Raw genomic sequence first — 57,671 nt, 5'->3', positions numbered from 1 at the left:
GTATTAGTGAACGGACAAGCAGTTGTAAAAGAACTAAATGAACTATAAAAAGGAGTGAAGAAATATGATGAACATGGTGAAAATGATTTTACACGCTTTAGTCGATGCAAAAGCAGTTAGCCAAGAATTAAACCAACAATAAAAAGGGGTATATGAATATGAAGAAAGCCATTATTATAATTGCAAGCACAGCAATCACTTTATACACAATAAAAAATAGAAAAAAGAAAAATAATGAAAATGTTCTATATTATCCATACACACTATTAGAGAAAAAATAAAAGACAAGGTACCCTATCGTAATGAGGATATCTTGTCTTTTATTTTTTCCATATTGTCTTTAGAGGATTTCCTTCTCCTTTTCCCGAATGTATTAAGCGGGATTTTTACACATATTTTAAAGGGGCATATATACAAATGGATACACAACAACTATATTTTTTAAACGATATCGGTAAACAAAAACCAGAAAGTATTCGGAATAGAAGCGCTGCATGTCCATTTTGCGATAAAGAACATTTAACGGATATTTTAGCAACTGATGGTTCTATTATTTGGTTAAAAAATAAATTTCCTACATTACAAGATACATTTCAAACGGTGCTGATTGAAACGGATAATTGCGAAGATCATATCGCAACATATACAGAAGAACATATGCGAAAATTAATGCAATTTTCTATTCAACATTGGTTACACTTACAGAAGAACGAAGAATTTGCATCTGTAATTTTATACAAAAATCACGGTCCATTTTCAGGTGGAAGTTTGCATCATGCACACATGCAAATTATCGGAATGAAATATGTAAATTATCTTGAAAATATTGAAGAAGAAAATTTCCAAGGAGTAATTGTTCAAAAAAATGAACGCATTGAGCTTAATATTTCAGAGCATCCCATTATTGGCTTCACTGAATTCAATATAATCATTGATAATATTTCATATATAGATGAAATGGCAAATTACATTCAGCAAACTGTACGTTACATACTGATAGATTTCCATAAAGGATGCAGTAGTTATAACTTATTCTTCTATTACTTAAATGGAAAAATCATTTGTAAAGTTGTACCTAGATTTGTCGTTTCACCATTGTATGTAGGATATAAAATACCGCAAGTTTCTACAAAACTAGAAGAGGTGAAAATACAACTCACGCAGTATTTCACGAAAGAAAAGGATGAAATTATTCATAAAAAAACAGAGTAGGTATAGAAAACCTACTCTTTTACCCCGCATTAACGAGCAGTAAAACTTCCACCTCAAAATCCGGAAAACGCTAGAAGTTAGGCGGAAGATTAACTGCTCGTAAAAGCCCGATTGGTGAAGACTAATAATCAGCGGGGGATGAACAGACTCCCCCACTGATTAAAGTTTCACTTTATTACACCTTTATTTCGATAGTACACATCTTCTAATCCGATGTTATACTTCATGTTATTATCCGTCCACTCTGGCCCTAAATTCCCTGGCCATCCAGATGTATTCGCTATATATTTCAGTAATGCAAAATCAGTCAAACCTTTTTGCACCCCACGCTTATATCCTTTCATTAAATGCGGCATTGCAATTTGCGCATTTGTACGTGGATCTTTCAGCTCATCATCAGTTAAATGTTCTGGTGCAAGCCCGCCGCCGCGGTGTAGTTGAAACAATCCAAATGAAGTTCCATTATCTCCAACACTTCTTGGATTTAATCGACTTTCATGCTCGGCAATTGCAAGAGGTATCCATTCCGGAAGATTTACTTTCTTCGCTTCCTCTATAATGATTTGTTTCATCTGTTTTGCTTCTTCTGAATCAACATAGCTTGTTCCATTCACTAGCTTATCCATTCCTTCAGACTTTCCTTGGAAATATAAATATACTCCAAGAACAACTAAAAATCCTACAAAGAATTTCTTCACTACCTCTACCTCTTTCTCCGCTGAAATTTGTCCCCTTTCAGCCTTCCCTTTACAATTACCTACATTCTATTACTCTTTTATCATAGCAAATAACTATACGTATTATCATCATGCTTTAGACCGATTTTGTGAAAAAACAGCTGGTAAATACGTGCAAAAATGTAACTTTCATAGACTATAACGCATTTTTTGTATATAATTGTAAACTAAACTCTATATATAGAATAGGAGCGTACAAAATGAAAAAATGCCTAACACTCTTGTTCAGCATTTTACTACTCATCCCTACCTACACCTCTGCACAAACATCATCAAAACCAAAAGTACTTGTTTTGTATAGTACACAAGACGATAAAGTTTCAAATAATGTCCAAATCCTTAATACTCAATTAGGACATTTTACAAATGATATAACCGTAAAAAACTTAAAAGAAGCAACTTCAATTAATAACGTATCCTCCTATACACATATTGTTTATATCGGTGAAACAAAAGAAGCGTTTTCTGATGAAACGAAACAATTTCTAGAAAACTTCTCCGGCCCTGTATTAGTATTAGGACAAAATGTTGAACAATTATCTAAGCGTTTTTCTTTCATTACATTGAAGAGTGACGATATACGAGTTAATAAAATTGAATATCCAGAAAAGAAGCTAAAAAATACCTTAGAAGAGGAACGATTAATTCAATCATTTGATACGAATGGAACTGTGCTTGCTAACGCTTTAAGCTCAAATAACACTAACCCACTAATCGTTCAGCATGAAATATCTTATTATGTCGCAACACCTAACCTCTTTGACTGGATGTCTCATTACGTCGGTGAAATGTTATTTTCTTATTTCAGCCAAAAACCAACGAAAAATAAAGTTGAAGCTTATTTACGTCTTGAGGATGTTCACCCAGCAGCAGATATAAATCAATTGAAAGAAATTGCTAAATTACTAAAAGAGAAAAAGATGCCTTACATGATTACTGTTATTCCGGTATATAAAGATCCAGATACAGGAAAGATAATACATTTAAAAGATAAACCAGAACTAGTCGATCTTTTACGCTCTATGCAAGATGATGGTGCAGCAATTATTATGCATGGTTATACTCACCAATTTTATGACAGTGAAACAGGTGAGGGCTTTGAATTTTGGGATGTCAAAACAGATCAACCAATTCGCCAACCGAAGCATGAAAAACCGAAGACAAAAGATGACTTTCCAAATATAGAGGCATATAACCAATATGTAAAAAAAGGGGAAGAATTCGAGGAAAAATATACGAAAAATCATATTGAAAAAGGAATTCAAGAACTTGTAGATGCTAAACTATATCCTGTTGCCTTTGAAGCACCTCATTACACGATGTCTCAAAAAGGATATGAAATATTATCAAGGTACTTTTCAACTTATGTAGGACAACTACAGTTAAATGATACAACTTGGAAATCCATGCACTCACCATATTATACAAGTACTCCGTCATTTTTACATGGAATGAAACTATTGCCTGAAACAGTCGGATTTATTGAAGAAGATACGCCACAAACTATTGCTAAAATGAAAGAACGTGCTCTATCTGTTTCTAAATTATCCGATGGGATTATTGGGGCATTTTATCATCCTTACTTAGGTGTGAAACCATTAAAAGAAGTGTTAAAAGATCTAGAAAGTATTCCAAATATAGAATGGATTGATTTACAAAAGGAAAAGAATGAAGTAAAAATGAAAGATATTCATATTACGACGAATAAAGACGGCATTCACGTTGAAAAACCAACCAGTGCGAATGACATAATTGATTATATAAAGCAATATGGCTTCTTCCTTATACTGGGGTTCGTTATCATTGTCTTTCTTTTATTATTAAAACGTGCGAGAAAATTAGAATCCTAATACAAAACCACCGAGCGGAACGCTTGGTGGTTTTTTGTCATATATCAAACCGTGGCATTTTATTAAATACATTCAATTTTCACTTTTTTCCGTTACATGATTAAAACTATAATTCTCCTATCCTTTCAAATAAAATCGACTTGTATTTTCATATATTGTTTTTGCGACCTTATCAATGGATATGTTTTGTATAGAACTAATTTCCTTTAATACATCTCGAATCATTCTCGGGTGCGTCATAACATCGTCTTGAAATTCCCACGGTCCATCTGTTTCTACCATCATATATTCAAGCGGATAATACGAAACAATTTTTCTAATCTTCTCCTTATGTAAAACATCCGGTGTAATCGAAATATAATAACCATTCTTCATCATCCGTTTCATTGTTTCATCACTTCCTTTAAACCAATGGAAGTGTGCACGTGAAACTTTATATTTCTCTAGCAAATCACATACAGTGTCAGCATCTTCATAAACTGCGTGTAATATAATCGGCAAATTATACTTACTAGCTAGTTCTATAAATTTTTTCAATACAGCTATGTATGGATCTACAGCAATGCTTTCATCTTCTTTCCTCAAATAATAGGGCAAACCTACTTCACCAATCGCAACAATTTCCTCTGCGTTCTGTTCAATAAGTTTATAAATCTGTTCACACTCTTCTTTATGAATCTGTTGCTCTGGATGAAACCCTATCGCTGGATATATAAAGGGATACTTCTTCGCTAAAGATAACGTTTCCTTACAAGATTGATAATTCATAGATACAGCAATAAGCCCCTTTATTTCATTACTATTTTCCACCTCTTTCAGTAATCTGTTCTTCTCTTCATCCTTATATTGATCAACATGTATATGACTATCAATCCATTTCATCTTTATGCCCCCATAAAAAAAACAAGAAAGGACTTCCTTTCTTGTTTTAGCATCTATATTATTTAACAATTAAGTTTGTTATGATATCAAATAATCCAATACACACTACGGCAACAGTAAAGTAGCTACAGAAATCTTTAATTGGTAACTTCACTACTTCTTCTTTACGCATCCCATTTTTCTCCCTTCTTACTAGATCCCTAATTATTTTTCTATCTGTATCTATTATGCAAAAAATATGACAAATTTACTATCGAATTAACTTACGTAAACCTTACAATGTTGTAAGGTTTAAAAAAGGATCCTCATCTTTATTCAGATGAGGATTATTAAAAATTAGTTGGTTTTTCATTCTTCATTACAAACAGAAAGTAATACATTAAGACTTTCTAGTTACACTATATGAAAATTACTATCTTTTAACTATCGAATTACATTACAGAAGACTTACATGTTTGTAAGTTATGTGTAATGTAATTCGATAGTTTCCCTTACTTATATTTCGTACAATAAAGTTAGAAAGTAAGCCAAATAAGAAGAACAATCACATAACCAAATTGCATTGCTAGTAGCTACTCTTCTTATACCTTTCACCCATGCTACTACAATGTACCCCCTTCCCCTTTATATAATAAAAAAGCCTTAGTCTATATGGACTAAGGCTTTTTTGCTAACCCCTAAAATACCCTTACCTAGTATTTTTATTTTCGACAAAAAATAGCTGGGGGTATATTTCACTATCTCATCGTTAAAAGTTTACTCTTCGCATTTATAGGAATATTTGCAACCTCAATCTCTTCAATCGATTCACCGTAACGTCCTTTCGCAAAAACCTTTAATGCTTCATCTCTCTTTAACATATGCTTAACCGTTTTCTTTATTTTCTGCTCTCTACCACGTTCATCGAATGCAATAAATTCATATTCATACCACTCATCACCAATATGCTGACCAATTGTATTCACAACCGTATAGTATTCTTTCGTCTTATAAAATGGATTATATTTATCGATAACCGGTCCAAGTTTCGTAGGCAGTAACATTACTACTATCACTATCATCGCTATTATAGTAGTGATCATTTTTTTCTTCATAATAAACATTCCTCCTCTGCAGGATATATATACATCCATTTTAAAAAGGGGGAATAAAATCTACTATTGAATCTCATTACATTACACTTACATTTTTGTAAGAATTAAAAAAGGTGAACGAATTTACTCGTTCACCTTTTAGCTTGCTTTAAAGCCACCGCCAAGTACATCACGTACATCATGTATAACAACGAAAGCATCTTCATCTACCCGGCTAATAACTTGTTTTAACTTAACAAGCTCTTGTTTATTAATAACAACATATAAAACTTCTTTATTTTTACCAGTATATCCGCCGCGCCCTTCTAATACAGTAACACCGCGTGTCATATTTTTCGTAATAGCTTCACGAATTAAATCTGGTTGATTCGAAATAATCGTAACAGCCGTTTTTGTATCCATTCCTTCTACAATGAAATCAATCACCTTCGCTCCGATGAACACAGCTACAAGTGTATACATTGCCTTTTCTTGCCCTATTATAAATACAGAACCAGCAATTACAACAATATCAATAATTAGTACGCCTTTACCTACGCTCCAACCTAAATATTGATTTGCTAACCGAGCTAAGATTGCTGACCCTCCCGATGTACCTCCGGCTTTGAACATACAGCCTAATCCAATACCCACAAATAAACCAGCAAATAAAGCTGCTAATAATGTATCACTATTTACATGATACTCAATATGTTCTGTAACGTATAAAAACAAAGATGTTTCTACAATCCCTAAAATTGTATAAATCATTGTTTTCTTATCAAAAAATTTATAACCAATAGCTAGTAAAATTGCATTTATAGCAAAATTCACAATCCCTGGTGACCAATCAAATAAGTAGTACGTAACAACCGTTAAACCAATAATTCCACCTTCCGATAAACGGTTTGGAATTGCAAAGTAATTAATACCAATTGCGAATAATAATGAACCAATTGTAATTAGTGTTATTTCCTTTATACGTTGATTAACCATAGTTCATACCCTCCCCCCATTTGACATTGTATCACTATCTCCTAGAGGTTTAGAAGTGGTTTTTATTCCGCATTTTCCCTCTTAAAAATTGAAATATTATGTTTAAACAGAGGGTTGATTAATTATTCATATTTGCTCTAACTGCACGGACAAATTGCTCCACATTCCCTTTCTGAATATACTTAGCGCGAATGGTTTCATGATTACAAGTAAACTCAAAGTACGGATGAAAATCTATGCTATCTATATGCACATATGAGTACTCTTTAAATGTTGAAGGATAGTAAGGAAATTTCCCGTAAAACAGGAGGCGTCTAGTAGTGGCAACAAAAATTCCATGTTGATAACATAACATGAAATTATCCTTCTCAAAGATCCCTACCACAAAAACCAAAATCTTTTCATCATCATCTACATACTTTTTCATACTCGATAAAAGTTCATTCATGCATATTCCTCCAAATTCTATTCACTGCTTTAACACTTGAAAAGAATCCATGGATATTACAGACCGGTTTAACTCCTTTATAAAGTATGAAACGCGTTTCCTGTCAAAGATATTTCAAAAAAATAATCCGTTATGCGATTATACACATAACGGATTAAGATTAAACTGTAGAGCGTTCCACAAGTTCGTATGGAATTTCCAGCTTTTCTTGTTTAGAACTCTCGTCATTCACTTTTCTATGCAACATTTCAAAAGCAGTTTTCCCTATCTCCTTTAAATTTTGATCAATAGTTGTCAATTGTAACACTTGCGAGATAGGTTGATTATCAAAGCCAATAATCGCTAAATCCTCAGGAACTTGAATCCCTAATTTTTCAACCTCTGTCATAACCCCAATCGCAACTTCATCACCTGCTACTATTAATGCTCCAGGAAGATCCTGCATCTCTTTTAACTTATGAGCCACTTTTACACCATCTTCTAGTGTAAAACATTCTGTAAAAATCCATTCTTCGTTAACCTCTTCATCTATAGATTGCAATTGCTGTTTATAAACATCAAAACGCTTTTGACTACTCGGCCCTAATTTTCTTCCCGTACAATAGCCAATTTTTTTATAACCTTTCTCAATCAAATAATCCATTCCTAATTGAAAGGCCGCTGAATGATTCGTATATACACTTGAGATGTTTGAAATATCATTATCTTCACAAGCAATTATTGTGCCGTAAGAAGCATACGGTTCTATCGTTTCCCAATCATTTGCACGTGAACAAATAATAAGACCATCCAATTGTTTTGTTTTTAACATATGTAAACTTTTCATTTCTTCTTTTTTATTATAATTCGTTTGGCAAAGTAACACTCTGTAATTATGAGTTAACGCAATCTCCATCATTCCGCTCACCATCGCATCAAAACACGGATGATTAATATACGGTAAAATCACACCAACAATATTCGTCTTTCCTTTTGATAAATGAACAGCATTTGCGTTTTGCGAGTAATTCAATTTCTCAACTATCTCTATAACCGCTTTCCTTTTTTCTTCACTTACATATGGGTGATCATTCAACACTCTCGAAACAGTCGTAACTGAAACTCCCGCCATCTTTGCGATATCTTTAATATTAGCCATGCACTCACCTCTATCTTTAAGTTAATGAATCTCATGAACATATGTCAAATCTTCTTATCATTACACCTTCATTTGTTTCTCTTACAAAAGTGTAATTTTTCTGTAAGCTAATTCGATAGTGACTTTCCGCAACATTTCATACAATTAAGTCAGAAACAAGGTAACAACTATTCGAAAAGGAGCGGATTAATATGATGAACAAAATGAAAACGAACAATTTCTTACATACAATGGGCATGGTATTTTCCGCTCTTATCGACGCAAAAGCTGTTGCTTCTACATTAAACAAGTAAGGAGAATATATTATGAATAACATCACTTTTAACAAATTAGATTTTTTAGGACTAGCTAGTGGCTCGCTTCTTCTTACTGCTTTTATTTACGCCGCTACGCTTGTATAACTTTGTGTCCCCTTTCCCCTTTATTATAAATAGTAATAGAAAAGACGACCGTCTATGCCCGGTCGTCTTTTCTTATTTTTGATTTGATTGCAAAGCTTCTTTTAACTCCTCAAACTTCTCATTTAATTGATCTGTCATCATTTTCATAGCGGTTTTTCGATCTATTTGTTCTCCAGCCTCAATTTGAATCGGATCTCCAAAAATCAATTTTGCCTTTTTCCCCTTTATTAATTCTTTTACACTTGATGGACCAACATAAGCTGCCGGCACTAAAGGTACATTAGAACGCATCGCAATTGTCACAGCACCCGCTTTTAATGAAACATCTTCCGCTGATCTCGTTCCACTCGGAAAAATCCCTACTACCTTTCCTTCTTTTAATAAACGTGATGGAATTTTAAGTGTACTCGGTCCCGGATTCGCGCGATCTACAGGGAATGCATTTACATTTTTAAAGAACCAATTTTTGAATTTCCCTTCAAATAATTCTTTTTTTGCCATGTAATGAATTTGAGTTGGGTACATCCCTGTAGCTAACATTAATACATCCATAAAACTTGTATGTGTACACGCAACAACATACGGACCACCTTCTGGTAGCTTTTCTCTTCCTTGCACTTCTACTTTCCCAGCTGTTTTAAATATATATTTCAACAAAAATGTAATTGGTTTATACATTTATTTCGTTCCTTTCTAAACATCCGAAGTATAATCATATTCTTACAACAATTATAACACTAAGTTTTAGGAGTTGGTAATAAAAATAAGTATGAATTGTTAAATTTCAATTCTTACAAAAGTGTAATTTTCTTGTAAGCTAATTCGATAGTTACTTCTTACTATATTTCATACAATTAAGTCAGAAACAGGGCAACAATTATTCGAAAAGGAGTCGATTAATATGATGAACAAAATGAAAACGAACAATTTCTTACATACAATGGGCATGGTATTATCGGCTCTTTTCGATGCAAAAGCTGTTGCTTCTACATTAAACAAGTAAGGAGAATGTATTATGAATAACATCACTTTTAACAAATTAGACTTTTTAGGATTAGCTAGCGGCTCTCTTCTTCTTACTGCTTTTATTTACGCTGCTATGCTTGTATAACTTTGTGTCCCCTTTCCCCTTTATATAGAAAAAGACGACCGTCTATGCCCGGTCGTCTTTTTAATTTTTTCTTTCTTTCAACTCTTTTAAAAGCTGTATCAGCTCAGCTTGTTGTTTTATCTTTTTACGACCATTTCGATTAATTGCTGCAAGCTCACAGCCAACTCCGACGGCGAAGAAAAACAATAAACTTTCTAACATGTGAAATCCTCCATTTGCCTATTAAACAGCTTGACGTAATTGTTCTTCTTGTAAAACTCTCTTATTTATATTTTCTTCTTTTCTCTGGCAAACGTTATTGCGAATAAGTGCTGCAATAACAAGTACAGTCCCTATAATATCAAACATTGTGATTTGATACCCTTGCATCATCATAATAGCTAAAGTCGTAATTGGTACAAAATTAATAAATAAAATCCCATTAATGGATGATAAAATTTTCACACCGTAGTTCCAAGCAAGTAGCGCTACAATACCTGGCAATGTCATCATAAATAACAAATCATATTTCACAATAGAAATCGTTCCCATACTAGGAACTGAAACATATCCAAGCCACGTAATAATTACCGTTATAATTCCTGTAACAGTCGTACCGAATACACACGTCAACGTAGAATAACGTAATGTTGACCAATCACTACACGTTTGACCACCCATCGTATAAATAACCCAGCCTATAACACCAATAAATATAAATGCTAATGGGAACATATTATCTTTCAATGTTACAAAGAAACTCATGTCACCTTTTGTAATACCAAACACAGCTCCTACAAAAGCAATAACCATACTCGTTATCATATACTTCTTCGGTTTTATATGCTTATATCCCCATAAAATACAAATAGAAATCATCGGCATAAGTGCTTCCATAATGGAAGCTACCATTACACCCGACTTACCCATCAACATTTGCCCTAAAAATATGAGGACATTATATACTGTAAATGCCATCGTTCCAAAAAAGACGAGTAACTTTCCTCTTCCCTCTAAACGAAATGCCTGTTTTCCTTCTTTCACTAACAACAATACAATCAGCATTATCGCCACTGCTCCATAGCGAATAAGCGAAAAATAAAATGGATCTATGTATCCTAGCGCATGATCAGCAACTGGAAACATCGCTCCCCATGACATACTCGCAATTAAACACGCTACAGCCCCTATTATCATTTGACCTCTTCTCACCGCAATCCCCCGTTTCTTTCTATTTGCACAAAGAGAATTGTAAAAGAAAAAATATATCACGTAAAATGATTCAAAATGATGTTAACTATCATTTATAATGATAGTTAACATCAAGGGGGATTACAAAATGGAATTACGAGACTTACAAATCTTTAAAAGCGTTGCCGATCAGGGTAGTGTAAGTAGCGCAGCAAAGGAATTAAATTATGTACAATCAAATGTAACTACACGTATTAAACAACTAGAAAACGAATTAAAAACCCCACTCTTTTACCGCCATAAACGAGGAATGACTTTAACAGCTGAAGGAAGAAAAATGCTCGTTTATGTTAGTAAAATTTTGCAAGATGTCGACGAACTAAAACAAGTATTTTTAGATAGCGAAACACCCTCCGGTATATTAAAAATCGGTACAGTCGAAACAGTAAGTACACTGCCTACCATTTTATCTTCTTACTATAAAAGCTATCCAAATGTCGATTTATCATTACAAGCGGGTCTAACAGAAGAATTAATTAGAGAAGTACTTGATCATCAATTGGATGGCGCCTTTATATCAGGTCCTATTAAACATCCACTAATCGAACAATACGATGTTAGTACAGAGAAATTAATGCTTATAACACAAAATAAAGCCTTTCATATAGAAGAATTTACAACAACTCCTCTACTCGTTTTTAACCAAGGATGTGGATATCGCTCCAAACTAGAACGTTGGCTTAAAGATGAAGGTTTGCTACCAAAAAGAATTATGGAATTCAATATATTAGAGACAATATTAAACAGCGTTGCACTCGGCCTCGGAATTACACTCGTACCACAGTCTGCTGTCCATCATCTTTCTAAAGCAGGTAAGGTACATTGTCATGCAATCCCTGAAAAATACGGCAGTATTTCAACGGTTTTCATACGCCGTAAAGATAGCTATATGACGAATTCAATGCGTAGTTTTTTAAAAACAATTGAAGACCATCATCATATCAATATGCTGTGAAAGACATTCTTACATGAATGTCTTTTTTTCTTACAAAAGTGTAAGTCTTTCGTAAGCTAATTCGATAGTTGCAAGTAGCCATATTTCCTATAATTAAGACATAAGCAGGGCAACAACAATTCGAAAAGGAGCGGATACGCATGATGAACAATATGAAATCAAATAAATTTTTAAATACAATGGGCATGGTGCTATCCGCACTTGTCGATGCAAAAGCTGTTGCAACTACATTAAACAAATAAGGAGAGTTTATAATGAACAACATTACTTTCAACAAATCAGACTTTATCGGACTTGCAAGTGGAGCCACTCTTCTTACGGCTTTCATTTATACACTTGCTCAAGGTCTTGTTTAACACTTTGTTTCCCCAACCCCCTTTATATATAGAAAAAGCTGCTCGTCTTATAGACAAGCAGCTTTTTAGTTTGTTTCATATACAATTTGACCTGTTTTCGTAATATCATATCCGCCAATCGCATTTAATTCATTATGAAATTCTTCCGATTGCAGAATGTCTTTCACAACTTCAATCAACTCTTCATTTTCTTTATTCTTCAAAATTACTAAATCATACTGTTCTTTCATGATTGGAATAAAGTCCACATTTACAATTTGCGAAAACTTTTCTGAACCTACTCCTACATCAGCTTTTCCATTTGCAACTTGCGTGGCAACACCAAGATGATTCGATTCTTCCCATTCATATCCACTAATACGTTCTTTATTTAACTTTTGAATGCGCAATTGTTCATCGACTAACACCCTAATACCAGAACCTTTTTCTCGATTTACAAATCGTATAGATGATTGAGATAAATCGGCCCATGTTTTTATATTTTTAGGATTTCCCTTTTGCACATAAAACCCAACGTTCCTTGCTAATAAATTAATCATAGTACATGGTTGTCCAACTAAAATACGTTTTACGTAAGGAACATTATATGTACCCGTTTCTCCATCAAACAAATGAAGACTAACGATACTTCCTTCTCCTTGATACATTTTTATTAAACTCGTTAAACTACCTTGATATGCCCTTAATATATTTGAACTTGGCAGGCGATTTTCTATACGTTTTGCCAACATATCTAACGTTAGTTCTTGTCCGCTAATAATACATGTATCCAAGCCTCTACTATCTTCGCTCTTTACAGGAGTACCTTGTATTTTCCCTGTTTTCATTTGCTTTATATATTGTTCTAAATCTGCTGCATCAATGCGCATCTGTCTACCAACTCTATAAGAAGGAAGTTCTCCTTTTTTAATTAAGTCGTATACAGTTAATTTTGATACTTTTAATCGCTTTGCTACTTCTTCCGTTGTGTAGGAATGATGATCCATAGACGATTCCTCACTTTCTCCTTTCATTGTAACAAAGAAAAGAATATTTCTCCTATTTTTTAAAAATAGATATATGTTCAAATTACATTCAATTATAACTAGTTATATTTAGATATAATTAGTTATAATTAGATGTATCAAAACGAAAGGGGATTTTTTTATGAATAAATTTACATTACGTTCCATCGGGGCACTTATACTTTCTTTCCTTCTTATATTTAGTGCTGCTTGTACAAGTGGGGAAAAGCATACAAAGTCAGCTGCTAAAGAGGATAAAACAGTTGAACTGACTATCTCAGCTGCTGCAAGCTTACAAGATGCATTAAAAGAAATCGAAAAACAATATAAAGAAAAAGAGCCAAATATCAAACTTTCTTTTAACTTCGGTGCTTCTGGAGCACTTCAACAACAAATTGAACAAGGTGCACCTGCTGATTTATTCTTCTCTGCAGCAGAAGATAAATTCCAAACCCTTGTAAAAAAAGGATTCATTAGTGAAAAAGAAGGGAAAAATCTTCTTGGAAATGAACTAGTTCTAGTCATCCCTAAAGATAGTTCACTTACAAAATTTCAAGATTTAAAAGATGAGAAAATCAAAAAAATTGCACTTGGTACACCTGAATCTGTACCTGCTGGCAAATATGCAAAGGCTTCTCTAACACACGAAAACCTTTGGAATGATGTTCAAAATAAAGTCGTATTTACAAAAGATGTTCGCCAAGTGTTAACATATGTAGAAACAGGGAATGTCGATGCTGGCATCGTATACAAAACAGATGCTCTCATTTCGGATAAAGTAAAGATTGGTGAGACAGCAGCAGCTACTTCTCATGAGCCAATCCACTATCCTTTAGGTGTTATAAAGGAATCTAAACATAAGAAAGAGGCGACTTCATTTTATGAGTATTTGCAGTCAAAAGATGCACAATCTATCTTTAAGAAATATGGATTTACAGTTCTGTCGTAATCACTATGAGCATTGATGCTATTTTATCGCCTGTCTTTCTATCTTTAAGAGTAGCTGCGTGCGCCACTATTCTCGTTACAATTTTAGGGACAATTGTCGGGCGAGCACTAGCTCGCTCCTCATGGCGATATAAAGTACTATTAGAAACCATATTTTTATTACCAATGGTACTTCCACCAACTGTTATCGGCTTCTTTCTCATTATCATCTTTGGAAACAACAGCCCGATCGGAAAGTGGGTTGAATCATTATTTCAGCAGTCTATTATGTTCACATCTACTGCTGCGATTATCGCTTCTACAGTTGTTGCATTTCCGCTTATGTACCAATCAGCGAAAACGGGATTTTCTATCGCAAATGTACAAATTGAAGAAAGTGCTCGTGACCTTGGCGCAAGTGAATATCAAGTTTTTCTGCACGTTACACTTCCACTCGCATTTCCTGCCTTACTAAGCGGGATGATTTTGAGCTTTGTCCGCGCGCTCGGTGAGTTTGGTGCTACACTCATGTTTGCCGGGAACATTCCTGGTAAAACACAGACAATCCCAACTGCAATTTACATGGCTATTGATGCAAGTAATATGCAACTCGCCTGGACACTTGTAGTTATTACTATCGGTATGTCACTCGTATTTCTACTATGTATTCAACTTATTAATAAAAGAATCACTAACTCTTAAAGCAGCTTTTGTCGAAGCTGCTTCTTTATTTCTTAGGAAATAAAATATACCAATGGGAAATAACTGAATTTTACCTCTTATTTAAATATACATTTTATTTGAATTCACTTTCTAAAATAGGCAATTCCCTGTTATTATATGGAGGTGTTTCAAAAAATGAAGAAATGAAAACGCATTTATATTGTGAATTCTTCATCCTGTTTTAGCGATCGGTAATCTTCTACTCTATTAGTGGGGCATTACCGATCGTTAGAACGATATGTAACTATATTGGTATAGCAAACCGAAGGGAGTCTTGTAATGGACATTTTATTAGCGCTTCTTCCTGCAATTGCATGGGGAAACATCTTATTAGTAAGCGTAAAAATGGGCGGTGGTGCATATAGCCAAACGGTAGGTATGACAATCGGTGCTCTATTCTTCGCAACAATTATGTATGTATTTACTCAACCAGCTTTAACAATGACAATCTTAATTGTTGGTTTTATTTCAGGTTTATTCTGGGCTTTAGGACAAGTAAACCAATTAAAAACAGTTGAAAAACTAGGTGTTTCAACTACTGTAACGATTTCTACTGGTATGCAACTTGTTGCAACTTCTATCTTTGGGGTTATCGCTTTCCGTGAGTGGACTACTACTACAACGATCATTCTGGGAACGATTGCAATCCTATTAATTGTAGTTGGTGTTGTATTCACATCATTAGATGATAAAGAAAATGCTCAGCCACCTGGACAATTGAAAAAAGGACTTCTTACTTTAATTGTTTCTACTTTCGGCTATCTTGTATATGTAATTATTATTCGTTGGTATAATATTGATGGTTGGTCTGCTATTTTACCACAAGCAGTTGGTATGTTTGTTGGTGCGGTTGTACTGACGTCTAAACATAAACCATTTAACAAATATGCAATCCGTAATGCTTTGTCTGGTTTACTATGGGGAACTGGAAACTTATTCTTACTTCTTTCATTACCACGTGTTGGAGTAGCAACAAGCTTCCCATTATCTCAAACTGGAATCGTTATCTCAACATTTGGTGCGATTGTCTTCTTAGGTGAAAAGAAAACAAAACGTCAATTGATCTTTATTGCACTAGGTAGTGTTTTAATTATCGGCGGCGCTGTATTACTTGGTATGACAAAAGCATAATCTTATATTCTATTAGTAAACCCCTGAAGCATATATGCTTCAGGGGTTTTTCAATTCTAATTATTTTCTAGATATAATTATTTGTATGTTCTTGCCCCCTATAATTGCTCTTCCACTCTAGCAAACCAGCTACACATATAAAGAGATTAATAACAGTTAATATTAGCATGAATTTCCGCCTTCTCATTATCCATTCCATCTACGGTAAGTCTTTTCTTTTTACAACATTCTCTTAAAGATGATATCGTTTTTATAACATATCTCTACTAGAAAGGAATAAAGAATATGCTAACTAAACATCGAATTTTATTTATTGGTGCCGGTCGTATGGCAGAAGCTATATTTTCCGGATTACTTAAAACAAGCAAAGAGTACATCGAAGAAATTATCGTCTCTAATCGAAGCAACGTAGAAAAGCTAAAACAGTTACAACATCGATATAATGTGTCTACTGCAACAGATTGGAAACAGCATGTTACATCTGTTGATACGGTTGTTTTAGCAATGCCACCTTCTGCTCATGAAGAGTTATTAGCTGAGCTATCTCCGTTAATATCAAATCAACTAGTCGTAACAGTCGCAGCTGGCATTGGACCATCTTATTTAGAAGCTAGACTCCCAAAGGGCACGCCTGTTGCTTGGATTATGCCTAATACAGCTGCTGAAATTGGAAAATCTATCTCCTTATATACAATGGGACAATCAGTAAATGAGATGCATCAAGAAACCCTGCAACTGCTTTTAAAAGGTATTGGTACTTCGCAACTTTGTACTGAGGAAGAAGTTCATCAGCTTACTGCAGTTACTGGAAGTGCACCAGCCTTCCTTTATTACTTTGCTGAAAGCTTAATTGAAACAACAAAAAGTTATGGAGTCGATGAAGAAACCGCAAAACATCTTGTCATTCAAATGATTTCTGGCTCTGCTTCTATGCTCGAACAAACGCAAAATCCAGCTAACCTCCGCGAACAAGTAACAACGCCAGGTGGTTCCACAGCTGAGGGTCTCAAAACTTTATACGAATATAATTTTTCAGAGGCAATTCAAAAAGCAGTAGAAGCAACAAACAAAAAAGCTAGGGGGAAATAATATGATTTTAACAAGTTTAAAAGACTATACAACATTACATAACGGTGTAAAAATGCCTTGGTTTGGTTTAGGTGTTTTTAAAGTAGAAGATGGTTCAGAAGTAATTGATTCTGTAAAAGCAGCAATTAAAAATGGCTACCGCAGCATCGATACTGCAGCAATCTATCAAAATGAAGAAGGCGTTGGACAAGCGATTCGTGAATCCGGTGTTTCACGCGAAGAATTATTTATTACCTCAAAAGTATGGAATAGCGATCAAGGATATGAAACAACACTTCAAGCATTTGAAACTACATTAGAGAAATTAGGTCTAGAATATTTAGATTTATATTTAGTACATTGGCCTGTAAAAGGGAAATATACCGAATCATGGAAAGCATTAGAAAAACTTTATAAAGATGGCCGTGTTCGCGCTATCGGTGTGAGTAATTTCCACATTCACCACTTACAAGACGTATTTGAAATTGCTGAAATTAAGCCAATGGTCAACCAAGTGGAATACCACCCACGTTTAGCACAAGAAGAGTTACATGCATTCTGTAAAGAACATAATATTCAGCTTGAAGCTTGGTCACCATTAATGCAAGGACAACTACTAGATAATCCAACGTTACAAGAAATTGCGACAAAATATAATAAATCAACTGCGCAAATTATTTTACGCTGGGATTTACAAAACGAAGTTGTAACAATTCCCAAATCAATTAAAGAACATCGCATTATTGAAAATGCAAACATCTTCGACTTTGAATTAAGTGCTGATGATATGAAAGCAATTCAAGCTTTAAATGAAGATCGTCGCGTTGGTCCAGATCCAGATAACTTTAACTTCTAGTAGAAAAACCACTGCCCTATGCAGTGATTTTTCCATTTAATAAAACTGAAAATTTAAACTATATTTCATTTAGTTGACACTTCATTATTCAAGGTGTAAGATTTTGAATTATCAAAGAAACACAAAAATTAATAAAATTTATTCGTTTACTCATTGTATCAAGAGAGGTGGAGGGACTGGCCCTTTGAAACCTCGGCAACAGGTTCATTTTGAATACTGTGCCACTTCCTGCAAGCTTTATGCTTGAAAGATAGAATGAGGGACTTCGTTTATATACGGGTGCATAACTTGTACGTAAAAATCCCTCTTTCTCAATATGAAAAGAGGGATTTTTTATTTTTCATTTCCCTCATCATCATCCAAACTTAATTATTTAGGAGGAAAATCAAATGAAAAAGAAGTTTGTACCCGGTATTGCATCAGTTGTAGGAGTAAGTATTTTATTAACTGGTTGCGGTAGTTATAAAAACGAAGCAAGCGGAGCAAATGCAAAAGACGAGGCACCTAGTAAACAGGTTTTAAACTTATCTTCACCTACTGAAATACGAACAATGGATACGGCTCGTGCTACAGATACTGATTCTGGTCAAGTAATGAGAAACGTATTTGAAGGTTTGTATAATCTTGGTGAAGGTAACAAACCTGTTCCTGGTGTTGCAAAATCTCATGAAGTAAGTGGCGATAAAACGAAATACACATTCCATTTGCGAGATTCAAAATGGTCAAACGGCACTCCTGTTACAGCTAAAGATTTTGTGTTCGCTTGGCAAAGAGCCGTAGATCCAGCAACAGCCTCTGAATATGCATTTCTATTCTTTGATATTAAAAACGCAACAAAAATTAACAACAAAGAACTTCCAGCCGACCAACTTGGTGTAAAAGCAGTTGATGACCATACGTTTGAGGTAGAATTGGAGCGTCCTGTTCCGTATTTTATTAACTTAACAGCGTTCCCAACATTTCTACCAATTAACGAGGAATTCTTTAAAGCACAAGGTGATAAGTACGCTTTAGAAGATAATACAATCTTGTACAACGGAGCTTTTACACTAAGCGATTGGAAGCACGAACAAAGCTTTAAATTCAAGAAAAACCCTACCTATTGGGATAAAGATACTGTCAAACTAGAAGAAATCAATTTTAACATCGTAAAAGAAAAATCAACAGAAGTAAATTTATTCGAGTCAAAACAATTAGATCGTATAAAACTAACATCTGACTTCGTCGATAAATATAAAAAGGATGCTAACTTTAAAGAACGTCCAAACGTAGGCGTACAATTTTTACGTATGAATCAACAAAACAAAGTGCTTCAAAACGTTTCTGCACGCCAAGCAATTGATCAAACAATTGATAGAAAATCCTTTGTAAATACGTTATTAAATGATGGATCTACACCAACATTTGGTCTCGTTCCAAAAAACTTTGCAAAAGGACCTGAAGGAAAAAACTTCCGTACTGCAAATGGCGATTTAACAAAAGTTGATACAAAATCTGCACAAGAGTTATGGAAAAAAGCTAAACAAGAGCTTGGTTCTGAAAAGATAACATTAGAATTATTAACGAGTGATGCTGACCTTGATAAGAAAACTGGTGAATTCTTAAAAGGACAACTAGAAAAGAATCTAGATGGATTAACAGTAAATATAAAACCGCAACCGCGTAAGCAACAAGTTTCGCTTTTATTAAAAGGTGACTACGAAATCGGAATTGATGGCTGGAGCCCTGACTTTGCGGATCCAATTACATTCCTTGAGCTATTTACAACGAATAACCCTTATAACTTAGATCATTACTCTAATAAGGAATTCGATGAAACAATAGCAAAAGTGAAAACAACTTTAGCTGGTGATGAAAAAGCTCGCTGGGAAGCATTACTAGCATCCGAGAAAATATTATTTAAAGACTCTGTTATCGCTCCTCTTTACCAAAAAGGCGAATCTTATTTAGAACGTTCTTATGTGAAAGGAATTGTGCAAGTAGACTTTGCAGGGCAATTAAACTTCAAGTGGGCAAAAATTGAAAAATAAAGTGAAACTTTAATAAGTGGGGGTTTCTTCATCCCCACTTATTATTAGCCCACACCAATTGTTTTTTTAGCAAAATATATTAAAAATAGGTTCTCTCACACATGAAAATCCGCTTTTTCAATATATTATTCTAAGAAATTAACAATCTATTTTTATTATTGACATATAGTTCTTTCCAGTGTTAATATTCTAAATAATCAAAGAAACGAAATATTTCACCATCAAAATATAATGTCTACTACGTTGAAACATATAACGATAGATTATAGATCAACATGTATATACATATAGAACACCTGATTACCTATAAACAAATATTTATAATAGGTTTTATCTCCTTCTATAGCTACTTCAAGACATGGACATTATGACGTTACGAACAACACATTTAGGGAGGAACGAACAATGAAGAAAAAAGTTATACCTGTTGTTGCATCTGTTTTAGGGGCAAGTCTATTACTAACTGCTTGCGGGGGAAATAAGGATAATGCAAGCGGAGCGAAAGCAAACGATAAAGCACCTGATAAACAGGCAATTAACTTATCATTCGCTTCAGAAATTCCAACAATGGATGTTGCAAAAGCAACGGATGGGGAATCCATGAACGTAATGCGCAATGTTTTTGAAGGGTTATATGCAATGGGAGAAGATAATAAACCGGTTCCTGGTGTCGCTGAGTCGGTTGACATTAGTCCCGATAAAACAAAATATACATTCCATCTGCGTGATTCAAAATGGTCAAACGGTACTCCTGTTACAGCAAAGGACTTTGCCTTCGCTTGGCAACGTGCCGTAAATCCTGATACAGCAGCTGAATACGCATTCTTATTCTTCGATATAAAGAATGCGAAACAAATAAACCAAAAACAATTGCCAATTGATCAACTAGGGGTCAAAGCTGTTGATGACAAAACGTTAGAAGTGCAACTAGACCGTCCTGTTCCCTACTTCTTAAGCTTAACGACATTCTCAACATTCTTACCAATTAATGAAGAGTACTTAAAATCTCAAGGTGATAAATATGGTTTGGAAACAAATCATTTAATTTACAACGGTGCTTTCACATTAGAGAACTGGAAACATGAACAAAGCTTCCAATTGAAGAAAAACCCTAACTATTGGGATGCTAAAACGGTAAAATTAGAAGAAATCAACTTCAATGTCGTTAAAGATAAGTCTACAGAAGTGAACTTATATGATTCAGGACAAATTGATCGTGTTGCTTTAACTGCAGAGTTTGTTGATAAATATAAGAGCGATCCAAACTTCAAGGAACGCGCTGAAGTCGGCATTCAATTCTTACGATTAAATCAAAAAAATGAAACATTAAAAAATCAACATGCACGCCTTGCTATTAACGGCGCAATGAATAAAAAAGCTTACGTAGAAACAATTTTAAATAACGGCGCTGTTCCAGCTGAAGGAATGGTTCCTGCGAAATTCGCAAAGAGCCCAGAAGGCAACGACTTCCGTAAAGAAAATGGAAATCTAGTCAAGGATGATGTGAAAACAGCGAAAGAAAACTGGAAAAAAGCAAAACAAGAACTTGGTACTGACAAAGTAACAATCGAACTATTAACAAGTGACAATGCTTTAGCTAAAAAGACTGGTGAATATTTAAAAGGTGAATTAGAAAAGAACTTAGACGGATTAACAGTGAATTTAAAACCACAACCACGTAAACAACAGCTAAAACTACTATTAAGTGGTGACTATGAAATTGGTATTGACGGCTGGGGCCCTGACTTCGCTGATCCAATTACATTCTTAGATCTATTTACAACAGATAGTGCTTATAACTTCGATAAATACTCTAACAAAGAGTACGATGAGCTAATTCATAAAGTGAAAACAGATTTAGCTGGCGATGAAAAAGCACGCTTTGAAGCAATGAAGCAAGCTGAAAAAATTCTATTACAAGACGGCGCTGTCGCTCCTTTATACCAACAAGGTCGTTCTTACTTACAACGCTCTTTCATTAAAGGACTTGTAACAACTGACTTCGGTGGTGAGTTTAACTACAAGTGGACAGAAGTTGCAAAGTAACAAAAGTAAAAGGTATCCCATGAAGGATACCTTTTTACTTTTATACAACTTTAACTACAGAGCTTCCTCTTCCCTTTGCCATTCCTTTTATAGCTAAAATCATACCTGCTACTAATTGTATAACCAATACAATAACTAATAATGAAATAATATTTCTTTCTAAACTAACTCCTCCAAATATTATTGTATAATAGCCATTTCCTGCATATATTGCAGGAAATAATTCACTGATTGTTTGGTATGTTTTAGAAAGCATTTCATGTGGTACAATTACACCCAAACTTACAAGTTGTAACGATAGTGAGATGATATTGAAAATCATACCTGCATCTCCAAAAACAGTTACAACCATTTGTGTTAATGAAAGAAAGGCGAAGAAGACTATTGTCAATAATCCTCTTTTCCTTCTTTTTGCATTGAACCAAAACTCATCATACATATAAACACAAACATCAAATATGTTCTCCACGTCAAAGAAGGTATATGCCCTGACCAAAGATAGCTAACTAAATAATTAACTCCCATAATACAAGACGATATTACTAAACTAATACTTATTAGTTTTACATATTTGAGCATATCTTTTCTCCTTGTTTTTTATTTTTCTACTTCTTCAAATTGTAGATTCACCGGCTCTTCTAAAAGTGTTTCATAAAAGTTCTCTGCCAAATCTGTTGAAGGAATTTTTTCATCTACTTCATCAAATCGAATACTATCTAGCCACACACAACCTTCTCCTGATAATAAAACACCAAATGCAATACCAAGTGCTTCTTCTTTTATATCTAATACAACCGAGTACGATTGCCAGTTATTCGTATTTTTAATGGGGCGATTTTGCATATTATCCATAGCGAGCGGTTCTGTATCTTTTCCATCTACTCGCATCCACAATCCTGCCCAATCTCTTACATTTTCACTCTTAATAAATGCTGTAAAACGTAATCTCTTTCCTACATATTTATCCGCTCGGAACATTTGCATTAATGTTGAAAATCCTCCGTGCGTAACATTCTCTTTTGCTTTTATGTATGCAGATACTTTCCCCTGATGGACAACTTCATAATCTAAACCCATCTCATATTCAGCAGGATGACTTCCACTTAAGATCCATCCTTTCGGTATACCTTTTTGCATTGAAACACCCTCTCTTTCTATATAAAATGACTGAAAGTACTTTCGATATTTCTTTGGTGGCAATTGAAACATTCTTTTAAAAGCTCTCGTAAATGCCTCTTGTGAGGAAAAACCGTATTGCACTGCAATATCAATAACAGCTCTCTCCGTTGACACTAAAACTTGCGCAGCATGAGTTAACCTTCTCTTTCGAATATAATCTGTTACACTCATCCCAACATATCTTTGAAAGATGCGATGAAAATGGTACATCGATACTGCACTGTGAGATGCCACTCTTTCTGTTGTAAGCTCCTCATGTAAGTGATTCTCTATATATTCAATTGATTTTTTTATTATCTCTTTATATTCTTCATGCATTTTAGCCCCTCCTCACAACTTCAATTTACCATATACATACAAATCTTTTTTGATTTAAATTGCGGATTAGCCCTTGCAACTACAGAATAATAATTTATTTTCAACACATACATAATTACATGTTTTTGGGAAAAACTTGTATAGAACGAATTTACATAAGGAGGAATTTATAATGAGAATTCTACTATCAGTTTTATTAGCTCTTATGCTAGTACCTGCATTAACAGGATGTAAAGCTCCTGCAAAAGAAGACACAACTTCTAATAAAAAGACGACTGAAGAAGCAAAAAATGAGGCTCCTGCAGATTTAAAACTAAACTTCAATGAATTCGATTTAAAGGCAGACTACCAAGATACAAAGAAAGACTACGAAGCAGACTATAAAAATGTAGCAGCTGATAAGAAAATGGAAGCAAAAATTGAAGATCATAAAGCAGATGTAAAATTAACAGGAGACGAGGCTATCACAAAATTAAGCCCACTCTTACAAGAATTAAAATTTGATAAAAATACTGCTGACCAAGAAGTAATCGATCAAGTAGTGAACGTGTTCAAACTTGATAAAGACTATCAAAAATTTGATTTAGAAGTTGTCTTCTCTGATGGAACGAAAAAAGAATACAAAAGAGAAATAAAATAAAGAAGTAGGCGGTTGCCTACTTCTTTATTTTTTAATTTTTGCGTATCTTAATTCTGGACTAGAACCAATAATGAATTGGACACCAGATACTGATGATTTTTGTAAATATGAGGCACTTGGGAAAATAATTGGGATTAATGGTGAATCTGTAAACATAATATCTTCCGCTTTATGTAATAATTCAAAGCGCTTATCCTCGTTTTGTTCAACTTTTGCTTCTTTTATTAAAGCGTCAAATTCTTTATTATGCCACTTTGCATAGTTATTCGGACCATCACCTGCATATAAATCTAGTTTAGTAATTGGATCTAATAAAGAGCCGCCCCATCCCATATAAGCTAATTGGAAATCACTTTGCTTGTATGTGTCGATGTAACTCTTCCACTCTTTATTTTCTAATTTAATATCTACGCCAAGATTTTTCTTAAACATTTCTTGCATTGCTTCTGCTACTTTTTTATGTTGTGTATCTGTAGTGAATTTTAATGTTACTTCAGGTAATGTAGACCAGCCTTGTTCTTTCATGCCTTCTTCTAATAACTTTTTCGCTTCTGCTGGATCAAATTTAACGTAATCACCTTTTTCTTTACGGAAATCACGGCCACTTTGTGTTTTTGCTCCTTCTGGAACGAATGCATATGCTTCTTGCGCATTATTTTTATACAATTTTTCAACGATAAATTTACGATCAACCGCTAATGAAAATGCTTTACGTACCTTCGCATTTGTAAACGGCTCTTTTTCTACGTTAAACGAATAAATATACGAAGAGAAACCTGCAACACGCTTATATTCTTTATTTCCTTTTTCTTTTTCGATCATCTCTTGTGGTAAACCACTTAGTAAATCTAATTCTTTGGATTTAAATAATTGATACGCTGTTTTAGAGTCTGGAATAATACGAAACTCAATTTCTTTTAGAGTTACCTTTTTATCATAGAATTCTTTATTTTTTTGTACTGTAATAGCCTGGTTATGCTTCCACTCTTTTAACGTGAATGGCCCATTCGTAATTAACTCTTTTGGATCTGTTTTTAATTTATTATTATCATCAATCGACTTTTTAGCTAATGGAATAAATAGTGAGCTTGCTAGTTTTTGTTTAATAGAAGCAACTGGGTGTTCAAGGGTTACCTTTAATGTTTGAGGATCAACAACTTGAATACCAACTTGCCCCTCTTCACCTTTCCCAGTATTATACGCCTCTGCCCCTTTAATAAAATACATTTCTGTCGCATTCATAGAACCCGTTTTTGGATTTAATAATCGCTTCCATGCAAATTCAAAATCATTTGCTGTAATAGGCGAACCATCTGACCATTTAATATCTTTCTTCAAATGAATTGTATATTCAGTTCCATCAGCATTTACTTCTTCTTTCTCCGCTAATTCATTTTGATATTTCCCATCACTATCTTGCGTATATAAACTTGAAAACAACTGCCCAATTATATAACCTGACGTGCTATCTGTTGCAATAGCAGAATCAAGTGTATATGGATCACTACTAATATTCGTTACTAATCGATCGCCTTCTCCCTTACCAGCACTCGCCTTTGGCGTTTCTTTCTTACCGCAAGCAACAGAAGTAATTGCTAAAACAGTCATAATGACAAACAGTAAAAACTTCTTCATCCTACATTCTCCTTTAACCTGAAATTTTTGGTGTTGATGCTAATAATGTTTTTGTATAAGAATGTTGTGGATTACGGAATACTTCGTCCGTATTTCCAAATTCAACAAGTTCTCCTTTGTATAAGACAGCTACTTTTTCACATAAATAGTGAACCATCGGTAAATCGTGAGCGATGAATAAATATGTATAACCTTGTTCTTTTTGGATTTTTTGCAGCAGATGTACAATTTGAATTTGCAATGAAACGTCTAATGCTGAAATTGGTTCATCAAGAATCAATACTTCTGGCTCACACAATAACGCTCTTGCAATAGCGATACGTTGACGTTGTCCTCCGCTAAATTCATGCGGATATCGATCAATATATCTTCTATCTAATCCAACACGCTCCAGGGCATCACCCGCTACTTTATCCTTCAATCCTTTATCACCTAAACCGAATGAAATATAACCCTCCGTTACGCTATCGCGTATTTTCCAGCGCGGATTTAATGCAGCTGTAGAATCTTGAAAAATGAACTGTACTTTCTGTAAAAAATCTCGCTTATGAGCTGACTTCAGCATGTGAACAACTTGACCGTTATAATCAATTTCACCAAACGTTGGACTCTCAATCCCTGCTATGAGCTTTCCAAGTGTTGTTTTTCCTGAACCACTTTCACCAATAATGCCAAGTGTTGTTCCTTTCGGGATAGAAAGTGATATATCTTTTAACGCTGTGATTTCTTTACTTTTACTTCCATATGTTTTCGTTACTTGCTTTACAGTAATTAAATCTGTCGTCATGAGGCATTCACCTTCTCTTTTGATTTCGCTTTATTATGCTCCAGAACATGCTGCCAGCAATGTGAACTATGCTCCTTAGAATACGTTGTTCTCTCTGGGAAACGATGAATACATTCTTTTATGGCTACTGGACAACGATTTACAAAAGGACAACCAAAGCTATTTAATGTTTCAATGGAAGGTGTCGTTCCTTCTATAGCACGTAATACCTTTTCGGAAACATCCATATTCGGAATTGCTTGTAATAAGCTTTTCGTATATGGATGTTTAGGAGAACCTATTACCTCCTGTATCGTTCCTTTTTCAACAACACGTCCCCCGTACATAACAACTACTCGATCAGCTACCTCACGTACAAGTGCCAAATCATGTGTAATTAATAAAATACTCGTATTTTGTTTTTCTTTTCTTTCTTTTAATAGCCCCATAATTTGTTTCTGAATCGTTACATCTAACGCTGTTGTCGGCTCGTCTGCAATTACAAGCTTTGGATGACAAGCAAACGCAATTGCTAAACAAATACGCTGCCTCATCCCCCCGCTTAATTGATGTGGGTACTGTTCAAAGCGTTTCTCTGCTTCATGTATCCCTAAATCTGTTAACAAGTTAATCGCAATTCCCTTTGCCTCTCTTTTCGACTTTTTCCCATGTTGCAAAATTACTTCTGTAATTTGTTTGCCTACCTTCATCGTTGGGTTTAAAGATGAAAGCGGATCTTGAAATATAAAGGAAATATCTTTTCCGCGAATTTGATTCCATTCTGATTCTTGTAAATTCGTTAATTCCTTTGATTGGAAAGATACATTTCCATCATCGATATGAATTAATTCTTGATTCAAGCCGATAATGGATTGTGCTGTAACACTTTTTCCTGAACCACTTTCTCCTACAAGTGCAACTATTTCACCTTCGTTAATAGAAAAGGAAACATGTTTCACAATTGCTTGCTTACTATTCTCTTTTTCAACGACTAACGTTACGTTTTCTAAAGATAAGAGCTGTCCCATGTTTTTTCTCCTTTCGATTCCGTTTGACGATTTTTGGATCAATTGCATCTTGCAAACCATCACCAATTGCATTAAATGCGAACATAATGAGTGCAATCATGATTGCTGGGAAAAATAGCTGCCACCATTCGCCGCTCAATAATGTCCCGAGTGCATCATTCGTCATCGTCCCCCAACTTGCCGCTGGTGATTGTACCCCAAGTCCTATAAAGCTTAAAAATGATTCTGAAAAAATAGCTGCTGGAATTGTAAATGATAAATTGACGATAATAATCCCTGTTAAATTCGGAATTAAATGCCCATATATAATTTTCATATGTGATGTACCTAATCGCTCTGCTGCAATAACAAACTCTCGTTGTTTTAAAGACAATACTTGTGCTCGAATGAGACGAGCCATTCCAATCCATCCCGTTAATGCAAGGGCGATAATAATGGTGAAAAGACCTGGTTTCATAACAATTAATAGTAAAATAACAATTAATAAATATGGGATGCCGTATAATACTTCAATTCCTCTTATAATCCACTCATCAATTAACGTTCCAAGGCGATTACGCCCTCTCACATATCCACTAAATCCACCAATCAGTACACCGAGCCCTATATCGAGGGCAGCTGCTACTAATCCAACTGTTAGTGAAATCTTCCCACCAGCCCAAGTACGTGCCCAAATATCTCTCCCTAGATCATCTGTTCCAAACCAATGTTCACTACTCGGCGGTAAATTTGTTGCCTCTTTTACTTGTTCACTCGCAGTAAATGAAGTTAAACTTTCGCCAATAAGCGAGAAAACAATAATTAGCAATAACGTCACTGTTCCTAAAACTGCGATTGGATTCGATATAAACTTACGAAACACTTCTTTCTTTCTGCTAATCGTTTGCTGATTTTTATTTATCGTTAATTCTTTTTTCTCTTCATTTGTTAATAACTGGTCATTAATTTCATAAGCCCCCATCTAAACATCCCCCTCCTTACGTAATAGAACGAATACGTGGATCAACAATACGGTGAATAATATCTGTAATGAAAATACAAGTAATTAATAATGCACTATAGAAAATTGTTGTTCCCATAATCACCGGATAGTCTCGGTTAAAAATACTATCTACAAAATATTTTCCTAGGCCAGGAATTGAAAAGATTTTTTCAATAACGAAAGTCCCCGTTAAGAGTCCAGCCATTAACGGTCCAACAAATGTAAGTACTGGAACAATCGCATTTCGAAGAGCGTGTCTTATAATAATCTTCTTAATTGGTATGCCTTTTGCTCTTGCTAACTTAATATAATCACTCTGCAGTACTTCGATCATATTAGAACGAACAAACCTTGTAATCACTGCGATTGGCCCTAACGCTAACGCAAAGGATGGCAATACTGTATGTTCGAATGTTCCCCAAGAGGCTACTGGTAAAAGCTCGAATTGAATAGCGAATACTTGTATAAATAGTGGTGCTAAAATAAAACTTGGAATAGAAATACCTAGAATTGCGAGCAAACTCACACTATAGTCAATTACTTTCCCATGATATAGAGCAGCAAATGTACCTGCAGCAATTCCGACTAACAACGAAATAACAAGTGCTTGTAGACCAATAATTGCTGATGGACCAAAGCCAGTTGTTATAATTTCTGATACACCTTGCCCGGTTGATTGAACAGATTCACCAAAATCAAAATGAACTACACCGTCTAAATAAGCCACATATTGATTCCACAACGGTTCATCAAGGTGATACTTCGCTCTCATGTTTTGGATCACTTCTTCAGGAAAGATTTTTGCATCTGATGAAAATGGATCCCCCGGAATAATATGCATAATTAGAAATGTCACCGTCGTAATAACCCATAGCGTGAACACCATAACTGATAATTTTTTAATTACATACACTTCAATAACCCCCTAAACACATATATTTACTTAGTTTTATGAACGTACTTTTTCCATTACTCCCTTTTCTCTTTTTAGAATACAAAAAGCCTTGATCTTAAAAAATAAGATCAAGGCTTAATAAACAAAGGCCCATCACTTATCTTTCAAGACTTGCTTGCTGGAATTAGCACGGTGTTCCTACTACAGAACCCGCTGCTGAGGTGTCATAGGGCCAGTCCCTCTACCTCTCTGGATAAGTAAATTGCTATATTATTATTTGGTTCAAATTGTATATTTCGAATTATAATTCTGAAAAAATGAAAAGTCAATCAAATTGGGTATATTTAGAAAAATCAGTTTTTAATCCATTTATCGAAATTACATTTTTCAGCTTATAATAAAAAGAAATGGTGTTAAAGGAGTTATAAGATGGACCCCTTACTTCTTGCTACTATAGGATTACCCTTAACAATCGTTATACTTGTCATCATCGGCTTCTATAAACTCTTTATTAAAAAGAAACGTATTACTTTTTTATACTCCTTTCGATAATATTACCGGGCAAACTATTTCCGAATTTCACGAAGAGCAGAAGGTATTAGTATCCGAGGATGAAGATGAAGACGGAGATGGTAATAAGAAAAAATAACCTTGCACAGGCAAGGTTATTTTTTCGTTTCTGCTTGAAAACGTTTATAGTATGTCGATGCTGTTGCAAAATTAATTTCTATATCACGAATCAACGATGAATCTTCTTCTTTAGCTAACTTCTGTAATTTTTTCATTGCTTGCTCCGATTCATTCAAGAAACCAACATATACTTCATGTTCTTGCTCTTTCGACTTCGGCACACGAATTTCTTTACGTATATGATCAATATCTTCTAACATGCTCGTTGTTACCTTTTGCACATCTTCTTTATATGTAGCAGTCGTTATTTCCTTACCGCCCTTTTCTTTTGCTACTTCAAATAACTGCAGTGCTTTATTAATTTCTTTATTCATTTTCATATCGTATTTTTCATGTACTGCACGGTATTCTTTCATCTCTTCTGTTTGTTCTGTAGATTGCTCTACCTTTTCTTTCGGTTCTTTCGTATCTTTATTTCCATTACATCCTGCTAGAAGGAGCATTCCTCCCATTACGGCAATACCCAAAACCTTCTTCATCTCTTCTTCTCCTTTTATCTACAACTATTACTCATTATAGTTTCTTTTATCTCCACTTGTTATTATACCGAGAACATCCTACTTTTTACACTTAAGACGACACCGTAATATATATACCAACATGTTTGTCACAGTATCGTCACTTTATACAAATAACTTTTGCAATGCTTTACTACATCACCTTACAAAACTGTATGAGGTATTTCAAAGAAATGAAAAAAGAACTGATTCAAACATTCCCTTTGAATCAGTTCTTTTTTGTTAAGCCTCTAGATTTTGTTTTTGCTGCAGTTCAAACTGTTTCTCACTTCTTCTGGCCATAAATAGATAACATAACACTGCTCCTACTTCACAAAGCGCAATAACAATACCCATCGGTAATGCTGTATTACTTCCACCGATACCTACTAGCGGAGCAACAAGAGCTCCTGAAATAAACTGTAATAAACCTAATAAAGCTGATGCTGTTCCTGCAGCTTGTTTCTGATTTCTCATCGCTAATGAGAACCCAGTTGTTGATACAACCCCGACACTTGATACGACAAGGAATAACGAACATAAAACACCAATTAAACCTATTCCTAGTACGATTGTCAGTAGTAAAGATAGGCCACCAACAGCTGCGATAATAATACCTGCAACAAATAATGTCTTCTCATTCACTTTCCCCGCTAAACGACCCGTTACCTGACTAGCAATAATAATACCGATGCCATTAATCGCAAAGAATAAACTAAATTGCTGTGGTGATGCTCCGTATATGTTCTGCAACACAAATGGTGAGCCCGAAATGTATGCAAACATTGCCGCTGTTACTAATCCTTGTGACAATGCATATCCCATAAATAGACGGTCCTTTAACAATTTTCCGTACGTCGCCAAAGTCCCTGACAAACCACCTGTTTCTCTTTCTTCAGGAGGTAATGTTTCACGCAATACAAAAGTAGCTGAGATTAACATGAATACGCTAATTGCTCCAAGAACGATGAAAACACCGCGCCACGTTGTAAACTGTAACAATTGCCCCCCAATAATCGGTGCCAAAATAGGTGCTGCTCCGTTTACTAACATAAGCAGTGAGAAAAACTTCGTCATTTCAGAACCTGAGTACATATCTCTTACCATCGCACGTGATATAACAATCCCGGCTGATCCTGAAGCTCCTTGTAGGAAGCGCAATAATACTAATGTCCAAATAGATGGCGCAACAGCACAAAGTAAAGAAGAAGCAACATAAATAATAAGAGCAATAATAAGTGGTTTGCGTCTTCCGTAAATATCACTAATTGAGCCAACAAATAATTGCCCTACTGACAACCCAAGCAAACAAGCTGTTAATGTAAGCTGCGCTAGGGATGCACCTGTTTGCAAGTCATCCGTTAACTTCGGTAATGAAGGCAAATACATATCAATAGATAATGGCCCAATCGCCGTAAGTGTCCCTAATACAAGAATCATCCACAACCTGTTTGCCTTTACAGGTTTATATATTTCGTGATTAACTTCATTCACTTTTTCAATTCACCCTTTCCTATACACACTGAATCGTAACAATTATAGTTACATCATAAACATACGTCAAGTACAGTGCATTTTCCTCTTTCATAATGTAAAAAAAGCGATAGAAATTCTACCGCTTTATTTTTTCACATTGCTATTCGTAAATTTAGATACCGAGGCCATCGTCTCTCCCGTATCTAAATATGTAATTTGAATTGGGTCTCCTACTTCTGTAAACATAGCATATGGGAATTTCTTCACCGGTATCATAAATACCTTTTGTTCATTCTCTAAAAGTACGTACACGATTGTATTTTCACCTGATTTTTCTTTATATACACGTTGTACAATACCTTCTTTTTGTGCTTCTTTTCCTGTTGAGGTTGGTCTAAATGTATCACCATTACCGCTCATTACGTTTTTATAATTCTCAAGCGCTTCTTTCTGCGAAGAACCTGTCGCAAATATTTTTGCATTAGCAGCATATACAACTGTATGCGCACGTACTAGGCCTCCGTCATCAACAACCGGAATAATCCAAGCTGGTTTACCGTATACGTTATAAATGACAGGCATTGTCCCATGCCATTTCTCTCTCTTAAAGGAATTATCTACTACTTCTGTAGCTGCTGAACCATCCATAATCCCCTTTACTTCTTTTCCATTATAGTAATATAGCTTGCCTGTGCGTGCATCTACTAATGAATAGCCTAGAGCTGAATCTACTCCTTCTTTTGGAGAAGTAAAGTCTGTAAAATAATACAGTGTTCCATCTTTACCAAAGATCGGGGTCACGCCTTCTTTCGTTCCCCACTCAGTCGGAATTTTCATATCTGTTTGCGAGAATTTCGTATTCCAAAATCCGTGAATATATTTGCCAAAGTACGTATTTAACGTAGATGCAGTCTCATGATTTAATACACCATCAACAAATTTAGGTGCCTTTCCTTTATCATATCTTTTCACTTCACCTGTTTGTGCATCTACTACGACAACACCTTCTACCTCAAATCCAGATCTTCCTGAAATAAATTCACCATACGTCATTGTATAATATGGTTTTCCTTTATCATCAACCTCAAATTTAGGTTTTCCTTTAAAGATTAAATTTGGTTCTGCTTGCCTTACCACACGCTCTAAATTATTACCAAAAAACATGCTTGGCACATATTTCATTTTATAACCGAGGTGCAGTTTCGCTTCCGCATCAGGATTCGTACCTGACATCGTTACGTACCCTGGAATTGTCTCAGCTTTACGCGCTTTAAAAAATCCTGAAACTTCAATCGGCGCTACATATAAAGCCTCGCCGTTTACCATTTGTGGCGTTAATTCTCCTAGCTCAAAATAAGCTACTTTTGGAATATCACCAAATACTTTTTTCATCTTATTCTCCGCTGTCTTTGGCGGCACTGTAAACGGCTGGTCATTTTCAGTAAATGGCTCTGAAATATCTTTCTCTACCTTAACAACAGAATCATATTTCTTTTGCGAGATTACTATATCGTGCAAATAACCAAAGTAGCCGTAACTTGCGAGTAAAATAAACATTAGAAGTCCTTTTAATGTACCTTCTAATTTCCCTATTTGATCTTGTGAAAATAAAACAAGCCCAATTAAAATTGCTACTGCAACAGAATAATGAGTAAGAATCGAATCTACTCGATCATCAATTAGCCAAAAGTATTCATAGATTGCAATACCTATCCAAAATAAAACAGGAATAACTAAAATAGATGATTTCTTACCCTTTACAACCTTCTTATCTCCCTTCTTATCCACTGCTCGAAGCTTACTACTACTTCTTGTCCATGGAATCAAAAACAAAGTAAGAATAGCTAAAACTACAAATTTCATCAAAGGCACTGTCCCCTTTTCTTTTGTATTCCCTTTTAGTATAACAAATAAAGGTTATTAAGGTGAAAATAGGAATAGTTATATTTTTTTACTACTTAATACAATCCCGCTCACTACATATAGAATAGATGCAATATAAAAAATTGTACCAATCGTAAAGAAATCTACTAAATATCCCGTGGCAATAACCGCTACTGCTCCGCCAATGGATGTCCACACATGGTATTTTCCAATCTCATAACCAGCCTTTTCCTGCGCAACCTTTCGTGCTAACGAAGTCTTCTCAGTATTACGCTGCACAGCACCTAAAACGCCCATTACAATTTGAAGAATATACACATGCCAAACTTCCGTGGCAATTGGAAAGCAAAGCATTAAGATTGCCATGGACCAAGCGTATATGATTAATAATTTTTTATCCCCTACTTGATCAGATACCTTTCCCACTAGTGGATATACAAGTGCTGATGTTAAAGCAAATAAGCCATACGCCCAGCCAAATTGCGAGAAGCTATTTCCAACGTTTCGAAGCAATAATATATAAAAAGGAAATACCATACTTCCTGCCATCATGATGATACTTTGCGAAGCCACAAATCTTCTATATGTCATTTCGTATACTCCCTATAAAATAAATTCACAAATCTCTCTTCTGAATCTATTTCCTTCTTTTTCTTGAGAAATTCTTCAATGCGAGGATATGCCCTCTTTAACTGCTCTTTCGTTGGATAAGAATAATACGGCAAATAGTAACTACCATTATGCTTTAAAGTAACATCAATCATCTTTCGAATGACATCCTCTGTTTTCTTTATCTCACTCTCTGAGCGTCCCTGGTTAATCAAAAGAACCAGCGCAAACATATCATCTTTCGCATAGGACAAAACTGCATTTTCATTCTTTTCCACGTAACGAATCGTAATGTTGAGTAAATTAAACTCATCTTCATTTAATACGTTACGTAAATCATCTATATACTCTGTGAAAGCATCTATAGGCACAAAGTATTCTTGTAACACTTCGGTCCTATTTGGATTTTCATATTCCATAAAAGCACTATCTGATCTCATAACATTATTACGCGTCTCATACTTTCCATCTGTACGTTCAAAATAACCTCTTTGTATATCCCAAAATGTATTCTTTCCCCAATCACTATAACGTGATAACCCAAGTAAAAATTTCGGTGCAGCTATAATATTTTCTTCCTTTAATTCACTGTACTCTTCTCTCATATTTTGATTTTGTGCCAAAGTATAATCTGTCACATACATCTCTTTTAAAAATGAATTTGGAGCAACAGAAATACGCGCTAAGTGCATACGAACATTCTCATCTCTTTTCACTTTCTCTTTGAAATAAGATGCGTATTCTTTATAATCTATCATTCTCGTGTGCATTTCATATAATTCATCATCTGTTAACTTCAGCGTCACATCTAAAATAACTCCAAATAAACCGTAACCCCCAATGACATATGGAAATAACTCTGCATTTTCTTCTCTACTTACATTACGTACCGTGCCATCTGCCATTAACAATCTAAATGAATCTACTGTATCAATCAGTGCCTCATGACGAATATCACGCCCGTGTACATTTACACTTAATGAACCGCCAACAGTAAAAATATTTTGAGACTGCATGACCTGTACCGCAAGGCCATAAGGATTTATTTTCTTCTGAATATCATTCCAGGTGACACCACTTTGAACTGTAATCCGCTTCTTCTCTGGATCAAATTCTAATATTTTATTATATCCTTTCATATCGAGCATCGTGCCATTCGGATAATATGTCTGTCCTCCTTGGCTATGTTGCATGCCTGCAATGGAAATTTTCTCTCCTGAAACTTTTGCATCTCGCACTAATTTTATTAACGAGTGCTCTTCCGTAGCACTTTCAACACGTTTTATTTTTGTCGGAAGCAATTTACCTACATCACTCATAATAGGATGATCAATTTGTTTTTTATACGTATGTACAGACGTTGCAAGCAAAACCGTATATGCGACAATGACCGCTGCTATCTTTCTTTTTTTCAAAGGACACTCTCCTTATTAGCAACAAAAAGAGATACCCTTTCTTTCAGGTACCTCTCTTGACAGTGATTACTTTGCTGCTGGCAATTGTATTGGATCAAATTTATCATACGATGTAAACTTTGCATCCGTAATAATGTGCGCTTTATCCTCACCATTGCTACTCATAACCATATCTATCTTTGCTGATTCATATTTAAAATCTTTTGTAATAATATATTCCCCATCTATTTCTTCTATCTTTGCATTTTGGCCTTGTAGCATTTGTTTCTGCTTTTCATCCATACTAGCTAGCATACTCTCTGTCTCTTGCCCTTTTAATGCAAACTTCAGCTTATAATTATCTCCACTTTTCTCCATCTTTACTTTATTTAAAATTTCCGATGGAATCTCTAAATTATCTACCATTCCTTGAGTCGCGTTCATTCCGTTAGCATTCAATTGTTCCTCTGGTACAGACATAATTTCACCCGTATTAGGATTTTTTAACTGACCAGCAATTTTGCCACCCACATCATAAACAACAACCTCTGTACCAGAAACATTCATTTCAGAACGAGAATTTCTTTTCTTCGGCTCTAGTTGCATTTTAGCCTTTATTACATTCATCTCTGTTCCTTCAGCCTTTATTCCCACATCATATGTCATCGTTACATTTTCTTCGTTTTTAAAAGCTTCATTCGCTTTATTAAAAACATCCTTCGCTGTTAATTCCTTTTCTTTCTGCACAGCTTCTTTTTTCGGTTCGTCAGTCTTTTTTGTTTTCTCATTACTACACCCTACTCCTAGACCGACTGCAAGTACTAAACTTGAAATTAAAATAAGTTTTTTCATAACGTCCCCTCCTTCCCAAAAATAATATCATCTCTTTTCCTATGAAATCTATATAATTCGTAATATTTATCTTTAAATTTATTTCCTATATAACAACATGTTTGAGAAAAAGTTTAAATATGATGTAAATAATAACAACTCATTTCAGGAGGTCATTATGAAAGCGATTATTTGTACAAAGTACGGACCACCTAATGTTCTCCAGCTTCAAAATGTAGAAAAGCCTAAACCTAAAAAAAATGAAGTATTAGTTAAAATTCACGCAACAAGTGTATCGACTGGAGATTGTAGAATACGTGGCTTTAATAGCCCCCTCTTATTTTGGATTCCTATGCGGATCATATTAGGTTTCAGAAAACCGAGAAAACCTATACTTGGCGTAGAGTTATCCGGTGAAATCGAAGACATTGGAACAGATGTAACACAATTTAAAAAAGGAGATCAAGTTTTTGCATTAACAGAACTAAACCTTGGTGGTTATGCGGAATACACATGCGTGCATGAAAGTGGATTAATAGCATTAAAACCTACCAATGTGACATATGAAGAAGCTGCCGTTATTCCTTTCGGCGGAACTTCAGCATTGCACTTCCTTAGAAAAGGACAGATAAAAAAAGGGCAACGAGTACTTATATACGGCGCCTCTGGGTCAGTAGGGACAGCTGCCATACAACTTGCTAAATACTTCGGGGCGACTGTCACAGCCATTTGTAGTAGTTCGAATTTCGAATTAGTAACAGCTTTAGGGGCAGACAACGTAATTGATTATATGAAAGAAGATTTTACTAAGCAGGGCGAGCACTACGATATTATATTTGATGCAGTTGGAAAATATAAAAAGTCTCTTTGTACAGATGCATTAATGCCTAATGGAAAATATGTATCTGTGAACGGAATGATGGCAAAGGTCAGTAAAGAAGATATGAACCTACTAAAACAACTAGCTGAAACAGGAAAGCTAAAACCTGTTATTGATAGAACTTACCGATTAGAAGAAATTGCTGAAGCTCATATATATGTAGAAAAAGGACATAAAAAGGGGAATGTTTCGATTATCTTAAAATAAAATATATTCAGAAAATATCATTGACAATTCTTTTTGTACGATTTACTATTAGTACCATATTCAAAACTACATACACATACTCTTATCAAGAGTGGCGGAGGGACTGGCCCGATGATGCCCGGCAACCGAGCTTATGACGTATAAGCTAAGGTGCTAATTCCTGCAAAACGAGTTTTCGTTTTGGAAGATAAGAGAGGAATCTATTTCGTCTATTCGGCACCTCTCTTATTTTTGGGAGGTGCTTTTTATTTTGGAACGTATATGAAGGGGGATTTATAGATGAAAAAGGTATTATTAAGCATTGTAAGCGGAGCAGTATTATTATTAGGCGCATGTAGCGTGAGTTCAGATAAAGAGGTAAAAGCATTAGACGAGAAAAAGATTACTGTCGGTGTAACAGGTGGACCACATGAACAAATTTTTGAAAAGGTAAAAGAAGTTGCAGCAAAAGATGGTCTCGAAATTGATATAAAAGTATTTAATGATTATGTAGCGCCAAACGTATCTTTAGATGAAAAAAGCCTTGATGTAAATAGCTACCAAACGAAATCGTATTTAGATGTATTTAAAGCTGAACGCAATATGAAATTAGCTGAAGTATTTTCAACAGTAACATTCCCTATGGGCGTATATTCTAAAGATATAAAAGATGTAAAAGACTTAAAAGAGGGCGACGCAATTGCTGTACCAAATGACCCAACGAATGAACTTCGAGCTTTAAAATTATTTGAAAAAGCAGGGGTTTTAAAAGTTGATCCAAAGGCTACAGAAAAAGCGACTGCAAAAGATGTAATTGAAAATCCAAAAAAATTAAAGATTGTCGAATTAGAGGCATCTCAATTACCAACGCAACTAAGTGAAGTGAAAGCAGCTGCAATTAACACAAACTTTGCATTAGGTGCAAAATTAAGTCCAGCGAAAGATTCTATCTTCCGCGAAGGAAAAGATTCACCATATGTGAACTGGGTCGTTGTTCGTACTGAAAATAAAGATGATGCCGTTGTAAATAAATTAAAGAAAGCTTATCAGTCTAAGGAAGTAAAAGAGTTTATCGAGAAAAAATTTGATGGTTCAGTTTTACCATCTTGGTAGGAGCTGACGATAATGATTGAATTAAAAAACATATCCAAAGTATTTACAACAAAAAAAGGGAATGTTGAGGCTCTTAAGTCTACTTCCCTTAAAGTAGAAAAAGGCGAGGTATTTGGAATCATTGGATATAGTGGCGCTGGTAAAAGTACATTGATTCGATGTGTAAATTTATTAGAAAAACCAACGACAGGAAATATCATTGTAAACGAACAAGACTTAACAACGTTATCGACAAAAGAACTAGCAAAAGCGAGACAAAAAATCGGAATAATCTTCCAAGGATTCAATTTACTTAAAACTGTTACCGTTTATGAAAATATCGCATTACCGTTACGGCTTGCTGGCATTCCAAAAGCAGAAATTGAAAAAAGAGTAGAAAAGTATTTACGCATTGTCGATCTTTTTAATCGAAAAGATGCGTATCCAAGCGAACTTTCTGGTGGTCAAAAACAGCGTGTTGCAATTGCTCGTGCGCTATCACATGAACCTGAAGTGTTATTAAGTGATGAAGCAACGAGCGCATTAGATCCCGAAACAACCGATTCTATCCTTGATTTGTTATTAAAGATTAACGAAGAAATCGGAATTACGATTTTACTCATTACACATGAAATGAATGTCATCCAGCGTATATGTGACCGCGTTGCTGTTATGGAACATGGATCTGTAGTCGAAAGTGGGACTGTAAAAGATATTTTCACAAACCCACAACATGTAACCACGAAGAAATTTGTAAATAGCGCATTTGCAGCGAAAATTCCAAAAGAGGTACAGAAAGAACTACAAAGTACTGGAGAAATTGTAACACTTTCATTTATTGGCACTACTTCAGGGGAACCTGCCTTAGCCGTTGCCACAAAACGTTTCCAAGTGTATCCGAATATTTTATCCGGTAATATTACGCAGTTAAAACATGAAGCATATGGGAAACTAGTCGTTCATATGCAAGGGGAACAAAATGAAATCCACCATGCTTTATCATTTTTACAAGAGCAAGGAATCATCGTAGAAGGAGGTAGAACAGATTATGGGAAACAAGTCCTTTTTGGATGAATGGGGTAAAGTCATATGGGAAGCCACAATCCAAACCTTTCAAATGACATCTATCTCATTACTCATCTCGATCCTTATTGCATTACCACTTGGCGTCACACTTGTTTTAACGAGACCTGGTGGGCAGCGTGAAAATAAAATCATCTATCCTATTCTTAATACAATTATTAATATCATTCGCTCTCTTCCATTTATCATTCTATTATTCTTTATTTTACCTTTTACAAAATTTCTAATGGGAACGTCCATTGGCGTGCAAGGTGTTATCGTACCGCTTGTCGTCTTCACAGCCCCTTATATCGCACGTTTAATGGAGACAGCTTTACTAGAAGTCGATCGCGGTGTCATTGAAGCCTACCAAGCGATGGGAGTCTCTACTATAAAAATCATTTGGCACGTCATGGTGAAAGAAGCTCGTTCCTCCCTTGTACTCGGATTAACAATCGCAACGATCGGCTTAATCGGCGCAACAGCAATGGCTGGCCTTGTAGGTGCTGGCGGGCTAGGGGATTTAGCATACCGCTTCGGACATTTACGCTACGAGCCTGAAGTAATGTATGCAACCGTCTTTATTTTAATTATCCTCGTTCAAGGATTACAGTCTTTAGGGAATGGTGTTGCACGAAGATTGAAGAAAGATTAAAAAAGAAGGCATCTCACCCTGGTGAGATGCCTTCTTTTTTATCTTTTAAATCCACCTTCTGAATGAATAACTTGCCCAGTAATCCACTCGGCCTCTTCACTTACTAAAAATTTAATGAGTCTAGCTGCATCCCTTGGCTCACCAATTCTGCCAAAAGGAAACATCGGCTTTAACCCTTGTTTTATCTCTTCAGTCATCCATCCTGTATCGGTTGGTCCTGGATTAATTGCATTCACTGTTATTCCTAAATGAGCTACCTCTGCTGACAACGTACTAGTAAGAGCATCAATAGCTCCCTTCGTTGTCGCATAAGCTAGTTCTCCTGCCATAGGACCTTGAAATTGCCCCGAAGTAATATTAACAATTCTACCACCAGATTTCTTATCAAATCCCCGGGAAAATTGACTACTGAGCAATGTAGTCGCACGAACATTTACCATATAATGCTTATCTAATTCTTCAGCAGTCAACGTAGAGAAATCATTATTCGTAGAATATGCTGCATTATTAATTAATATATGAGGGTACCCTAATTGTTCAGTAACTTTATTTATAAGCTCTTTTGGTGCATCATTCTGAGTTAAATCTAACTCCATACTTGATACTTTAACACCGTTTTTTAGTAACTCTTCTTTTAATTGTATTTGTTCATTTTTATCAACGCCCCAAGGCATCTCTTTATCGTAAGATGTCCAATACGTAAAAAATATATCGTATCCTGATTCAGCTAATTCTTTACAAATCGCTGCCCCTATACCATCTAGACGACTTACCCCTGTAATAACTGCTACTTTATTTTTTAATTGGTTCATCATATACTCCTCCAAGTTTAAAGGACGCATATTTTATATAAGAGATATAAACTTTCCCACAAAAAAGACAGATACATAAAATAGGCACCTATCCTTATAAAAGGGATGTACAAGCCAAATATGCATTCCTTGAATGATTTACAGATAACTAAATAAACCCTCGCTTATGAGAGCAAAATTTATCTATCTAGTAGTTTCTAATCATTACAAGTTCATCCACATATTGAGTCTTTGTCTCCTCTCCATATATCTCCAAATTTTATTTTAGCACTAAAGATTTAATATTTCAAAAGATAAAATAACCACTCCTATTTATAAAGTATCGTGTACTATAAACCATAGTTAATAACTAATTTAAATTTAAGTGTATACATTTATCATTACCTATTCGTTGTATAAGTGTAGGGAGGAAAAGTGATGGGAAAAGAAAATATATTTACCTCCTATCTTATCAATCTAGGGGAGGAAGTGTTCAAACTACTACTAGCGAAAGGGGCTATAAAAGAAGATGCAGAAGACATCATCCAAAATACTTTCTATAAAGTATATACGTTGCTAGATCACCTAACCGAGAGTAACATACGACCATGGTTTTTTAGGGTGGCATTAAATGAATACATTGACTTAAAGAGAAAAAAAGAGCAACAGAACATCTATTTAACTGAAGATATTTATTCAAAATTACAATATACAGACCGAGAATTAGACGCTGTTTTAAATAAAGATGAGATTTTCTATTTATTAAAAGATATAAAAACAGAATATAAAGAAGCCTTCTTTTTAAAATACTATTACAACTTTTCATATGAAGAAATCGCTCTAATACTAGATATTCAAGTGAACAGCGTAAAACAAAAATTACATCGTGCACGTAAAACAATTCATTCTACAGTAGGAGGAAAACCTTAATGGATACTTCTTTAAAAGATGCATTAAAAAAAGCTCAAAGAAAACAGTTACTTAAAATCATCATTACCTCAATTATCGTTGTAATCATGCTTATACCTATAATTTATAAAGTTGGCAATTACTTTGCGGCGAAAAGTTCGACAAAGCTTCACGAAAGTCTCTTTTTACATAATGCAATTGCCGAACCTAATGTGCAAATCGATTCTCAAGTTACAAGTAATTCAACTATGTTTGGCGGCAATATTATATCAAATCGATCTAAAAATATTAATGGTTATGTAGTCCCATGGAACACTTTAACAAGTTCCTATGGTTGGCTCCGTATCAACATTGATACCAATGAATTAACACCCGGATTTTATTGGTCCGATACAGAGTTCTATGAGTATGATAAACAAACAAAGAAAAAATTTGCAACATTTTATAATCCCGCTATTAAGGAATATTTTGATGGTGTCCAAAATGAATTAGGGGAAGTTTCACAAATGAATAACTATGTTGCCGAAGTTGCTATTTCTTTCAACCAGCCCTACACACTACAAGAAATTAAAGAGAAGATTCCAGACAACTTAAACATTGTATGGTTATACATGACCTCACCAATTAGAGATGAAAGCAAAGGGCCTGCTGGTATGCCCGTTTATGGATTTAATCCAGACAAGTCACCTGGAGAAGCCTATAAAGAGTTCGTTGATTCACTTAACCAATACGATGACGATGGTCATGATAAAGATATCCAGAAGTTTTTAAAATCAAACAAGGACAAACCATTTGATCAAGTGAAAATTTTAGGGGTTATGCTAACTGGGAGAACGGAAAACTTTAAGGCGTTAGAAAACCAAGACTTTATTCGTGGTGCTTCTGTAGGGGTGACTGCGCAAATTGTTCCTTATATAAAGCCAGAGAAATAATACGTAATGCGCAGATACACTAAAAAAACTAAATGAATCTATTTACTCTGGGAGCTCTCTACTACAATAGATAGCTCCCAGACCACATTTATTCTTCACCTTCCAAAAATAAACTTCAAAATGCTTTGTACAATTTCACAAATGAAAAATCATAAATTTGTTCACATTATATCTATTGTGAATCTTTTCACATTAGATATATAATAAACGTGTAAATACAATATTGGAGGGATTTCAATGGTTATCAATTTTTTAAGAACTGATAAACGTGCTACTTTCATATTATTACTTTTACGGCTTTACATAGGATATACATGGCTCGCTGCTGGGATAGGCAAAGTCTTCGGACAATCTTTTGACGCAAGCGGTTTTCTAAAGGGTGCTATTGCTCAAGCATCAGGTGACCATCCTGCAGTACAAAGTTGGTGGGCAGATTTTCTTCAACATTTTGTCCTTCCAAACGCAGACCTATTTAGCTTTTTAGTTCAATGGGGAGAAATTTTAGTAGGTCTAGGTTTGATTTTAGGCGGATTAACAAAAACAGCTGCATTTTTCGGAATCATAATGAATCTTTCATTTTTATTAAGCGGAACTGTTAGTGTAAACCCAAACCTGCTTATTTTGACTATGTTCATTTTAGTTGCAGGGCAGAACGCTGGACGTATTGGATTAGATGGCTATGTTTTCCCTAAACTTTTCCGTAAAAACAACCACGGAATATATAAATTAAGTAAAACTGCGTAGTAACAATTTACTTTTAAAATATAAATAAGAAAAAGAGCCTGAATATAGGCTCTTTTTCTTATTTATCCTAATTTAAACTTTTAACGAACCACGAAAACCTCTGGCAGCATAGTAAGAGTCTGCTCCATTGTGGTACACGAAAACATGTCCAAAGCGATAATCGCAAAATAGAGCACCACCAAGCTCTCTAATATCTGAAGGTGTTTGTACCCAACTCGATGATTTCATATCAAAATCTCCAAGTTGTTGTAACTCTCGATATTGTTCTTCCGTTAATAACTCAATACCCATAGCGGCCGCCACATCAATAGCGTTATTTTCTGGTTTATGCTTTTTTCTTGATTCTAACGCTTCAAGATCATAACAAAGACTTCTGCGGCCTTTAGGACTCTCCTTTGAACAATCATAGAAAGTATATTCGTCCTTTTCTTCATCATAACCAATAACATCCGGCTCACCACCAGTTACTTCCATTTCGTTAAGTGACCACAATTTTTCATTATTAGTAGTCAGCTTCGCTTCAACTTTACCCCATTCAAGACCTTCATGGCGGTTCATGTTTTTCTCAAAACGAGCTTGCAATACTTTCAATAACTCTTCACGTTTTTCTACTAGTAAGTCATTTTTATTTCCTGTCATATTAGTCCTCCCTGATGTATGTACTGATAGTAGTTTAAGTATATATTTTATAATAAATCATCTCAATATGAAGACCGTTTCAATCATATGTCTTGTACAAACATCTATTACAAAGTCCTAAAACCCTCCATACTCTCTTCAAGCATATAGTGTGAAAACCACATCAAGTTCTGCTTCATAATAGCCACATGAACTCCTGGTTGGTCAGAACTATATGCCATTCCTTTAAATATAATTAATTCTGTATCAACTTCCATATCCATTAATCCTTGATATAGATCATATGCATTTGTAATCGGAATTCTTGCATCCTTTTCCCCATGTTGAATTAAGGTAGGCGTACAAGCTGATTTAATATACGTCATAGGTGATGTCTTCGTATATATATCTGGATCATTCCATGGAGTATTTCCTAAATACATTCTAATAAAGTAAGGTATATCTGTATTTACATAATGGGTACTCCAGTTAGTTATTCCACCGCCAACTGAAATAGCTTTAAACCTGCTACTAAATGTAGAACAGAAAGCTGATACATATCCACCGTTGCTCCATCCCATAACTCCTACTCTATCTTTATCTACTATCCCTTGATCAACTAGTTTATCAACTCCTGATATAACATCGTCGTAGTCAGCAATCCCCTGTTTTCTATAGTTAGCTTTTAAAAATTCATTACCATAACCTGAACTTCCTCTGTAATTTGGCTCTAAAACGATAAAGCCTTTTTCAACAAACTGTTCAATCGGATATTTCTCATTGAAGCAGTCTGAAAATATCGGAAAAGATGCCCAAGCCGGACCACCGTGAATTACTACTAATAAAGGATATTTTTTATTAGTGTCAAACTCTACTGGCGCTGATAAAACACCTTCTATTTCAAGACCATCACTACTTTTCCATGAGATGATTTCCCTGTTACTTTTAAGTTTCCCTTTGAAAAAGCTATTTTCATCCGTTATTTTTTTATCGTCTAAATAGATTTCAAAGGTTTCATTTGTTATAGCCTTATTATAGGTTATATGATTTCCATCCTTTGTTATAGAGGCATCCATTATAAAGCCATCTATCTTGTCGCTTAATGCTTCCACAGTGCCATCTTCAGCTAGTAATCCAATACGATAATTCGTTTTATCCTGCCATCTAATTAAAATTCCTTTAGCTGTCCACTGTAATGGCATAACTGTACTATCAAAGTTTGTTAGAGGCTGAATTACCTCTCCAGTATTCATATCATATATCTCTAACGTACTATCTTGTATATGGTTTCTATAGTAATCCTTCTCTCTTATGCTTGCTGTGTAACATATTTTACTGCCGTCAGGAGAAAAACAAACACTCCCTCCCAACAACTTATCCACATTCAGCTTTTGTAGCTCTCCAGCTTTAATATGGAGTATGTATAGATCTCCATTTATATAATCTGCCATATTTGAGCTTGGTGTCGTTATAAATACAACCTTTTTACCATCATTTGAAATATCAAATTCATGGATATGAAAGTCCTTACCATCCGTTAATTGATAAACAACTCTGTTCTCGTGTTCATCTGTATCACTTTGTATCACCTTTTCTATTTCAATGTAATATAAACAATCATTCTGGTGTTCCTTACCTATATGTTGAAAATCTCCATATAGCTCCTTACGTTTCTTTATCTCTTCACATTCTTTTGACTGCGTAACATAATAAAGCCCCTTGCCAGTAGGACCCCATTTGAATGTACTGACTCCTTCTTTCTCATCAGTAATTTGAACCTCTCTATAATCATCTAGTGACTTAACAAATATCTGATTTTCCCCGTCACCAACTGGACTAAGATATGCGATACACCTAGCATCTGGAGACCATAATGGGTGTGTACTATCTATATCACCATTTGATAATGGGTAACTCTGCTTCTTATCTTTTTCATATATCCATACATGATTCCTATATGTATTGTCTTTCCAATCAGCCGTCTTCTTAACAAATGCTACGTTTTTACCATCATCACTTATGTTTGTACTTGATACGGTTGGTAATGAAATAATCTCTTCTATACTTAAATATGTTTTTGCTTTCACTTTCATATAATAAGCCCCCTTGTAATGTCCATGAATCTACCGTCTCTTCTTGTCGTAATAAAGGAAATTGTTCACGGATACTTAAAATAGTAACGGAAAATTCAGATAAATAAAAGTGACTCCGATAAAGTAAAACTTTAATCTATAGGGCTCTTTCCGCTTATCAATTTTAGATGTTCTTTTTCGACACAAAAATACCCCTTTAGATAAAATATCTAAAGGGGTGCAAATTTGTAAATTTATTTTAAAGCTATAACTATATGTTGGTTTGGAATAAAATTTGATAAAAATGAAGTCACAAATCTTTATTTAACAACAAAAAAATTCATTTTGAAAAAACGATTGATCAAAATAGAATTACTCTTTTTAACTAAGTATGAGATTTTTATAAAAAAATTTTAATCAAAACTCACTTAGAATCTTTACTTGAAGAATAAAGCTTCGTATCTTTTTTGTGAACATCGTTAAACTAAGATAAATTTTGACCGAATCTGTAATTAATTGTAAAATATTATACATAGAAAGGTATTATAAAATAAATATAGAAGGGGTATGTTTTTTAGTTTTAAAGGGGCTAAAGCACATCTATTTTATGTTTTTAGAGGGAGAATTGAAAAATCATATGAAGAATTTCAAAAAGAGTACAGGTAAAATTTTACTAGCATCCGGATTAGTAGTTTCTATGTCAGCTTGTAGTGTAACTAATTTATTTGGAGAAAAAGAAAAAACAAATGCTGAATCTGGTAAACAAGAAAGTAAAGAAACTAAGACAGAAGGTAAATCATCTGAAACAAAGGAAAAATCAACTAACTCAAAAGAAGAAAGTAAAGATGTTAAGATGATTATGGTTTTACCTGAGGATTACCCACAACTTATGGTAGACATTGAAGAAGACTTATTAAGACGTCTAGATTACTATGATGCTTCTGTGAGGGATAATAAAAAGGGAAGTAAGTCAAATGAAGAGGTACGAGATAGTATTAAAGACTTAGATAAAGTATTTAATAAAATAGAGCGTATAGATGCACCAGGAAAATACAAGGAAGATCATAAGGAAATTGTAAAAGCTGTTCAAAAGTTAAAAGAATCTTTCAAAGAAGTATCGAAGTTATTTGATTACTCTAAAACACTTAAAGATACGGATGATGCAATCATAGATAAAGCAAACAATAAATTAGATGAAGCAAAACGCATTTGGAAACCTGTATTTGATAAGTTAAAAGCGGAAGCTAAGAGTAGTTCAACAACTACTTCTACAACAAGTGGTACTAGTTCTTCTAACTCACCGAGTTTATCTAGTGGTAATACAGTTAAAACATACAGTACCCAAGATAAAACTGGTATATTCAAAGGAAAAATTGATACACCAGACGAGGGTTCGGCTAAGTTTAAGAATGTACAGAACAACTATAAAGACGGTACAGAGCTTGTAGGTAATTGGGGTATTGATTACGGAGACGGAGTCAAAACTACGTTAGTCCTAAAAGCAGATAAGACATTTGAAACATATGCAAATGGTTCTTATCCAAATAAAGATAATTACTTAACAGGAACATACCAAGCAGACGTTTCTTCCCATCAGTTAACGCTAATGGTGGAAAAAGGAACTCAAAATGGTCAAGAAGTGAAATTGGAACGACCTATTTATTCATCATATGAGGTTAAAAATTTAGATGGTAAAGCATTACAGATTTTCCACATAGACGAACAAGTAACAATTTGTTATGTAAAACAATAAATAACTAAAAGAACTCTGTAAAATGATTTTTACAGAGTTCTTTTCTTAGTTTTAATTTATTATAAACGATCAGACTTTTTTATAAACTATCAAAATTTATTTCAAACGCATAACTATATTTATTAACCTACCAATCTCCTACTCAACAGTAACAGACTTAGCTAAGTTACGTGGCTTATCAACGTCACACTCGCGGTGAAGTGCTGCGTAGTATGAGATAAGTTGTAATGGAATAACTGCTACTAGCGGTGCTAGCGCTTCGTGTACAGCTGGTAATACGAAGCTGTCACCTTCCATTTCTAAGCCTTTCATTGAGATGATACATGGGTTAGCTCCGCGTGCTACTACTTCTTTCACGTTACCACGAATTCCAAGGTTTACGTGCTCTTGTGTAGCAAGTGCGATAACTGGTGTACCATTTTCAATTAAAGCGATTGTACCGTGTTTTAACTCTCCTCCAGCGAATCCTTCTGCTTGGATGTAAGAGATTTCTTTTAGTTTTAACGCACCTTCTAATCCTACGTAGAAGTCTACGCTACGTCCGATGAAGAAACAGTTACGCGTTGTTGCTAAAAATTGTTTTGCTAATGCGTCCATTTCTTCTTTTTGATCACAAAGTTCTATCATTGCATTTGCTACAAGTCCTAGTTCGTGTGTTAAATCGAAATCAAGAACTTCACCTTTTGCTTTAGCAATATCAGCCGCTAAAATTGAAAGTACTGCAAGCTGTGCTGTGTAAGCTTTCGTTGATGCAACTGCAATTTCTGGTCCAGCGTATAACGGAAGTGTATAATCAGCTTCACGAGAAAGCGTAGAACCAGGCACGTTTGTAATTGTTAATGCTTTATGACCCATTTCATTTGTTTGTACAAGTACTGCACGGCTATCAGCTGTTTCACCACTTTGTGAAATGTAAATGAAGAATGGTCTTTTTGTTAATAATGGCATGTTGTAAGAGAATTCACTTGCCACGTGTACTTCAACTGGCATTTTTGCAAACTTCTCGATAAATTGTTTTCCAACAAGACCTGCATGATAACTCGTTCCACATGCAATGATGTAAATACGATCGCTATCTAAAATCGCATTGCGGATGTCTTGATTTAATTCAATTTCGCCATTTTCATCTTGATACTTTTGAATTATATTACGGATTACAAGTGGTTGCTCATCGATTTCTTTAAGCATGAAATGAGGATATGTTCCTTTTTCAATATCACTTGCGTCTAATTCCGCTGTAAACGGTGCACGTTCAATCGTTTCACCTTGTAAGTTTTTAATTGTAATACTTTCTTTCGTTACGATTACGATTTCTTTATCCATTAACTCAATGAATTGATCTGTAACTTGTAACATCGCCATAGCGTCGCTTGCCACAACATTAAAGTTGTCACCAACACCTACTAATAGCGGGCTTTTGTTTTTAGCAACATAAATCATGTTTGGATTTTCAGCATCAAGTAATCCGATTGCATAAGAGCCATGTAAAAGAGATAGCGTATTACGGAACGCTTCTTCTACACTTAATCCTGTGCTCACTTGTTGTTCCATAAGCTGTACGATAACCTCTGTATCTGTTTCACTTACGAACGTTACATCTTGTAAATATTCCTTTTTCACTAATTCATAGTTTTCAATTACACCGTTATGAACTAATGTAAAGCGTTTTGATGTACTTTGATGCGGATGCGCGTTTACTTTACTTGGAACACCGTGTGTAGCCCAGCGTGTGTGTCCGATACCTACGCTTGCTGCTACGTTCTCATCTACGATTTCACGAAGTTTTGCGATACGGCCTTTTTCTTTGTATACAACAACACCGTTCTCTGCTTGTACTGCAATACCTGCTGAATCATATCCACGATATTCTAGCTTTTCTAAACCTTTTAATAAAATTTCCTTTGCATCTTGCTCTCCAATAAATCCTACGATTCCACACATGTTTAGTCGCCGTTACAAATGCTTACACTGCTCTGCGAACATGTAACGACATAGTCCGATACCATTTTTATTTATACTAAAAAACGGATTACATATTGCTAGCCCTGTAAGCTTGTAACGGCTTTCACCTTCCTCTCGATTGGGTTTAAGTCCGTATATACTTATACAGCTAGTTTTCATCCGTTCCTCTTCTCTCATCACACTTTCACCTTTGTCCACTAAGTCACCTTAATGATTTAAGTAAAAGCTTGCGGTTGTGATGAACAACCGGGAGTCATCCGCCGAAATCTCGATAAACCCCACCTCGTCAACTACACTATTTGTAGTTCTGGCGCTTTTATAATTTACAATATTTCCTTTGAGAAAAAGAACAAGACCATCTTATAACAAACATGGATAAACCGTCAATGAAATTTTTTTCATCGTCTATAAAACATATGAAAAAGGAGCACTTTTTGTGCTCCTTTTTCATATAAATTCAGCTAATTATTCAGCGCCAACTTCGGCTTTCACAACTTCTACAATGCGATGTACATATGCATCACAAACTTCTTGTGTTGGTGCTTCTGCCATTACACGAATAAGTGGCTCTGTTCCAGATGGGCGAACAAGAATACGGCCATCACCGTTCATTTCTTCCTCTACAACACGAATAATTTCTTTAATTTTTTCATTTTCTAATGCTAATTTTTTATCTGTTACACGAACGTTTACTAGCAATTGTGGGAATTTCGTCATTTCCCCTGCAAGCTCAGATAATGGCTTTTTCGTCATTTTCATGATGTTTACAAGTTGAAGTGCACTTAACATTCCATCACCAGTTGTAATGTAATCAAGTAAGATAATATGGCCTGATTGTTCTCCACCTAGGTTGTAACCTCCGCGCTTCATTTCTTCCATTACGTAGCGGTCACCAACTGCTGTTTTATCACTTGTAATATTATTTGCTTCAAGTGCTTTGTAGAAACCTAAGTTACTCATAACAGTTGAAACAACTGTATTATGTTTTAATTGACCAGTTTCTTTCATGTACTTCGCACAAATGAACATAATTTGATCACCGTCAACGATGTTTCCTTTTTCGTCTACAGCAATTAAACGGTCGCCATCGCCATCAAAAGCAAGTCCGATATCCGCACCTTTTTCTTTTACCAATTCAGCTAAGCCTTCTGGATGTGTAGATCCTACACCCTCATTAATATTCATACCATTTGGAGAAGTTCCCATCGTTGAAATATCAGCTTCTAGGTCTGCAAATAAGTATGGAGCAAGAGAAGAAGTTGCACCATGTGCACAATCTAAAGCGATATGTAGGCCAGAGAAATCTTCTTCAACAGTTTGTTTAATGTACTGTAAATATTTTTGTCCACCTTCAAAGTAATCACTCACTTGTCCAAGATTAGTACCTGTCGGACGTGGTAGTTCATCAACTTCTTTGTCTAATAAAGCTTCAATCTCAGCTTCTTGCTCATCTGTTAATTTAAAGCCGTCTGAACCAAAGAATTTAATACCGTTATCTTGTACTGGATTATGAGATGCAGAAATCATAACACCCGCTTGTGCGTCTAGTGCTTTTGTTAAATAAGCAACGCCCGGTGTAGAAATAACGCCAAGGCGCATTACTTCTGCTCCAGTTGATAATAGCCCTGCTACTAAAGCTCCTTCTAACATATGGCCAGATACACGTGTATCACGACCAATAATTACTTTTGGACGATCTGTATCTTTTGTTAATACATAACCACCAAAACGTCCAATTTTGAAAGCTAATTCAGGTGTTAACTCCTTATTTGCAACTCCGCGTACTCCATCTGTACCAAAATATTTACCCATTATGATTCGCTCCTTTTTCTTGCTCTTTTTGATTGTGATTATCTACTGTTGGTTCTTGACTCGTTTCTTTATCTTTATCTTGATTTTGATTTTGATTTTGGTTTTGATTCTTTTCCTGTTCTTTTTCTGAATCAGGTTCAGGATTTTTTGGTTTCTCATTTTGATTTTCTTGATCGGTGTTTGAATCCGGTTGTTGACCGTTACCCTGTACTTCTTTATCTGGTTTTTCTTTCTTCACAATAGTAACTTTAGCACTTTTTTGTTTTGGCTCTATTGAAATATTACCAGGACCACTCACTTGAATTGAAATATCTTTCGTTCCTGGAGATACATTTTGCAGATTAATTACCGCTGTTATTTGAGCAGCTGTTATTTTATCTACTATACTTGCTTCTCCTGAAATATCAACACTTATCTTTCCATCTTGTGGCGAAAGTAGCTGAGCAGTAACATCTTTAGAAAGTCCATTTTTCTGGATTGGGATACCATCAATCGTTTTTGTTTTCGTTTGTTTTGTTTTTTGCACTCCCACCGAAACCTTCACTTGATTCGGTTTGGCACTTGTTACACCCTTGGGTAATAAAACAGAGGCATCGAATGTTGTAGACTCTGTCAATTGACTAAGATCTACTTCGACCCCCTCTAGCGATTGTATATTATCCAAAATATCTTTTGGACCAGCTATCGTTACTTCTCTCGGTTCAACACTGATATTTGTAACCGCCAATCCTTCTGCTAAACTCCCCTTCTTCGTATACGTTACAGGAACAGTTTTTTCAGTATTATTGGCTGTATTTTGCGTTGCCACATTCAACGTTACACTAATCTTAGATGGACTTGTTCTTACATTTAAACGTTTTCCTTCTTTATTGTATAATGTAACTTCGGGCGTTTTTGTAACAGTTTTATTAACACCTTTTAAATCAACATACGCTTTGGCAGATGAAATGCTTTCAATTTCTTCTTTCGTCCCAACTACCTCAACAGTATCCGGTTTAAGGCTTGATTTTTCTAGAGTAGCCCCCGCTGGCATCTGATCCTCATTTGATAATTTCAGATCTACATGAACATATTTTCTCGCCTTTTCATGAAGAGTAACTTTAATTGTTGATGGCTGAACTGTTCCTTTCACATCATCTGGAAGCCCGTTCGTTTTTAAAGAAATCTCATAAGTTCCTTTTGGACTATCTCGCAAATCAACCGGTATGTCAAATTGTTTTTTTGCTTTTGCTGTAGCAACTGATGCTTTTGGGCCTTCTAATTTTACTTTAACGCCCTCTGCCGGAATACCACTTACAATATATTTCTCCTCATCATACTTAAGATTAATAGCATAATTAGTTAATGTTTCTTTCGTATCATTTGCAAAAGGTAATATACCTGATGTCGTATTTTTTTCAGTTAACGTCGCTGACATAAAAAGCATACACGCCAATAGTAATGAGATCCCTTTTAAAAACCAATGATTCTCCATTAACTTATCCATGACGCTTTCTCCTCCAATTCCATAAAGACGAAGAAGTCGTTTTTTCGTTTCCACTAAATTCAGCTAATAACATATCCTTCAGCTGTTCTGTCTTCAAATCACGATGCAACTTACCATTTTTCGTTAAAGAAATTTGACCAGTTTCTTCAGACACAACTACTGTAATACTATCAGTAACTTCACTAACTCCCATTGCAGCACGATGTCTAGTTCCTAATTCTTTAGAAATAAACGGACTTTCTGATAATGGAAGATAGCATGCTGCTGCTTTAATTGTACTTCCTTGCATAATTACCGCTCCGTCATGAAGAGGTGTATTTGGAATAAAAATATTAATAAGTAATTCCGATGATACGTTTGCATTCAGCGGAATACCCGTTTCCACATAATCACCCATACCGGTCTCTTTTGACAAAGTAATTAATGCACCAATTCTACGTTTCCCCATATATTCGGTTGCTTTTGCTATCGCTGTTGCAACCATTTCAGGTTCATCATCCTCATGCGTTCCAACACGCGAAAATAAACTTCCGCGCCCTAGCTGCTCAAGTGCTCTTCGCAATTCTGGCTGAAAGATAATAATAACGGCTAAAAATCCCCACGTTAATACTTGTTCAGTTAGCCAAGATAGCGTACGCAATTCAAGGAAAATACTGATCATCTTAACGACGATAATAACTGTAATCCCTTTTAAAAGTTGAACAGCTTTCGTCCCTCGGATTATAAGAATTAGCTTATATATAATAAACCATACAATGGCAATATCTAATGCCGTACTAAGATATTTCAAAATGGTCGTATCTTCAAAAGGCATGCTATCCCTTCCTCCTACTTACGAGCAATTCTATCCATATATTGAAATATTGTTTTATGCTCTATCTGTATGTATTTCCAACAACTAGTTAATTATACCATACATGAAACAAACGACAATTACAAACAACCCCCTTTAGCTCAAATTGGTAAGATGTCAAACATTTTTATTGTACAGTATAATATAAATCATTATTATACGCCTATTTTCAAATAAAAAAAGCAACTTCTCAGTTGCTTTTCTTACATTTATTTTAGTTTTTCACCGAATAAAGAACCCATTAAAGCAACTGCTGTTGTTGCCGTTCTATTTCTCTCATCTAAAATCGTATTTACCTCAACAAATTCAGCAGATGTGATAATATCAGCTTCTGCTAACATTTCCATCGCCAAATGACTTTCACGATAAGATAGACCGCCAATTACAGGCGTTCCAACACCTGGTGCATCATGAGGATCAAGACCGTCTAAATCTAATGATAAGTGTACACCATCAGTATGAGATAAATATGCGATTGTTTCTTCCATAACAGCCGTCATCCCCATACGATCAATTTCATGCATTGAGAACACTTTAATACCTTCATTGCGAATGAAATCTTTTTCTCCTTCATCCAATGCACGCGCACCGATAATTACGACATTCTCTTTTTTCACCTTTGGATATGCTCCGTATAAATCTACAAGTGAAGAATGTCCATAACCTAAACTTGCTGCAAGTGACATACCATGAATATTTCCAGATGGTGAAGTTTCCTCTGTATTTAAATCACCGTGTGCATCATACCAAATAACGCCTAAGTTTTTATAATGTTTTGCTACACCAGCTAATGTACCGATAGCAATACTATGGTCACCACCTAATACAAGTGGAAAACGACCTTCTTCTATAATATGATCCACCTTACTTGCTAATTCATTACATACAGTTGCAACTTGTGTAAGGTTTCTTAATTTTGTATTTTCATCTATCTCTTTTTCTCTCTCTATACATATATCTCCCATATCTTTAACGTCATATCCAATTTCTTCAATTCTTTCAATTACCCCTGCATAACGGATCGCGCTAGGTCCCATATCAACTCCACGACGCATCTGTCCTAAATCCATTGGAACTCCAATAACTGAGATTTCTTTTTTCATAGATAGTATCCCCCTTTTATGCCTTCACTAAATATTTTAAATCTTTTATATAGTCTGACTCAACTCGACATTTTTCTGTATGGATATACAATTTATTCACTTATATTCATACTGAAAACCAAATTTCAAGACTATTCTATGTATAAAGTTAACTTAATGAAACAATCGCAATCACTATTATTAAATAATAATAATAAAACACTCCTACATTTAGAAGTGTTTTTCTGATGCTATTTTCCATACTATTGCAATATTTTTTGTTGTCATTTCAATATTTTCTTCTGCTACTTTATATGCTTCTTCTAGTGTCATCGGTCTCGTTGTAATACTAAATACCGCATCTATTCCTTTCTCGTACACAGCTGAATAATCAGATGATACAGACCCTCCAAGAGCAATTACAGGCACAGAAAAACGTTTTGCACGCCCCGCAACACCCACAGGAGCCTTTCCATATGCAGTTTGTTTATCTATTCTACCTTCACCAGTTATAATGAGATTTGCATCTTCTATATGTTTATCGAAATTTGTATAATCTAATACAATTTCAATGCCCCTCCGCAAGTCTCCCTTTAACACTGAAATAACAGCCGCTCCCATTCCTCCCGCTGCCCCTGCACCAGGTATTTCAGATACATCAAAAAATACATATCGTTTAAGCATATTCGCATAATGTTGTAAATTCTCATCTAGCTCTTTCATCATCCCTACATTTGCACCCTTTTGTCTCCCAAATATGAAAGATGCTCCCTGCATTCCGACTAATGGATTATCCACATCACATGCCGCTTCTATCTTTACCCCCTTTAAGCGGGGGTCCATTCGTGAAAAATCAATAGCAACAATCGAATGTAATGTGCCTCCAGATGGATCTATTACTTCACCCTTGTCATTTATAAATCTTACTCCTAAAGCTGCTAACATACCTGCCCCACCATCATTTGTAGCACTTCCTCCAAGTCCTAAAATTATGTACTCCACTCCTTGATCTAGCGCATGTAATATAAGTTCTCCTGTTCCTTTTGTCGTTGTAATAAGTGGGTTGCGCTTTTCAACTGGAACGTGCTGTAATCCTGATGCTGCTGCCATTTCAATAAACGCTGTCTTTTTATCTTTAGAAATGCCATAAAAAGCTTGTATACCTTCTCTAAGCGGTCCTGTCACACTAATTGATATAATTCTCCCCCCTGTAGCATCAACAAGTGATTCAACCGTCCCTTCTCCTCCATCTCCAATTGGTATTTTCACATACTCTGCATTAGGAAAAATTGCTCTAAAACCTCTTTCAATAGCTCCACATACTTCTATAGCTTTTAGGCTTTCTTTATATGAATCAGATGCAATAACAACTTTCACAATTATCTCCCCATCCCTTATTTTTACGTTTTCTTCATTTTAAACGACAAGTATAAAAGTTGTCTTTTTAAAAACAAAAAAAGCTTACATCATATGATGTAAGCTTTTTTATTTAGATGGAGCCTAGCGGGATCGAACCGCTGACCTCCTGCGTGCAAGGCAGGCGCTCTCCCAGCTGAGCTAAGGCCCCTTATTAATTAAGCGGAAGACGGGATTCGAACCCGCGACCCCAACCTTGGCAAGGTTGTATTCTACCACTGAACTACTTCCGCAAAAATGATGAGCCATGAAGGACTCGAACCTTCGACCCTCTGATTAAAAGTCAGATGCTCTACCAACTGAGCTAATGGCTCGTAAATGGCTGGGCTAGCTGGATTCGAACCAGCGCATGACGGAGTCAAAGTCCG

Annotated in this window: 57 protein-coding genes, 3 tRNA genes, 1 pseudogene and 3 riboswitches; of the genes and pseudogenes, 24 read left to right on the top strand and 37 right to left on the bottom strand. The window is 35.1% G+C overall.

The window, feature by feature from the left end; translation table 11 throughout:
- Positions 1–152: 152 nt before the first annotated feature.
- Positions 153–281 (top strand): hypothetical protein, encoded by a 129-nt coding sequence (locus tag AU379_RS27260; protein ID WP_001998915.1) that lies wholly within the window; start codon positions 153–155, stop codon positions 279–281.
- 136 nt (positions 282–417) lie between these two features.
- The gene (locus AU379_RS27255) at positions 418–1,212 is read left to right on the top strand and encodes a DUF4931 domain-containing protein (protein ID WP_016119007.1); all 795 of its coding nucleotides are present in this window, start codon (positions 418–420) and stop codon (positions 1,210–1,212) included.
- Between the two features lie 167 nt (positions 1,213–1,379).
- On the opposite strand, the gene AU379_RS27250 is transcribed toward AU379_RS27255, so the two are convergent.
- Positions 1,380–1,910: a transglycosylase SLT domain-containing protein gene (locus AU379_RS27250; RefSeq protein ID WP_000713248.1), complete on the bottom strand. Its 531-nt coding sequence runs from the start codon at positions 1,908–1,910 to the stop codon at positions 1,380–1,382.
- Between the two features lie 239 nt (positions 1,911–2,149).
- On the opposite strand from AU379_RS27250, the gene AU379_RS27245 reads away from it, so the two are divergent.
- Entirely contained in the window at positions 2,150–3,799 is a 1,650-nt protein-coding gene (locus AU379_RS27245; RefSeq protein ID WP_030029832.1) for a polysaccharide deacetylase family protein, read from the top strand.
- A 117-nt stretch (positions 3,800–3,916) separates the two neighbouring features.
- Here the strand turns inward: AU379_RS27245 and AU379_RS27240 are convergent, their stop codons facing one another.
- From AU379_RS27240 to AU379_RS27215, 5 genes are all read right to left on the bottom strand, one after another.
- The gene (locus AU379_RS27240) at positions 3,917–4,681 is read right to left on the bottom strand and encodes a TatD family hydrolase (protein ID WP_000871063.1); all 765 of its coding nucleotides are present in this window, start codon (positions 4,679–4,681) and stop codon (positions 3,917–3,919) included.
- Between the two features lie 737 nt (positions 4,682–5,418).
- A complete protein-coding gene (locus AU379_RS27230; protein ID WP_000728422.1) occupies positions 5,419–5,775 on the bottom strand; it encodes a YxeA family protein in 357 nt (118 codons plus the stop codon).
- 138 nt (positions 5,776–5,913) lie between these two features.
- A complete protein-coding gene (locus AU379_RS27225) occupies positions 5,914–6,750 on the bottom strand; it encodes a YitT family protein (RefSeq protein WP_000248040.1) in 837 nt (278 codons plus the stop codon).
- A gap of 118 nt (positions 6,751–6,868) precedes the next feature.
- Complete coding sequence (locus tag AU379_RS27220) at positions 6,869–7,198, bottom strand: PH domain-containing protein (RefSeq protein ID WP_001004251.1); 330 nt, start codon at positions 7,196–7,198, stop codon at positions 6,869–6,871.
- A 160-nt stretch (positions 7,199–7,358) separates the two neighbouring features.
- Positions 7,359–8,336, bottom strand: coding sequence for a LacI family DNA-binding transcriptional regulator (locus AU379_RS27215; protein WP_001273899.1), 978 nt, complete (start codon positions 8,334–8,336; stop codon positions 7,359–7,361).
- 305 nt (positions 8,337–8,641) lie between these two features.
- On the opposite strand from AU379_RS27215, the gene AU379_RS30145 reads away from it, so the two are divergent.
- Positions 8,642–8,737: a DUF3948 family protein gene (locus tag AU379_RS30145; RefSeq protein WP_001060007.1), complete on the top strand. Its 96-nt coding sequence runs from the start codon at positions 8,642–8,644 to the stop codon at positions 8,735–8,737.
- 72 nt (positions 8,738–8,809) lie between these two features.
- Here AU379_RS30145 and AU379_RS27210 read toward each other — a convergent pair whose 3' ends face one another.
- Positions 8,810–9,415 (bottom strand): 1-acyl-sn-glycerol-3-phosphate acyltransferase, encoded by a 606-nt coding sequence (locus tag AU379_RS27210; RefSeq protein ID WP_000277777.1) that lies wholly within the window; start codon positions 9,413–9,415, stop codon positions 8,810–8,812.
- Positions 9,416–9,752: 337 nt separating this feature from the next.
- On the opposite strand from AU379_RS27210, the gene AU379_RS30135 reads away from it, so the two are divergent.
- Positions 9,753–9,848 (top strand): DUF3948 family protein, encoded by a 96-nt coding sequence (locus AU379_RS30135; RefSeq protein ID WP_064774791.1) that lies wholly within the window; start codon positions 9,753–9,755, stop codon positions 9,846–9,848.
- 60 nt (positions 9,849–9,908) lie between these two features.
- On the opposite strand, the gene AU379_RS27205 is transcribed toward AU379_RS30135, so the two are convergent.
- Positions 9,909–10,049 carry a YrzO family protein gene (locus AU379_RS27205; RefSeq protein ID WP_061140073.1) on the bottom strand — a complete coding sequence of 47 codons (141 nt, stop codon included), beginning with the start codon at positions 10,047–10,049 and terminating at the stop codon, positions 9,909–9,911.
- 21 nt (positions 10,050–10,070) lie between these two features.
- Entirely contained in the window at positions 10,071–11,039 is a 969-nt protein-coding gene (locus AU379_RS27200) for a DMT family transporter (protein WP_061140072.1), read from the bottom strand.
- Between the two features lie 127 nt (positions 11,040–11,166).
- On the opposite strand from AU379_RS27200, the gene AU379_RS27195 reads away from it, so the two are divergent.
- Together AU379_RS27195 and AU379_RS30125 are read left to right on the top strand one after the other, a co-directional pair.
- The gene (locus AU379_RS27195; RefSeq protein WP_000423040.1) at positions 11,167–12,033 is read left to right on the top strand and encodes a LysR family transcriptional regulator; all 867 of its coding nucleotides are present in this window, start codon (positions 11,167–11,169) and stop codon (positions 12,031–12,033) included.
- A gap of 254 nt (positions 12,034–12,287) precedes the next feature.
- Positions 12,288–12,389 carry a DUF3948 family protein gene (locus AU379_RS30125; protein ID WP_001060018.1) on the top strand — a complete coding sequence of 34 codons (102 nt, stop codon included), beginning with the start codon at positions 12,288–12,290 and terminating at the stop codon, positions 12,387–12,389.
- Between the two features lie 65 nt (positions 12,390–12,454).
- On the opposite strand, the gene AU379_RS27190 is transcribed toward AU379_RS30125, so the two are convergent.
- Positions 12,455–13,402 carry a substrate-binding domain-containing protein gene (locus tag AU379_RS27190; RefSeq protein ID WP_082770020.1) on the bottom strand — a complete coding sequence of 316 codons (948 nt, stop codon included), beginning with the start codon at positions 13,400–13,402 and terminating at the stop codon, positions 12,455–12,457.
- A 133-nt stretch (positions 13,403–13,535) separates the two neighbouring features.
- Here AU379_RS27190 and modA point away from each other — a divergent pair, with 133 nt between their 5' ends.
- The 7 genes from modA to AU379_RS27155 all read left to right on the top strand — a co-directional run bounded on the left by modA (position 13,536) and on the right by AU379_RS27155 (position 22,174).
- Positions 13,536–14,342 (top strand): molybdate ABC transporter substrate-binding protein, encoded by an 807-nt coding sequence (gene modA, locus AU379_RS27185; RefSeq protein WP_001032229.1) that lies wholly within the window; start codon positions 13,536–13,538, stop codon positions 14,340–14,342.
- A 5-nt stretch (positions 14,343–14,347) separates the two neighbouring features.
- Positions 14,348–15,022 carry a molybdate ABC transporter permease subunit gene (gene modB / locus AU379_RS27180; RefSeq protein WP_000020526.1) on the top strand — a complete coding sequence of 225 codons (675 nt, stop codon included), beginning with the start codon at positions 14,348–14,350 and terminating at the stop codon, positions 15,020–15,022.
- A 300-nt stretch (positions 15,023–15,322) separates the two neighbouring features.
- On the top strand, positions 15,323–16,174 hold the full coding sequence (locus tag AU379_RS27175) for a GRP family sugar transporter (protein WP_000353544.1): 852 nt from the start codon (positions 15,323–15,325) through the stop codon (positions 16,172–16,174).
- 285 nt (positions 16,175–16,459) lie between these two features.
- Positions 16,460–17,263 (top strand): pyrroline-5-carboxylate reductase, encoded by an 804-nt coding sequence (gene proC / locus AU379_RS27170; RefSeq protein WP_000956278.1) that lies wholly within the window; start codon positions 16,460–16,462, stop codon positions 17,261–17,263.
- A gap of 1 nt (position 17,264) precedes the next feature.
- Positions 17,265–18,098 carry an aldo/keto reductase gene (locus AU379_RS27165; RefSeq protein ID WP_000604196.1) on the top strand — a complete coding sequence of 278 codons (834 nt, stop codon included), beginning with the start codon at positions 17,265–17,267 and terminating at the stop codon, positions 18,096–18,098.
- A 152-nt stretch (positions 18,099–18,250) separates the two neighbouring features.
- A riboswitch (SAM riboswitch) is annotated at positions 18,251–18,355 on the top strand.
- A 132-nt stretch (positions 18,356–18,487) separates the two neighbouring features.
- Entirely contained in the window at positions 18,488–20,128 is a 1,641-nt protein-coding gene (locus tag AU379_RS27160) for a peptide ABC transporter substrate-binding protein (RefSeq protein ID WP_061140071.1), read from the top strand.
- Positions 20,129–20,533: 405 nt separating this feature from the next.
- Positions 20,534–22,174, top strand: a complete 1,641-nt coding sequence (locus AU379_RS27155; RefSeq protein ID WP_000730942.1) for a peptide ABC transporter substrate-binding protein — start codon at positions 20,534–20,536, stop codon at positions 22,172–22,174.
- 40 nt (positions 22,175–22,214) lie between these two features.
- Here the strand turns inward: AU379_RS27155 and AU379_RS27150 are convergent, their stop codons facing one another.
- Genes AU379_RS27150 through AU379_RS27140 form a run of 3 tightly spaced genes read right to left on the bottom strand, consistent with a single transcriptional unit; the run spans position 22,215 to position 23,671 of the window.
- The gene (locus AU379_RS27150; protein WP_000156942.1) at positions 22,215–22,565 is read right to left on the bottom strand and encodes a hypothetical protein; all 351 of its coding nucleotides are present in this window, start codon (positions 22,563–22,565) and stop codon (positions 22,215–22,217) included.
- The gene (locus AU379_RS27145) at positions 22,562–22,753 is read right to left on the bottom strand and encodes a hypothetical protein (RefSeq protein WP_000922552.1); all 192 of its coding nucleotides are present in this window, start codon (positions 22,751–22,753) and stop codon (positions 22,562–22,564) included. The genes AU379_RS27150 and AU379_RS27145 overlap by 4 nt, the downstream gene beginning before the upstream one ends.
- Positions 22,754–22,771: 18 nt before the next feature.
- The gene (locus tag AU379_RS27140; RefSeq protein WP_000544203.1) at positions 22,772–23,671 is read right to left on the bottom strand and encodes an AraC family transcriptional regulator; all 900 of its coding nucleotides are present in this window, start codon (positions 23,669–23,671) and stop codon (positions 22,772–22,774) included.
- 172 nt (positions 23,672–23,843) lie between these two features.
- Here AU379_RS27140 and AU379_RS27135 point away from each other — a divergent pair, with 172 nt between their 5' ends.
- A complete protein-coding gene (locus tag AU379_RS27135) occupies positions 23,844–24,311 on the top strand; it encodes a YusW family protein (RefSeq protein ID WP_001221553.1) in 468 nt (155 codons plus the stop codon).
- Positions 24,312–24,335: 24 nt separating this feature from the next.
- Here AU379_RS27135 and AU379_RS27130 read toward each other — a convergent pair whose 3' ends face one another.
- Genes AU379_RS27130 through AU379_RS27110 form a run of 5 tightly spaced genes read right to left on the bottom strand, consistent with a single transcriptional unit; the run spans position 24,336 to position 29,635 of the window.
- Positions 24,336–25,946, bottom strand: a complete 1,611-nt coding sequence (locus tag AU379_RS27130) for a peptide ABC transporter substrate-binding protein (protein ID WP_000714099.1) — start codon at positions 25,944–25,946, stop codon at positions 24,336–24,338.
- Between the two features lie 13 nt (positions 25,947–25,959).
- Positions 25,960–26,733, bottom strand: a complete 774-nt coding sequence (locus AU379_RS27125) for an ATP-binding cassette domain-containing protein (RefSeq protein ID WP_000205679.1) — start codon at positions 26,731–26,733, stop codon at positions 25,960–25,962.
- Entirely contained in the window at positions 26,730–27,740 is a 1,011-nt protein-coding gene (locus AU379_RS27120; protein WP_061140070.1) for an ABC transporter ATP-binding protein, read from the bottom strand. Before AU379_RS27120 ends, AU379_RS27125 begins: the two co-directional genes overlap by 4 nt.
- Positions 27,697–28,701 carry an ABC transporter permease gene (locus AU379_RS27115; protein ID WP_000501528.1) on the bottom strand — a complete coding sequence of 335 codons (1,005 nt, stop codon included), beginning with the start codon at positions 28,699–28,701 and terminating at the stop codon, positions 27,697–27,699. Before AU379_RS27115 ends, AU379_RS27120 begins: the two co-directional genes overlap by 44 nt.
- A gap of 16 nt (positions 28,702–28,717) precedes the next feature.
- On the bottom strand, positions 28,718–29,635 hold the full coding sequence (locus AU379_RS27110) for an ABC transporter permease (protein WP_000289322.1): 918 nt from the start codon (positions 29,633–29,635) through the stop codon (positions 28,718–28,720).
- Between the two features lie 136 nt (positions 29,636–29,771).
- Positions 29,772–29,877, bottom strand: a riboswitch (SAM riboswitch).
- Between the two features lie 169 nt (positions 29,878–30,046).
- On the opposite strand from AU379_RS27110, the pseudogene AU379_RS30115 reads away from it, so the two are divergent.
- A pseudogene (locus AU379_RS30115) lies at positions 30,047–30,266 on the top strand (DUF3951 domain-containing protein).
- Between the two features lie 16 nt (positions 30,267–30,282).
- On the opposite strand, the gene AU379_RS27105 reads toward AU379_RS30115, so the two are convergent.
- The 6 genes from AU379_RS27105 to AU379_RS27080 all read right to left on the bottom strand — a co-directional run bounded on the left by AU379_RS27105 (position 30,283) and on the right by AU379_RS27080 (position 37,019).
- Positions 30,283–30,786, bottom strand: coding sequence for a hypothetical protein (locus tag AU379_RS27105; protein WP_000756517.1), 504 nt, complete (start codon positions 30,784–30,786; stop codon positions 30,283–30,285).
- 261 nt (positions 30,787–31,047) lie between these two features.
- Complete coding sequence (locus AU379_RS27100) at positions 31,048–32,307, bottom strand: multidrug effflux MFS transporter (RefSeq protein WP_223153447.1); 1,260 nt, start codon at positions 32,305–32,307, stop codon at positions 31,048–31,050.
- Positions 32,308–32,424: 117 nt separating this feature from the next.
- Positions 32,425–34,143 (bottom strand): DUF3981 domain-containing protein, encoded by a 1,719-nt coding sequence (locus tag AU379_RS27095; RefSeq protein ID WP_000674048.1) that lies wholly within the window; start codon positions 34,141–34,143, stop codon positions 32,425–32,427.
- A 78-nt stretch (positions 34,144–34,221) separates the two neighbouring features.
- Positions 34,222–34,755 (bottom strand): MFS transporter, encoded by a 534-nt coding sequence (locus AU379_RS27090; protein WP_000222367.1) that lies wholly within the window; start codon positions 34,753–34,755, stop codon positions 34,222–34,224.
- Positions 34,752–36,188: an FAD-binding oxidoreductase gene (locus AU379_RS27085; RefSeq protein ID WP_000746275.1), complete on the bottom strand. Its 1,437-nt coding sequence runs from the start codon at positions 36,186–36,188 to the stop codon at positions 34,752–34,754. The genes AU379_RS27090 and AU379_RS27085 overlap by 4 nt, the downstream gene beginning before the upstream one ends.
- 66 nt (positions 36,189–36,254) lie before the next feature.
- The gene (locus AU379_RS27080) at positions 36,255–37,019 is read right to left on the bottom strand and encodes a DUF6612 family protein (protein ID WP_000733616.1); all 765 of its coding nucleotides are present in this window, start codon (positions 37,017–37,019) and stop codon (positions 36,255–36,257) included.
- A gap of 157 nt (positions 37,020–37,176) precedes the next feature.
- On the opposite strand from AU379_RS27080, the gene AU379_RS27075 reads away from it, so the two are divergent.
- The 4 genes from AU379_RS27075 (at position 37,177) to AU379_RS27060 (ending at position 40,873) form a co-directional block, all read left to right on the top strand.
- Positions 37,177–38,085: an NAD(P)-dependent alcohol dehydrogenase gene (locus tag AU379_RS27075; RefSeq protein WP_000643865.1), complete on the top strand. Its 909-nt coding sequence runs from the start codon at positions 37,177–37,179 to the stop codon at positions 38,083–38,085.
- A gap of 79 nt (positions 38,086–38,164) precedes the next feature.
- Positions 38,165–38,279, top strand: a riboswitch (SAM riboswitch).
- An 85-nt stretch (positions 38,280–38,364) separates the two neighbouring features.
- The gene (locus tag AU379_RS27070) at positions 38,365–39,177 is read left to right on the top strand and encodes a MetQ/NlpA family ABC transporter substrate-binding protein (protein WP_000756992.1); all 813 of its coding nucleotides are present in this window, start codon (positions 38,365–38,367) and stop codon (positions 39,175–39,177) included.
- A gap of 12 nt (positions 39,178–39,189) precedes the next feature.
- Complete coding sequence (locus AU379_RS27065) at positions 39,190–40,230, top strand: ATP-binding cassette domain-containing protein (protein ID WP_000571308.1); 1,041 nt, start codon at positions 39,190–39,192, stop codon at positions 40,228–40,230.
- On the top strand, positions 40,205–40,873 hold the full coding sequence (locus tag AU379_RS27060; protein WP_050964590.1) for a methionine ABC transporter permease: 669 nt from the start codon (positions 40,205–40,207) through the stop codon (positions 40,871–40,873). Before AU379_RS27065 ends, AU379_RS27060 begins: the two co-directional genes overlap by 26 nt.
- A gap of 38 nt (positions 40,874–40,911) precedes the next feature.
- On the opposite strand, the gene AU379_RS27055 is transcribed toward AU379_RS27060, so the two are convergent.
- The gene (locus AU379_RS27055) at positions 40,912–41,688 is read right to left on the bottom strand and encodes an SDR family oxidoreductase (protein ID WP_061140069.1); all 777 of its coding nucleotides are present in this window, start codon (positions 41,686–41,688) and stop codon (positions 40,912–40,914) included.
- A gap of 414 nt (positions 41,689–42,102) precedes the next feature.
- On the opposite strand from AU379_RS27055, the gene AU379_RS27050 reads away from it, so the two are divergent.
- The 3 genes from AU379_RS27050 to AU379_RS27040 all read left to right on the top strand — a co-directional run bounded on the left by AU379_RS27050 (position 42,103) and on the right by AU379_RS27040 (position 44,249).
- Positions 42,103–42,594 (top strand): RNA polymerase sigma factor, encoded by a 492-nt coding sequence (locus AU379_RS27050; RefSeq protein WP_061140068.1) that lies wholly within the window; start codon positions 42,103–42,105, stop codon positions 42,592–42,594.
- A complete protein-coding gene (locus AU379_RS27045; protein ID WP_000381492.1) occupies positions 42,594–43,505 on the top strand; it encodes a sigma factor regulator N-terminal domain-containing protein in 912 nt (303 codons plus the stop codon). The genes AU379_RS27050 and AU379_RS27045 overlap by 1 nt, the downstream gene beginning before the upstream one ends.
- Positions 43,506–43,742: 237 nt before the next feature.
- Positions 43,743–44,249 carry a DoxX family protein gene (locus tag AU379_RS27040; RefSeq protein ID WP_000236366.1) on the top strand — a complete coding sequence of 169 codons (507 nt, stop codon included), beginning with the start codon at positions 43,743–43,745 and terminating at the stop codon, positions 44,247–44,249.
- A 72-nt stretch (positions 44,250–44,321) separates the two neighbouring features.
- Here the strand turns inward: AU379_RS27040 and AU379_RS27035 are convergent, their stop codons facing one another.
- Together AU379_RS27035 and AU379_RS27030 are read right to left on the bottom strand one after the other, a co-directional pair.
- On the bottom strand, positions 44,322–44,888 hold the full coding sequence (locus AU379_RS27035) for a DUF4256 domain-containing protein (protein WP_025966056.1): 567 nt from the start codon (positions 44,886–44,888) through the stop codon (positions 44,322–44,324).
- A gap of 107 nt (positions 44,889–44,995) precedes the next feature.
- Positions 44,996–46,960 (bottom strand): S9 family peptidase, encoded by a 1,965-nt coding sequence (locus tag AU379_RS27030; protein ID WP_061140067.1) that lies wholly within the window; start codon positions 46,958–46,960, stop codon positions 44,996–44,998.
- A gap of 616 nt (positions 46,961–47,576) precedes the next feature.
- Between AU379_RS27030 and AU379_RS27025 the strand changes: the two genes are divergently transcribed.
- On the top strand, positions 47,577–48,692 hold the full coding sequence (locus AU379_RS27025; protein WP_061140077.1) for a DUF3994 domain-containing protein: 1,116 nt from the start codon (positions 47,577–47,579) through the stop codon (positions 48,690–48,692).
- Positions 48,693–48,830: 138 nt separating this feature from the next.
- Here the strand turns inward: AU379_RS27025 and glmS are convergent, their stop codons facing one another.
- The 10 genes from glmS to AU379_RS26975 form a co-directional block, all read right to left on the bottom strand.
- Complete coding sequence (glmS, locus tag AU379_RS27020; protein WP_061140066.1) at positions 48,831–50,633, bottom strand: glutamine--fructose-6-phosphate transaminase (isomerizing); 1,803 nt, start codon at positions 50,631–50,633, stop codon at positions 48,831–48,833.
- 12 nt (positions 50,634–50,645) lie between these two features.
- Positions 50,646–50,831, bottom strand: coding sequence for a hypothetical protein (locus AU379_RS27015; RefSeq protein ID WP_001206405.1), 186 nt, complete (start codon positions 50,829–50,831; stop codon positions 50,646–50,648).
- Positions 50,832–51,119: 288 nt separating this feature from the next.
- Complete coding sequence (gene glmM / locus AU379_RS27010; RefSeq protein ID WP_000521476.1) at positions 51,120–52,466, bottom strand: phosphoglucosamine mutase; 1,347 nt, start codon at positions 52,464–52,466, stop codon at positions 51,120–51,122.
- The gene (locus AU379_RS27005; RefSeq protein ID WP_061140065.1) at positions 52,459–53,952 is read right to left on the bottom strand and encodes a CdaR family protein; all 1,494 of its coding nucleotides are present in this window, start codon (positions 53,950–53,952) and stop codon (positions 52,459–52,461) included. Before AU379_RS27005 ends, glmM begins: the two co-directional genes overlap by 8 nt.
- Entirely contained in the window at positions 53,945–54,766 is an 822-nt protein-coding gene (gene cdaA, locus AU379_RS27000; protein WP_001115697.1) for a diadenylate cyclase CdaA, read from the bottom strand. The genes AU379_RS27005 and cdaA overlap by 8 nt, the downstream gene beginning before the upstream one ends.
- Before the next feature lie 248 nt (positions 54,767–55,014).
- Positions 55,015–55,908: an arginase gene (gene rocF, locus AU379_RS26995; protein ID WP_000711563.1), complete on the bottom strand. Its 894-nt coding sequence runs from the start codon at positions 55,906–55,908 to the stop codon at positions 55,015–55,017.
- A 210-nt stretch (positions 55,909–56,118) separates the two neighbouring features.
- Entirely contained in the window at positions 56,119–57,264 is a 1,146-nt protein-coding gene (locus tag AU379_RS26990) for a glycerate kinase (protein ID WP_061140064.1), read from the bottom strand.
- A gap of 117 nt (positions 57,265–57,381) precedes the next feature.
- Positions 57,382–57,454: transfer RNA gene (locus tag AU379_RS26985), tRNA-Ala, on the bottom strand.
- Between the two features lie 10 nt (positions 57,455–57,464).
- Positions 57,465–57,536, bottom strand: a tRNA-Gly gene (locus tag AU379_RS26980).
- An 8-nt stretch (positions 57,537–57,544) separates the two neighbouring features.
- Positions 57,545–57,617 (bottom strand) — tRNA-Lys (locus AU379_RS26975).
- Positions 57,618–57,671 lie beyond the last annotated feature (54 nt).

Origin of the sequence: Bacillus sp. JH7, from assembly GCF_001563515.1 — a bacterium.
GTDB lineage: Bacteria > Bacillota > Bacilli > Bacillales > Bacillaceae_G > Bacillus_A > Bacillus_A cereus.
Note: the sequence above shows the minus strand (reverse complement) of the source record. Positions and strands in the feature narration are given on the sequence as shown.

What these genes read in the sequence shown, in the direction of transcription:
- AU379_RS27155 (WP_000730942.1), top strand. Translation starts at nt 20,534, where the DNA reads ATGAAGAAAAAAGTTATACCTGTTGTTGCATCTGTTTTAGGGGCAAGT.
- AU379_RS27030 (WP_061140067.1), bottom strand. Translation starts at nt 46,960, where the DNA reads ATGAAAGTGAAAGCAAAAACATATTTAAGTATAGAAGAGATTATTTCA.
- cdaA (WP_001115697.1), bottom strand. Translation starts at nt 54,766, where the DNA reads ATGCCTTTTGAAGATACGACCATTTTGAAATATCTTAGTACGGCATTA.
- AU379_RS27160 (WP_061140071.1), top strand. Translation starts at nt 18,488, where the DNA reads ATGAAAAAGAAGTTTGTACCCGGTATTGCATCAGTTGTAGGAGTAAGT.
- AU379_RS27210 (WP_000277777.1), bottom strand. Translation starts at nt 9,415, where the DNA reads ATGTATAAACCAATTACATTTTTGTTGAAATATATATTTAAAACAGCT.
- AU379_RS27120 (WP_061140070.1), bottom strand. Translation starts at nt 27,740, where the DNA reads ATGGGACAGCTCTTATCTTTAGAAAACGTAACGTTAGTCGTTGAAAAA.
- AU379_RS27240 (WP_000871063.1), bottom strand. Translation starts at nt 4,681, where the DNA reads ATGAAATGGATTGATAGTCATATACATGTTGATCAATATAAGGATGAA.
- AU379_RS27045 (WP_000381492.1), top strand. Translation starts at nt 42,594, where the DNA reads ATGGATACTTCTTTAAAAGATGCATTAAAAAAAGCTCAAAGAAAACAG.
- AU379_RS27090 (WP_000222367.1), bottom strand. Translation starts at nt 34,755, where the DNA reads ATGACATATAGAAGATTTGTGGCTTCGCAAAGTATCATCATGATGGCA.
- AU379_RS27255 (WP_016119007.1), top strand. Translation starts at nt 418, where the DNA reads ATGGATACACAACAACTATATTTTTTAAACGATATCGGTAAACAAAAA.
- AU379_RS27245 (WP_030029832.1), top strand. Translation starts at nt 2,150, where the DNA reads ATGAAAAAATGCCTAACACTCTTGTTCAGCATTTTACTACTCATCCCT.
- AU379_RS27175 (WP_000353544.1), top strand. Translation starts at nt 15,323, where the DNA reads ATGGACATTTTATTAGCGCTTCTTCCTGCAATTGCATGGGGAAACATC.
- AU379_RS27260 (WP_001998915.1), top strand. Translation starts at nt 153, where the DNA reads ATGAATATGAAGAAAGCCATTATTATAATTGCAAGCACAGCAATCACT.
- modB (WP_000020526.1), top strand. Translation starts at nt 14,348, where the DNA reads ATGAGCATTGATGCTATTTTATCGCCTGTCTTTCTATCTTTAAGAGTA.
- AU379_RS27125 (WP_000205679.1), bottom strand. Translation starts at nt 26,733, where the DNA reads ATGACGACAGATTTAATTACTGTAAAGCAAGTAACGAAAACATATGGA.
- AU379_RS27135 (WP_001221553.1), top strand. Translation starts at nt 23,844, where the DNA reads ATGAGAATTCTACTATCAGTTTTATTAGCTCTTATGCTAGTACCTGCA.
- rocF (WP_000711563.1), bottom strand. Translation starts at nt 55,908, where the DNA reads ATGAAAAAAGAAATCTCAGTTATTGGAGTTCCAATGGATTTAGGACAG.
- AU379_RS30145 (WP_001060007.1), top strand. Translation starts at nt 8,642, where the DNA reads ATGAATAACATCACTTTTAACAAATTAGATTTTTTAGGACTAGCTAGT.
- AU379_RS27050 (WP_061140068.1), top strand. Translation starts at nt 42,103, where the DNA reads ATGGGAAAAGAAAATATATTTACCTCCTATCTTATCAATCTAGGGGAG.
- AU379_RS27215 (WP_001273899.1), bottom strand. Translation starts at nt 8,336, where the DNA reads ATGGCTAATATTAAAGATATCGCAAAGATGGCGGGAGTTTCAGTTACG.
- AU379_RS27225 (WP_000248040.1), bottom strand. Translation starts at nt 6,750, where the DNA reads ATGGTTAATCAACGTATAAAGGAAATAACACTAATTACAATTGGTTCA.
- AU379_RS27075 (WP_000643865.1), top strand. Translation starts at nt 37,177, where the DNA reads ATGAAAGCGATTATTTGTACAAAGTACGGACCACCTAATGTTCTCCAG.
- AU379_RS27220 (WP_001004251.1), bottom strand. Translation starts at nt 7,198, where the DNA reads ATGAATGAACTTTTATCGAGTATGAAAAAGTATGTAGATGATGATGAA.
- AU379_RS27165 (WP_000604196.1), top strand. Translation starts at nt 17,265, where the DNA reads ATGATTTTAACAAGTTTAAAAGACTATACAACATTACATAACGGTGTA.
- AU379_RS27080 (WP_000733616.1), bottom strand. Translation starts at nt 37,019, where the DNA reads ATGAAAAAACTTATTTTAATTTCAAGTTTAGTACTTGCAGTCGGTCTA.
- AU379_RS27015 (WP_001206405.1), bottom strand. Translation starts at nt 50,831, where the DNA reads ATGAGAGAAGAGGAACGGATGAAAACTAGCTGTATAAGTATATACGGA.
- AU379_RS27035 (WP_025966056.1), bottom strand. Translation starts at nt 44,888, where the DNA reads ATGACAGGAAATAAAAATGACTTACTAGTAGAAAAACGTGAAGAGTTA.
- AU379_RS27145 (WP_000922552.1), bottom strand. Translation starts at nt 22,753, where the DNA reads ATGCTCAAATATGTAAAACTAATAAGTATTAGTTTAGTAATATCGTCT.
- AU379_RS27005 (WP_061140065.1), bottom strand. Translation starts at nt 53,952, where the DNA reads ATGGATAAGTTAATGGAGAATCATTGGTTTTTAAAAGGGATCTCATTA.
- proC (WP_000956278.1), top strand. Translation starts at nt 16,460, where the DNA reads ATGCTAACTAAACATCGAATTTTATTTATTGGTGCCGGTCGTATGGCA.
- AU379_RS27060 (WP_050964590.1), top strand. Translation starts at nt 40,205, where the DNA reads ATGGGAAACAAGTCCTTTTTGGATGAATGGGGTAAAGTCATATGGGAA.
- AU379_RS30135 (WP_064774791.1), top strand. Translation starts at nt 9,753, where the DNA reads ATGAATAACATCACTTTTAACAAATTAGACTTTTTAGGATTAGCTAGC.
- AU379_RS27095 (WP_000674048.1), bottom strand. Translation starts at nt 34,143, where the DNA reads ATGAAATTTGTAGTTTTAGCTATTCTTACTTTGTTTTTGATTCCATGG.
- AU379_RS27130 (WP_000714099.1), bottom strand. Translation starts at nt 25,946, where the DNA reads ATGAAGAAGTTTTTACTGTTTGTCATTATGACTGTTTTAGCAATTACT.
- AU379_RS27190 (WP_082770020.1), bottom strand. Translation starts at nt 13,402, where the DNA reads ATGAAAGGAGAAAGTGAGGAATCGTCTATGGATCATCATTCCTACACA.
- AU379_RS27065 (WP_000571308.1), top strand. Translation starts at nt 39,190, where the DNA reads ATGATTGAATTAAAAAACATATCCAAAGTATTTACAACAAAAAAAGGG.
- AU379_RS27195 (WP_000423040.1), top strand. Translation starts at nt 11,167, where the DNA reads ATGGAATTACGAGACTTACAAATCTTTAAAAGCGTTGCCGATCAGGGT.
- AU379_RS27140 (WP_000544203.1), bottom strand. Translation starts at nt 23,671, where the DNA reads ATGCATGAAGAATATAAAGAGATAATAAAAAAATCAATTGAATATATA.
- glmS (WP_061140066.1), bottom strand. Translation starts at nt 50,633, where the DNA reads ATGTGTGGAATCGTAGGATTTATTGGAGAGCAAGATGCAAAGGAAATT.
- AU379_RS27025 (WP_061140077.1), top strand. Translation starts at nt 47,577, where the DNA reads ATGAAGAATTTCAAAAAGAGTACAGGTAAAATTTTACTAGCATCCGGA.
- AU379_RS27040 (WP_000236366.1), top strand. Translation starts at nt 43,743, where the DNA reads ATGGTTATCAATTTTTTAAGAACTGATAAACGTGCTACTTTCATATTA.
- AU379_RS30125 (WP_001060018.1), top strand. Translation starts at nt 12,288, where the DNA reads ATGAACAACATTACTTTCAACAAATCAGACTTTATCGGACTTGCAAGT.
- modA (WP_001032229.1), top strand. Translation starts at nt 13,536, where the DNA reads ATGAATAAATTTACATTACGTTCCATCGGGGCACTTATACTTTCTTTC.
- AU379_RS27055 (WP_061140069.1), bottom strand. Translation starts at nt 41,688, where the DNA reads ATGATGAACCAATTAAAAAATAAAGTAGCAGTTATTACAGGGGTAAGT.
- AU379_RS27105 (WP_000756517.1), bottom strand. Translation starts at nt 30,786, where the DNA reads ATGAAGAAGGTTTTGGGTATTGCCGTAATGGGAGGAATGCTCCTTCTA.
- AU379_RS27115 (WP_000501528.1), bottom strand. Translation starts at nt 28,701, where the DNA reads ATGGGGGCTTATGAAATTAATGACCAGTTATTAACAAATGAAGAGAAA.
- AU379_RS27070 (WP_000756992.1), top strand. Translation starts at nt 38,365, where the DNA reads ATGAAAAAGGTATTATTAAGCATTGTAAGCGGAGCAGTATTATTATTA.
- glmM (WP_000521476.1), bottom strand. Translation starts at nt 52,466, where the DNA reads ATGGGTAAATATTTTGGTACAGATGGAGTACGCGGAGTTGCAAATAAG.
- AU379_RS27230 (WP_000728422.1), bottom strand. Translation starts at nt 5,775, where the DNA reads ATGAAGAAAAAAATGATCACTACTATAATAGCGATGATAGTGATAGTA.
- AU379_RS27205 (WP_061140073.1), bottom strand. Translation starts at nt 10,049, where the DNA reads ATGTTAGAAAGTTTATTGTTTTTCTTCGCCGTCGGAGTTGGCTGTGAG.